Source organism: Pseudomonas sp. PS1(2021) (assembly GCF_020405165.1).
Classification (GTDB): domain Bacteria; phylum Pseudomonadota; class Gammaproteobacteria; order Pseudomonadales; family Pseudomonadaceae; genus Pseudomonas; species Pseudomonas aeruginosa.
The window spans coordinates 1176288-1233958 of the sequence record NZ_CP084484.1 but is presented as its reverse complement, the minus strand read 5'-3'; the positions used below and the strand labels follow the sequence as shown (position 1 = coordinate 1233958).

The window sequence follows — 57671 nt, the reverse complement described above, 5'->3', positions numbered from 1 at the left end:
GTCCATCAAAGTACCTGACTTCAGCGAATACACGGCCTTTGGACAAGGGCCTATTGAATTTGAGACCCACATAGTCCCGGCGGAATAAATTTTCCAGATCACTGTACTGATACGCCACATTCAGGGAGGGAATTAGCTGATAATCGAATCCGGCATAAGTGTAGTGATCACTTGTGACTGCAGAGGAGTAACCACCCGATTGAGAGCTTGCAGACAGTTCTTCAGAGTCGGTTGAGTCGCGCTGTTTGACGCTGTCGACCTGGCCAAGAATCGCAGTCAACGATTTGATATCCTTTGACGTCAGTTGCACACCATTAAAGACCTGCGGTAACAACCGTGTATTATTTGAGGCCAGCAAGGGAAGAACGGGATTCAAACCGCCAATTCGCAACTCACTCTGAGCGATTCTGGCCTTCGCCGTCAGCTCAAGCTTCGAGTAATTATCATAGGCACGCCCATCGCTGTCGCGAGATAACAGCCCTGTGCCCGAACGGTCGGGACTAGAATCAAGTTTTACCCCCAACAGGCCAAGCGCGTCCAAGCCAAAACCGACAGTTCCTTCGGTAAAGCCTGATTGTAGATTAAGGATGAAGCCCTGCGTCCATTCTTCTCGCTTGGATACAGCAGCCGTAGAATCGTTAAAATCGCGATTAAAGTAAAAGTTTTTCAGCTCAAGACTGCCTTTACTGTCTTTCAATAGATCCGCCGCCGCAAAGGGAGAGCAGAAGGACGACACGACAAGCAGAGTCTGCGCCCAGCACATATGATTTTTCTTATCCATTGCCTACCTTTCCTTATTTTTATTGTACGACAGGCATTCACCCAGCCTATTGCTCCAAACAGTCAGCTCGTCCCTTCAAATATCGCGCACACGCAAGTAAAACACTTAAAACGGACAAATTGATTACCATCCAACCCATACTGACAGAAGATGTCTGGATCAAACTGACCCGTCACCACCTCGCGGTGCCTAACACAAGGCTTATGGCCGCCAGCTATTTGCACAATAGGGACAGCCACAGATTTGATTACTATCGCCAGTTTGTCAAACACCCTCGGAGTTAATTCTTCGAGGGTGAATATTGGCTAATACCACCGTTAAATCTTGAAGCTCTCCAGCGATGCCGGATGGAACAGCTCCTCAGGCTGAAGCAAGCGTGACGACAGTCCTTCGGCGTGGTGGCGTTCCAGGAAACGCGAGAGGACATGGCGGTTAGCTGCGAAACCATAGGACCAGAAATCTTCACCGAGCAACTGGCGCGCCGCTCTCAACTGATCCTCGATAAACGGCAACGTTACCTTGGTGGCGGAAGTATCGCTTAGTTTCTGCAACGCTACAGCCTTAGACTTCTCGAATGCTTTGGCAACAGCCCCGGGCAACCAGGGATGCTGTTCGGCCAATGTGCGTCGAATCCCCAGCACGTGCATGATCGGGAACAGCTGAGTACGGCGATACCAGTCCGAGGCGGCGCCCTGAGGATCATTATAGAGATAGCTGACCTTAGGATGGCCTTGGGTAAAACACGAAGGCGCGCGCGGGCCAATTACCGCATCCAGTTCACCAGAGGCGAGCATGCCGGAAAGCGTTTCGGTTTCCGGAGCATTTTCGACGATGACGTCCGCCGGTAACTTCAGAACAATTTTTCCAGGCGCCCGGTTTCTTCATAACCACCACGAATCCAGGTTACATCCGATGCTTTCAGACCGTGGTCTTCTTCCAGGAACAGCCGAACCCAAACGTTCGCCGTCAACTGGTACTCCGGTACACCGATGCGTTTACCCTTGAGGTCCGCTGCGGACTTGATGCCCCGATCATTGCGAATGTAGATGGAAGTGTGGCGAAACGCCCGGGACGGGAAGACAGGAACAGCAATGTAGGGGCTGGTACCAGCCGCGGTTTTAACGCTGTAGCTGCTCAACGACAACTCGCAGATGTCGTAGTCAGCATGGCGAAATGCGCGAAAGAAGATCTCTTCAGGATCTTGCAGCATAAAGATCGGGTCGACCCCATCGATCTGTACATCGCCGTCCACCAATGGCCGGATGCGATCGTAATTACCCACAGCGATGGACAGGTTCAACTTGTTCATGATTGGTTCTCGCAAGATTGATTGACTTCAACATTCACACCCAGTGTGACGTCGCGTTGTTCCTCACTGGATCGCAGCATGGCGAGGCAGATCTCCAAGGTGTCACGCGCCCACTTGCCATTATGTAGCGGAGTGATTCCGTAAAAATGCGCCAGATACAGCTCGTCGATGACTTCCGATCGCGGCACCGTTGGCCGCTCAAGCATCAATCGGTCACGGCTATGCGGCCGGTAAATCATGACGGCATCAGCCATGGGCTTGAGGTCACCACCTTCGCAGGACACGATAATCGGACCGAAATGTTGGAAGGCCGTCGCCGTATCGGCGGTAGCGGGGGCGATGTAGCGCTTGCCGCCGTAGGTGCCCTCAGCTTTGAGCCGCGCCTCCTCGTCTGCCGACTGCACCTGCTGCAACAAACGACGGGCGCCGCCGTAAGCATCAGGGCTTTTGGCCTGGCCCATTTCACCAACCCAGTCCATCCACTCGTCGGAGTCGAAGTGTCCGTAGCCGTTGTAAGTGATGGAAGCGAATGCACCATTCTCGAACCATAGAGTGGCCGTGTAGGCACCTTCCGTTGGCCGCGCAGGGTCCCAGTTACCCACCGCCGCACGGACACGAGTAGCGCAACTGCCAGCCAGCAAGCGGACCACGTCTACTTGATGTGCGGCCTGGCTGAATACCGCTCCACCGCCTTCAGCGGTCGAGAGCTCTTCCGGGCGGCGAGGACGCAGCAGGTAGTCGGTATAGTTCAGCGCGTGAATCATCTTGACGGCGCCGAATTCGCCACTACCGATCAGCTCCCGGGTACGCAGGTACGGGGCATCGAAACTGTGACAATGCCCAACAATCAGTTTCACGCCAGCTTCGGCGCAATCAGCGATCATTTGATCGCACTCGTCGAGCGACAGCGCCATGGGCTTCTCGACCAGTACATGCTTGCGGTAAGCCGCAGCTATACGGGTGTGTTCGGCGTGAAACTGATGTGGGCTGGCAATGTATAAAGCGTCGACATTGCTGTCAGCAGCCAAGGCTTCGATGGTCTCGAATGCAGGCGCATCGAAATCCTGTTCAAACTGACTGCGCGCTTGTTCACGAGGATCACATGCGCCCACCAACTGTACGCGGCGATCGGCGAGGAACGTGGGTAGCATCAGGGTGAATGCCCGACCTAGACCGACTATCCCCAAGCGCAGCCTGGGCGCAAATTCCGCCTGCCTGGCCATCACTGATGGACCTCGTAATCGGGTTCGGCGCCCACCATGACATCGTCGTTGGACCATACGTAACGAGCTTTATATTCACGCCAGTCGGTTTCCTTGGGCACGATCGCTTGGAACGAGCAAATGCTGGAAGGGATCGCCTTCTCACCAGTACCGATAGCAGTATCACCGGCTTGAAATGCAGCCAAGGCATCAAGCATTACCCGGCGGAATTCCACCACCGCCAAGTCACTGGCGCCCAAGCGCTCATCGGAGCGGTCGGCGATAGGGCCCATGGTTACCCACATGGCGATATCCTGGTTTGGGAAGCCTTTGATGCCGGTAAAGTTGCCATTTTTCATGGCTTCACGATCTTGGAAGAACAGGTTCTCGTTGTTGCGCAGCGGGCGGAACCTTTCGTCCAGATCGATACCAGGCTGCTGGCGGAGATACTTTCGCCAAGTCTCGGTTTCCGGGGTGTTATCGGGATTGCCCCAGGCCATGAAATAGAAGGCTGTATGGGTATCGTCGATTGGTACGTTGATGTTTGCCACGTTGTACAGGTTATTCGGTGGAATCAGCGCCGTGGCCGGAGCTACGAATACCGTGGAGCGCACATACTCGTTGGTGGCTGCATTCTGGATAGGACGACGCAGTGCAGCATAGCGGAAGCCATAGCTGGTACGTTCGACTTGCAGACGTGGCGCTTTGTCCGTAGAAGGTCGCAGCCAGTTCTTCCCGGTCGCCTCAGCCCCCAACCCGAGCTGGAACGAAGTCGGATGAGTGCAGGCTCGAACTGTGCGCCGAGTCGATGGCTCCTTCCAGGATCTGCGCCCAGTTGCAAGGAATGATTGCTTTGGCGATACTCACTCGAACTTGTTCATTGGGAGCCCAAGCCGGTGGCACGAATTCGGGAATTGCGTCCTGTGGCCCCATGTAGGCCCAGACGAAACCGCCCCATTCGCGAGTTTTGTAGGCCTTGTGTTTGACCTTCTGACACATGTTGCTTGCTGCAGGTTCGGAAACCATTTCCACCACATTGCCGTCCACATCCATCTTCCAACCGTGATACAGGCAGCGTAAGCCGGAGTTTTCATTGCGGCCGTAGATCAGCGACGCACGACGATGCGGGCAATACTCATCCATTACCCCCACGCGACCTTCGGTGTCACGGAACACTACCAGATCCTCACCGAACAGACGGGCCCTCACTGGTGTGCCGTCAGGTTCGCTGACCTCCTCGATCAAGCAGACGGGGGTCCAGTGACGGCGCATCATCTGGCCCATCGGTGCATCGCCTTCGACGCGGCAGAGCAACAGGTTTTCTTCAGGGGTTAACATATAAATTCTCCAGCGTTCAATTAATTTTTTCCAGAAAAAGGTCTCGCCTAGAGGTCAAGGACCAGCGCGTCGTTTTTTGCTCGGGAAACGCAAATCATGATCTGGTCATGTTGTTCGTCTTCCCGTAAAACCATGTCGCGATGCTCGACATCACCTTCAATCAGGCGGGTACGGCAAGAGCCACAGGTACCACTTTCACAAGAACTAGGGGCCCGGATGCCGTTGTCGCGTAGAACTTCCAGGATCGAGCGGTCAACGGGGATTTCGAGGTCGATACCGCTCCGGCTGAGAGTCACCGAAAACGGCCGGTTTTCGGTGAAGCGGCTCTGGTCGACCCCGAAGCTTTCAAAATGTACGGAACCGGCAGGCCAGTGCCCCGTCATGTCCAATACGGCATCCATCAATGGCTTGGGACCACAGCAGTACACATGTGTACCGCTTCTTGGTTTGTCGAAAACAGGCCAGAAATCGTAGGCGTCTGCGGGGTTGCCGAAGTCGTGGTGAATAACGACCGAGTTGACAAATTCAGCCCCGATCAGCTCGTCCCTGAAAGCAGTGAGTTCTGGATTACGGGTGCAGTAATAGAGCTTGAAGGGGATGTCGGTAGTGGCCTTCAAGTGACGCATCATCGACAGGATCGGGGTAATACCGATGCCTCCTGCGACGAAGATGAACTGCTGGGCATTCTCGGTGAGCTCAAACTCATTTTGCGGTGTTGCCACCGGCAACAAGTCGCCTACCTTGATGTCATCGACCACGCTCACCGAACCGCCTCGTCCGTTGGCATCACGCTTGACCGCGATTACATAACGCTCGCTCTCTTGTGGGTCGTTGCACAGTGAATAGTTGCGGATGCTCCCGTTGGGCACCCTTACCCGAAGATGCGCACCGGCAGTGAATGCTGGCAGCGAGATGTCCTGCGGGTGGACCAATTCGAAGCGAAAAATGCCTTGAGCAATTTCGGTTTTCGCGGACACCTTGAGGTCTGTGAACCCGTCATCGAGCTGTTCGGAATTACTCATCACCGTCTCCTTATTACATCCGGTCGCGAACAAGGCAGGCTTGCGAGGCGGAATATTTCATAGATATCTATCTTTTTGGGGGCGTAATTCGGCCGTTCAAGGCTGCTCGCCCTTACTTGTCGGTAAGTGGCTTTTCGCTCAAGGTGTTAGCGGGCACCGCGATCAGCACCGCCAGACCGCCCGCCAGAACCAGTACACCAATAGTCATCAGCCCAGCCGCAAGACTCCCAGTGACGGTGTTAATCCAGCCCAGTCCGATAGGCGCACAGAACGCTCCGATCTGGCCAAGGGAACTTATCGCCGAGATACCCCCTGCGGCGGACTCATCGTTCAGATAAGCCGGAGGAATCGACCAGATGATCGCCGCAGCGCCGAAGTAAGACACTGAGATCATTGCCAAACACGTGATGGAGATAGTGGCTGAATCGAGGACATGGGGCAGTAAAAAGGCTCCCACGGCACCGAAGACGACACTAAAGAAGAAGTGCTTGCGACGCTCAAGCGAAACATCAGAGCTGCGGGCAATAAGAATCATCCCGATCGCCCCTACGATATAAGGAAGGGTAGATAGCAATCCGACCTCCAATACATCCTGGATGCCGGCCTGCCGAATGATCGTAGGCGTCCAGTAATTCAGGATCGTGCCACACAGCGGCACTGTCGCCCAACCAGCAGCCAGGACATACACGCGCGGATCTTTGAGAGCGGCCAGCACAGCATGGCGCTTATCGGTAACTGGCTTTTTGCCTGCGCGGTCAGCGGACAGTGCATCGAGGATGAGCGCTTTTTCATCGTCATCAAGCCACTTCGCCTGCTCGGGTTTGTCGACCAGATAGAAGTAGGCCATCACCCCCATTGCAGCAGCTGGAAGCCCTTCGAGGATGAACATCCATTGCCAGCTTTTCATGCCCATGACATTAATGAAATGCGTAAGAATCCAGCCAGACAAAGGACCACCAATGATTCCAGCCGCAGCAATTGCAAGCAGAAAGCGCGAGGTGATACGAGCTCGTCTGGCGCCTGGATACCAATAGGTCAGATAAAGAATAATCCCTGGCCAGAAGCCAGCTTCAGCAGCGCCCAATAGAGCGCGGGCAATGTAGAAATGAGTGGGCGTCGTCATGAACGCCATGGACGCTGAAATCAAGCCCCACAACACCATGATCCGCGTGATGGTCAAACGGGCGCCAATCTTTTGCAGATAAAGGGTGCTGGGAATTTCCAAAGCGATGTAGCCGATGAAGAACAAGCTTACACCGAGACCGTAAGCAGCATCGCTCATGGCGAGATCATGCTTCAAGTAGACCTGCGCAAAACTTATGTTCACACGATCCAGGTAATTGAGTACCCACGCCACAAAAATAAAGGTCATCAATCGTAGCGTGACTTTTCTATAGGTTTTTTCGATGAACTCACTGCTTTGCAGGATCGAAGGAGGCACGGCATCGGTGGTTAGCGTTCTTGTCATTATGGGCACCTTAGGCTTTTGGGTTGCACGACCGAAACCAGAGGCTTGGCGCGCTTTTTCTTAGACACCTAAGATAATAGGGAGAACTTTTTCCCTCCGCAATAGAAAAATTGCAACCTTATGGGAAGCTTTATGAAGCGGGATGCAGGCGATGCCAGAAGCAATCGCTCTACCTCGCTCTCTGCGTCGACATCCCAGCCTGTCCACTTTTGTGTGTGGGTCATGGCCATTTTGATTTTCCGACTGGATCACACTCGCCACCCTTCCCCGCTTTTACCGCTGGGCAAAGGCACGGCAATCAGCCGCCCACTCGGGTAGAAGACCCCAGAGCCATGATCTAGTGTCCCCGCCTGTCCCGTCTCGGAAGTACGTTCTCTTTTTGTCGAGTGGCTTGGGGTGTTCGACCGAGGCGCCGCGACGAGTCATCCTTGGTGCGAAGATCAGGAGGATTAATCAACCCTCGCCTGCGAAGATGGCGGGGATCAGGTTAATTTCGTGCAATTTGGGGAGGCGGCACGTTATGCTTGGACCGCTATGTAAGTGATGGTATCGGACTTCAATATGACTGCACGCAAGCCTTCAGGCCACGAGCAACGCGAAACCCAGGAAATTCTCAGGCATTGGCACGATGTGGTGCCCAATGACCGACTGGCTCACCTGGTCAAGGATGCAACACGTTCTCTGGTCAGAGCGCTCCAGATGCGACTGACTGAGCACGACGTGTCTTTTGGCCATTGGGCGTTCTTGCGAATCCTCTGGGAGTCGGACGGACTGACACAAAAACAACTCAGCACCCAGGCTGGGCTGATGGAGCCTACGACTTTCGCTGCCGTTAAGGCGATGGAAAAACTTGGCTACGTCGTCCGACAACAGATGCCCGAAAACAAGAAAAATGTTCACGTTTTTCTCACCGAGGAAGGGCGGCGTCTGAAGGATGTTTTGATTCCGCTTGCGCTAGAAGTCAATGAGGTGAGTGTTCGCGGCCTCAAGGAACAGGATATCGAGATCGCGCGACACGTTTTGTTGACAGTGATCGAGAACCTCGCGAACGCGGAAGCGAATTCCATCAATCCTTCCCATCGGGTACCGTCAACGCGCGAGGTTGGGCGCATGATAAACGAACGCAGCGAATCGATTGGTACGGATTAGCGTCCTATCGTCAAGTCCCCTACCCGCCAGGCATGCTTTTTCAAGCACTCTGAATCGCACCAGGTTTTATAGTCATCTCTAAGTCTCATAAGAAGGCCCAAATAGGGGGGCATGAGTCGTCAGCGTCACCTTAAAGAGTTCGCGATCGAAGCCATCAAAGAACACTAAGCACCGCCACAGCCTAAGCAGCGCGGTCAGTTGAAACGAATGTCTGGTGGCTTAAACTTGCTGTGCCGCGTCAGAATTTGTCGCACATGACCCCCGCCGCGTCAGGATAGTTGTCGTGTGAGTTGATTCGATGAGTCTTGGTCGGTGGGCGGAAGTGAGAGCCGTGTGGCGCGTTATTCGATAGAGCATCGGGAGTGGGTGGTGCGGCAGATGATGCCGCCCTTGAACCGGACGGTGCCGGAGCTGGTGGAAGCGACAGGCATTACTGATGCCACCCTGTATGCTTGGCGCAAACAGGCCAGAGCAGCGGGAGCAGTGGTGCCGGGAGATGGACAGCAGGCCGACCAGTGGTCGAGCCAGGACAAGTTTCGGGTGGTGCTGGAAAGCGCCAGCCTCAATGCGGCTGAGCTGGCGGAGTACTGCCGGCGCAAAGGCCTGTATGTCGAGCAGATCAACGCCTGGCGCGAAGCCTGCGAGCAGGCCAACAGCCTGGCTCAGCCGATCAAGACCCGGCGCGAACGCGAAGAGGAAAAGGCCGCGAAGAAGCGCATCAAGCAGCTGGAGCGTGAACTGCGGCGCAAGGATGCGGCGCTGGCAGAAACCGCGGCTCTGCTGGTGTTGCGAAAAAGCCGAGGCGCTCTGGGGAAGGACGAGGACGAATGATCAGCGCCCCGGATCGCCGTGAAACGCTGCAGTTGATCGAGGACGCCGTGGCGGCGGAGCGCGGCGGGCGCAGGCCTGCGCCGAACTGGGCCTGTCGCTGCGCAGCCTGCAGCGCTGGCAGCACTGCCCGGAGGATCGGCGTCCTTCGGCACAGCGAGCTGAGCCGGCCAACAAGCTGACCCCGCAAGAGCGCCGCCGCGTGCTGGAGGTCGCCAACCAGCCCGAGTTTGCCAGCCTGCCGCCGCAGCAGATCGTGGCGCGGCTGGCCGATCAGGGCACCTGGCTGGCCTCGGAGTCGACCTTTACCGGTTGCTGAAGGACGCCGAACAGCAGCATCCACGCGGTCGTAGCCGCCCACCGGTGAAACGAGCGCTGACGACCCATGTGGCCGACGGCCCGAACCAGCTGTGGTGCTGGGACATCACCTGGCTGCCGACCACGGTCAAGGGCCGTTACTTCTACTGGTACATGATCAAGGACGTCTACAGCCGGAAGCTGGTGGCCAACGAGGTGCATGAAAGTGAAAGCGCCGAGCAGGCCGCCCAGCTGCTACGCCAGGCCTGCCTACGTGAACAGCGGGCAGGCCAGCCGCTGGTACTGCACTCGGACAACGGCAGCGCGATGAAGGGCTCGACCATGCTGGCGGCCATGCAGAACCTGGGTGTGATGCCCTCGTTCAGCCGCCCGCGGGTGAGCAATGACAACGCCTATGCCGAGGCCTTGTTCCGCACGGCGAAGTACTGCCCGCTGTGGCCGGAGCGGCCCTTCGACACGCTGGAGCAGGCCAGGAACTGGGTGAACAGCTTCGTGGCCTGGTACAACCATGAACATCGCCACAGCGCCCTGAAGTTCGTGACCCCGGCGCAGCGACATACTGGCCAGGCGGAAGAGTTGCTGCGCAAGCGTATCGAGCTGTACGAGGCGGCGCGTGCACGGCACCCGGAGCGCTGGAGCGGCAACATCAGGAACTGGGTGCTGGCACCAATCGTGTGCCTGAACCCGGAGCGGGAAGCGGTACTGCAGCAAACATCAAAGGCAGCGTGACACGCTCACGCGACAACTACCTTGAAAATCGCCGGACCGCAGGACTCCGAACTAAGCGAAATCCGCACTGTCGTCAACATTGGATCCTAAAAAGATCCTTAGATATCAGGCTCGCCAGACAGGGGCCGAACAAAGCAGCCCCCGCCAGCGATTCCAGGACGAACGCAGCAGGAGGCTGTGTGCCATGATCTCGATCAGAAGCTCTTACCATCCCATTGATGCCGCCATTCTCTGGTGTGACCTTGCCGACCACGAGGGCGAAATCCTGAAGGTTGACCTCTCTCACCCCGGTAGCCTGCTCAAGCACTTTCCGCAGTGGCCGTTTCTTCACATTTACGCGGAGTGTATCTACGACGCCATTGTCAGCGGTGAACTTCCAGCGACCTGCCTGGGCCACCCGATCAGCTTGGACAACCAGGTACATCGAGAGTACTGGACTATTCGGCGTGCCGATTTGCTGGTCTGGTTCGCACGCAACTACCCCGATGAGAAGCCTGCGTTCCTGTTCCCCCAGAATCTCGACCATTGGAACTGCGTCAGCCTTAATGCTCATCTGGTACAGGAGGCCGAGCTGGATGCTGCGCAACGCACGATTGCCAAGCTACACGACGAGCTTGCAGCAGTGGCTGAAGAGGTGGCAACGCTTACCGTGTGCAAAAACGAGCTGACCGCGCGACTTGAGGCCCAGGGCATTCCCTCCGAAGCCTCCGAAAGCACCCACAACTTGCTCGTGGGCACCATGCTGGCAGTGACGGTAGGCAAATCGAAGGACGGCCGCCTGCAGTCAATCTACAAGTCCCAGAGCGATCTGGTCGAAGAGATTCTGCGCCGTTTCCCGGGGTTGCCGAGCTTGAGTAAAAGCACCATTGATCGGCGATTTGCCGACGCGCGCCGTCATCTAGCCCAGGTAGGACGGGGCTGAAATCACATTGTCAGGCAATGCTCGGCATTGCCTGACAATGTTTTTTCGCCTGCATCGACCTTCACTGATTGTCACATCCCACTGCGCACCACATGGTGCTACGGAGTGACATCATGCAACCGATCAGCCCTGCCCCACTGCCTGCCGACCGCCACATCATGCGCCGCGATGAGGTGGAGCAAAAAACCGGCTTCAAGCGTTCGCACATCTACAACCTGATGAAAGCGGGCTTGTTCCCACAATGCCGGCGCATCGGTACCCGTGCCGTCGGCTGGGACTCGCTGGAAATCGAGCAGTGGGTCCAGGATCGACTGTCGGTCAGGGAGTAGCGTCATGGACGTCCTCTCGCTGATCTCGACCAAGGGCGGCGCGGGCAAAACCACCGTCGCCGCCAACCTGGGCGGTGTGCTCGCCGATGCGGGCCTGCGTGTCCTGCTGCTGGATCTGGACAGCCAACCGACACTGTCCAGCTACTACGCCTTGCGCGAATCCCGTGAGGCTGGCAGCTACGAACTCATCGCGCAACGGCTCACGGCACCCAAACAGGTGATTTCCGCCACCGACATCCCGCACCTGGACCTGATCGTGTCCAACGACCGCGCCGGGCACATCAGCACCCTACTGCTGCACGCCGCCGATGGTCGTCTGCGCCTTCATAATCTTCTGCCAGCGTTCGAGGATCTCTACGATGTGCTGATCATCGATACCCAAGGCGCGCGCAGTGTCGTCGTGGAGATGGTGATCCTCGCGTCCGACTGTGCCCTGTGCCCAGTTCCCCCAGAAATGCTCGCCGCACGTGAGCTGCGGCGTGGCACGCTGGGACTGTTTGAAGAGTTGGAGCCCTACCGCTACCTGGGCGTTGCTTTGCCGTCGGTAAAGCTGTTGCTCAACCAGGTCAAAGCCAATCGCCGTGACACGCGCTTGATCATGCACAGCCTGCAGGCTTCCTTCCAGGGCGACCCGCATGTCAGCGTCTGCACCACGGTCATTCCGGACCGCGTGGCCTACCCCAATGCCGCCTCGCTCGGCCTGCCCGTGCACCGCGTCGAGCCCACGCCACCGTCCGGCAGCCGCGGCCCTTGCGGCGCGGCGGTCATGCGCGCGCTGGCCATCGAGTTGTTCCCGCACTGGGCTGAGCGACTTGTCGACTCGGGCACGCCTGTGTACCACCAACCGTCAGTGGCCGACCGTCGACTCAGTCGTCGCGGCTGATGGGAGGGGTCAGTGATGAAGCCGCCGTCTCCCGAAGACATCACGCGTCAATTGCAGCAGGCGCACTTTCCGCAGAAACATGGCCGCGACACCACGCCCGTGCCAGTCGGGGACACACCGCTGGTGGTCAGCCTGGAACAATTGCGCCCTTACGAGCTCAACCCACGGGTGGTCCGCAACCCGCTGTATGACGAAATCAAAGCCTCAATCCGCGAACGCGGTCTGGACCAGCCCCCCGCCATTACCCGCCGTCCGGATGAGCCGCACTTCATCATCCGCAACGGCGGCAACACGCGTTTGAGCATCCTTGTCGAACTGTGGCAGGAAACCCGTGAGGAGCGATTCTTTCACATCCACTGCCTGTTCCGCCCTTGGCAGTCGGAGTCGCATGCCTTGATCGGACACCTGGCCGAAAGTGACCTGCATGGCCAGCTCACGTTCATTGAGCGAGCCCTCGCAGTGGCGAAACTCAAGGACATGATGCAGGAGCCCGATGTCCTGCTCAGTCAGCGTGAACTGTCCACACGCTTGAGCAAGGGCGGCTACCCGATTTCACAGTCGCACATCAGCCGCATGTTCGACACGCTCGAGCACCTGCTTCCGGTTATTCCGCAGGTGTTGTATGCCGGGCTTGGCAAGCCCACCATCGTTCGGGTCATCAACCTGCGGCGCCGGGCGGAGTCGATCTGGAATCAGTTTTTGGGGGACGTTCAACACTTCGCACTGCTCTGGTTCGAGGTGCTGTCGGCATTCGACAGTGATAAGCCCGAGCTGAACTGGGGTGAGCTGCAGGACGAACTGATCGCCAGGATGGCGGTGCAGTTGAAGCAGACACCCCGCCTCCTTGCGCTGGAGATGCATCAGGAACCGCGTCGCTCAACGCCGCCTGCGGAAACGCCTCAGCCACTGCCGCAAGCCCCACAAGGTGAGTGCTCCACCCAGCTGCCTGTCGAATATGAAGCACAATCGGCGCCTCAATCGCCCGCACCGGAGCCGATGAGCAGCGCGGACAACACCGCGGCAGCCGAGGCTCCCCGCCTCCCCAACATCCGTGAGGCGCTGAGTGATGACGAACCGCTTGCTGCGAGGCTGCCAAACGCCCCTGAGGTCGGTGAATCCTCCCTGGGTTCGGCCTCACCTCCCGCACCGGTACAGGATGACATCAACGCCTTGCGTGAGCGCTGTGCCGCCCTGGCGACTGGCCTGGCGACGTATGCCGATGCCAGTGCCATGGTCAAGCCGCACGCAGAGGGCTTGGGTTTTACCCTGGCCATCGAACATGGCCAGCAACTGAGCGCGCGACACACCGGCATTCAGCTAGTGCTCTCGGCCCTGCTGCGCCTGCAGGACGACGTGACCTGGCAGCAACGCCAGCAGTTGCCGGCCGCGCTGTTTGGCCAACTGCTGATTGGCGCCTACGACCTGCCCTTCCCCGAACGCCCTGCCCTGACCGTGGGCCTTGAACGACTACCCGATACCCAGCTGGAGCAGCTGTTCAGCCTAATCCGCCACGCCCGTCAGTTGATCGACCTGACACTGTCGTCCACGCGTTAAGTGAGGAGCCGCCTCATGAGTACGACTTTCAATCTGTTGAACCATGCGATGCTGAACCAGGTCCTGCATGAGCTGCGCCATGGCCGCCTGCAGCGCTGCAAAGCGCTGGGCCTGGCTGACGAGGACATTGAGGTCCTGCAATCGCTGCCGCCGACCACCCTGTCCCATTTGGCGCACTCATCGATCGCCTGGGTTGAAGTCAAGGTCGATATCACCGTGCTGCGCCGCTTGATCGTCCAGGCCGAGCGCGACGAGCAGAACGAGCGCCTGATCAATCGGGCGCTCAAGCTCGGCGCGAGTTCGACCATCATGTACCGCTGCTTCGGCCTGGACCATTCGGAAACGGCATTGCGCCGCCGGGTGCTCAAGATCGAGACCCACCGCGGCCGCCCGGTCCAGCTCAGTGAAGCCCAGGAGCATGCCGTGTGGAACCGTTGGAGCCAACTGCGAAAGGAAGATCCGGATAACGATCCGCTGGACACCATGATGATGCTGGCCGAGGAACAGCAGATTAGCCTGACCCTGGTCTGGCAACAGGTCGAACTGTACGGAGGTGCACCATGCTGAGTTTCTACGAGGTGGACTGGCAGGATGTGGTGCGCCAGTGCTACGACGCCCTTCGACGCCGGAATGAGTGGCAGGCCGCGCAGGCTCAGGAAGCGGCCGCTGTCGCGGAACCAGCGCTGCGCACGATCTACTACGGCGACAACAATCCCTTGCCACAGGCCTTGTTACTCGATCGTCGGCTGACCCCGCTGGAGCGCAACACCTGGCAGGTGCTGCGCTGGCTGATCACCGAGCGCCAGGTCAAAACGCCACGCTACCAGGACCTGCAACCCTACCTGGCGACCAGCCCCTGCGGTACCCAAGCGTCGCGCGAAACCATCGCCCGCGCATTGAACGTCTTGCGTACCACCCGCTGGCTCAGCCTGGTCGACCGTCCGCGCGATGCCCAAGGCTGCCTTCGCGGCTGCGTCTACGTGCTGCACGGCGATCCGTTGACGGCAGCCGAGCAGCTGGAGCTGGACAGCGGCTACGCGGGACTACTGCAACAGAACCTCAGCCATGCCACCAAGGGCGTGCGTGATGTGACGCAGCATGTGCTTGCCGAAATTCAAGCCGACCCGCAGGTCGACCAGGGCGACAAGGACCGACTGGGCGCACTGCCGCCGGCACAGCAACACACGCTGCCACTGATGAAAGACGGCGCGCAGGCGCACCATTCCGAACCTGACCTACGCCACCCCGTTCGGAATGCTCACGTCTCGGCCACCGATTCCGAACCCTGCGGCAAGGCACCAGTCTCGGCTGTGGTTCGGAATGCCGACGCCGGCCGTACAGTACAGAAAGATCAAAGCAAAAAAAGTACGGTACTGGCGCAGGTCGAGTTTGGCCGAGCACGCTGGCCTGAAGATTTACCGCTGAACCCGACCGAGCGGCGCATGGCTTCGCAGGCAATGCGCCAGCTCGAGCCGGAACAGCAACAAGCGGTCATCAATGAAGCGGCGGTGCGCTGCGCCCGCGGCGAGATCCGAAAACCGGTCGCCTACCTGATGGGCTTGATCAAACGCGCCTGCCAAGGTGAGTTCACCCTGTGGGCCGCGCGTACCGAGGAGGCCAAGGCCTCAAGACCGGCTTCAAATCCAGCGAGGCCTATGCCAGCAGAGCCACCCAGCGAACGACCGAAGCGCGGTGGTCAGCGCACCGCCTCGCCCCTCGCCCTCTCCTGCCTGGAGGAACTGAAACAACGCTGCCGCGGTTCGCTTGCGCCTACGTAGGGGTGGATCTTGGTGGATTTGATGCCCATGCCATTGAATCCACCGAGATCCACCACTTGAAATTACGAGCGGACCACCTTCGCGTTGATTCGCGTCGGACCGCTCGGATCGGCCCATCGTCGGCGTCATTCCGACGGCGAGGTACTGGCGATGACCGATCACTATCAGCTCAACCTGGGCTCCCTGCGCAGCAGCATCACCCTCACCTTGCATACCCATCATGCGGCGCGGCTGTGGCAAGGCCGCATGGGCCGCGAAGGCGTACACGCGATCTTGGGCATGCCCGGTTACATCGGCGTCACCAACCTGCTCAAGCACGCCAGCAGCCAGGATGACCCGTTCGCCGACTGGTTCATGCTGCAACTGGAGGACAAGCTGCTGCAGGCCAAGGCCGAAGTGCGTGCGCTGACCAAACAAATCAGTCGGGTGGAGCGCGCCCTGCCCACCCAGGTCGACATCGGCGAAAACCTCAACATCCATCCCGTCACCCTGCCACTGTTCATCGGCAGCCAGCTGGGCTTTCTCGCCGTCTACCTGCTGACCGACTACGACGCCCTGGTGCGCCGCGTTCTGCTCGCCCACCACACAGCCTTAATCGGCCGCCCCGACATGGAAAACTGGATCGATCGCGGCGCCCACGAGTTGCGCAGCCTGTTCGGTCTGGCCCAGCGCTACCGGCTGGCAGGGGTCAGTCGGGATGACATGGCCGCCAACAACGCCCGCGCCCGTGAAGCGATCGACAAGTTCGGTACGCCACCACGTAAGGTTCTCGACGGCAGCCACCGCTCCCAATTTGCCCCGCCCATCACGCGAGGTCAGACCACGTCGAATCCCGATGCGCTGGATCAACCGGATCATCCAGTGCTGGAGGCCAAGGCTCAACCTTTGCCGGAAGAGCCGGCCGAAGGGGGTGAGTCATGACCTTGGCCGATGCCATTGCCCGACGCTTGTCAGCAGATGCCTATCGTGAGTTCGCACAAGGTGCCTCTCTAAAAGGCCTTTTAAAGCCTTTTAAGGGTAAGGGGGAGCTGCAGCAGTTCGCCGAGACGATCCTGCGCCTGCGAACCCAGGTCGCCGAGTTGATGGCGGTCATGCTCGCAATCATGGCGCAGCCCCCCTTCTCGTTGCTGGAGCTGCGACTGGTTATCCAGCACAGCACGACCGGCACCGACTTCCTGCGCTGGCGCAGCCCGGACTTTCAGCGCATGGGCGTGCAGGTGTGGCAGGAGGCGGTGGTTCATCCGCATCTGCACCCTGAACTGCGGCAGGCGTTGTATCAGCTGGAGACCAACCGGGTGGTGCTGAACCTGCAGATGAGCAGCCTGCAGTCGCTGTATCGCCAGGCTGTCGCCGGTGCCGGCAAGCTCGAGGCTGCCGAACTCGCCCTGACCCGTTCCCCCACCGAGGAGTAATCCGCATGAGTACGTTGTTTGTAGGTGAAGGCAACATCGGCAGTGTGCCGGAGTTTCAGGAGTTCAATTCCAATCCTGATGAACCGCGGCGCCTGCTGCGGCTGAACGTCTATTTCGACAACCCGGTACCGCGCGAGGGTGGCTACGAAGATCGCGGCGGCTACTGGGCACCCGTCGAGCTCTGGCACCGCGATGCCGAGCACTGGAGCACGCTGTACCAGAAAGGCATGCGCGTCCTGGTCGAAGGCCGCACGGTCAAGGAGGAGTGGGAAGACAGCGAGGACAACGCGCGGGTGACCTTCAAGGTCGAGGCCCGGCGCATTGGTATCCTGCCGCATCGCCTGGCCTCGGTCTCGATGCGTGAGAAAGCGCAGGACACTCCCAGCGCCACGCGTAAAGGCGGTGGCAAGAAAGCCCCGCGCAAGAGCGGGTGAGCCGTGGAATTCAGTGGAATCACTGCGCACTGCGCGATAGTGCAGGGGCTGCGCCGCTCAGCCGGCGAGCAGTACTGGCCCCTCTAGCGCGTTCAATTGGGTCGGGGTTTACCCCGCCGTTCACTCTCCAGCAACTGCTTCACCTCCGTCAGGCACTGATCCAGGGCAAGGAATGCCCGCCAGTGTGCCGGACTCTCCTGAACCCAGGCAATCAACTGCGCGCGCGCCTCCCCATTCTCCGTTTCCAGATGCGTGGCCATGAACAGCTCGTAGGCCTTGATCGCTAACTTGTCTGCCTCACTCTGGCGGGATCCGTGCAAGTTGATGCCTCCGTGTGGACGGGCGGGTCCTGCAGTTATTTTTCGTGATACGCCTCATAGGGTTGCCAGTCAACTCTTTGAGCCGTTCATATCCTTGGGTGGGTAGTCAACCATATGGGTCGAATTGGAGAGCGCCCCGTTGCCCGTCAAAGAGCCTAGCCCACATCACATTGGCCGCCAGTTGGCGAAGTACCGTCGCGACCGTGGTTTGACCCAGGAGCAGGTCGGCGAACACCTGCGCATTACCGGCGAGGCGGTCTCGCGTCTGGAGCGTGGCCTGGTTGAGCTGTCCGTAACCAAGCTGCTGCAGCTGGCTGACCTGTATGGCTGCCCCGTCGATGAGCTGCTGCTGGCCATCAGTCCTCGCCCCCAGGACCAGGGCCAGCAGATCACCGCGATCATCAAGGAGCTGGGCGATGCCGATAAACAGTTCGCCCTGGAGTTTCTACAAACGCTGGCCACTCATCTCGCGCAACGCAAGTAAGGTGCTGCCCCTGCGCGAACGCGTCGAATTGATCCCGCCGATTTCGGCTTTACCCTAGCGTTCCACCGCCACCCCCCCACCCTGTCGGTACCCACCGAGAGGGCCCACGTATGCGCCTGTTCATCTGCGAAAAACCGTCCCAAGCCCGCGACATCGCCCGGGTACTGCAGGCCAGCCGGCGCGGCGATGGCTGCCTGCTGGGCCAGAACGTCACCGTCACCTGGTGCATCGGCCATCTGCTGGAAACCGCGCCCCTGAAACCTACGGCGATTACAAACGCTGGGCGCTGGACGACCTGCCGATCATCCCCGATCACTGGCAGTTGGTGGTCAAGCCCAAGGTCGCCGGCCAACTGAAGGTGATCGACCAACTGCTGCGTACGTGCCGCGAGGTGGTCATCGCCACCGATGCTGACCGCGAGGGCGAGATGATCGCCCGGGAGATCCTCGAGCGCTGTCAGTACCAGGGGCCGATCCTGCGCCTGTGGCTGTCCGCCCTGGATGAGGCCTCGATCCGCCGGGCCCTGGCCGCCTTGCGTCCGGGCGAACAGACCCTGCCACTGTATCACTGTGCGCTGGCCCGCTCCCGCGCCGACTGGCTGGTGGGCATCAACCTGAGTCGATTGTTCACCCTGCTCGGCCGTCGTGCCGGCTTTGATGGTGTGCTGCCGGTCGGCCGCGTCCAGACCCCGACGTTGCGCCTGGTGGTCGAACGCGACCGGGCCATCGCCAGCTTTATGCCGCAACCCTTCTGGATTGTGGACGCCCAGTTGGAGGCAGAAGGCATGCGTTTCACAGCTCGCTGGCAACCTCCGGCTACGGTCTGTGATGAGGATGGGCGGTGCACCGATGAAGCGGCCACCAGGCAAGCTGCACTGCGCCTGAGCCAACACGGAACGGCCCGCATTCAGATCATTGAGGTGGAGCACGTCCGCGAGGGGCCGCCATTGCTGTTCGATCTCGGCACGCTGCAGGAAGTCTGCTCGGCCAAACTCGGGCTCGGTGCCCAAGAAACGCTGGGGATCGCCCAGGCGCTGTACGAAACCCACAAGGCCACGACCTACCCGCGCAGCGATTGCGGCTACCTGCCCGAGAGCATGCTGGATGAAGTGCCACGCATACTGCATGCCCTGGTGGCTGCCAGCCCTGCGCTCGGCCAGGTCATCAAAGAGCTGGATCCCTGTCGCCGCTCCCGCGCCTGGAACAGCAGCAAGATCACCGCGCACCACGGCATCATTCCGACCGCCATCACGCTCGACCTCGCTCAGCTGTCCGAGCGCGAGCAGGCGGTTTACGCGCTGATCCGCGCCCGCTACCTCGCGCAGTTTTTGCCTGAGCATGAATACTTGAAGACCCAGGTGCGGCTGCACAGTCAGACCGATCAGTTGCTCGCTCGCGGCAAGCAGATTCTGGTGCGCGGTTGGAAAGCAGTGGTCACCGAAACCCACGGCAATGAGCCCGGCGAGCACACTCAGCGCCTGCCCACGCTTCGAGAATCCGCTTCGGTGGCGCTGACTGACGCCGCCGCCATTGCCCAGCGCACGCAGCCCCCCAAGGCCTACACCGAGGGCACGCTGGTCAAGGCGATGAAAACCATCGCCAACCAGGTGGCCGATCCGCGGCTCAAGCAGACACTCAAGGACAGCTGCGGCCTCGGTACCGAAGCCACCCGCGCGGCCATCATCCAGGGTCTGATCGACCACGGTTACCTGACCAAGAAGAAACGCAGCCTGGCCGCCTCGGCTGCGGCGCACACCCTGATCGAAGCGGTGCCAGCGGAAGTGGCCGACCCGGTACTGACGGCACTGTGGGAGCAGGCGCTGGAGCGCATCGAGTCGGGCCAGTTGAGCGTCGAGACCTTTCTTGCCAAGCAGGCGCAGTGGCTGACCCGTTTGGTGCGCAGCAATGCCTCGCTCACCCTACAGTCGCCCCCCACCAAAGGGCCGTTCTGTCCGGTGTGCCGCAGCGGCATGCGCCAGCGCAAAGGCCGCACCGGCAGCTTCTGGTCGTGCATTCGCTACCCGGACTGCAAGGGCACCAAGCCGGTAGCCAAAGCCAAGCGCTCGAAGAGGACATGACTTGACGGCAGACTGTCGCGCTGGTGTAGTGATCCAGCCCCTCGCCGCTTGGCGACCCCAGACCGATTCGCTCCGGGCAGCTCGGTCAGACTCGTAGAGTTCGGAGCCACCCTTCACCGCCTCTGCGGATAACTTCTCAGCGTTCCAAGTCTCCCAGGTGGATGACCCATGCGGCTTGTGCCAGGCCTCAAGGGTCATCCGCTTCGGCGACGATGCTCAGCTCCGGTGCCCGCCGGCGAAACACTGGGCACCTTTTGTGCGCGGATGCGTGCCAGTTGATTCCGACCCAGGCCACGACAAGGGTCGGTTGATCCAGGTGGATCGACAGCGGAGAGTTAGCGACGAACTCCGGTGTCACATCGCCGGATCAAAGGTGGTCCACCTCCTCCTAGCCTGATGACCGTCGGGCTATTTTTTCGCCGCTGAAAATCCACCGAAAGCCACCGAATTCCGCCCGTCCAGACCGTCCCAAATCCCTGGTTGACGGAGGGTTGGCTGCGTTTTATAGATGAGCTGCACACCGCTGTCGTTGACAGCACCCAGGCAGCCAGAACCTTCAAGGCTGTGCCCGTTTCGGGTGGTTCTCCCCAAGTGCGACTCGCGCTCGGCAGCTCGCACGGTCACCGACCTCTCGGTGATGAGCGCCCTCTCTATCGATCATGTGTTTGCACCCTCACCCTTGCGGAACTCACCAGCCGCCAGGGCCGGTGGATGTCCGCGTTTCTGCTGAACAGGAGTTCCACCATGACCACTGCAAGCAATAACGCCCCCACCACCTACTTCAACCTGCACACCCAAGGCATCGGTTACCTGAACCGGATCCGTGAAGTCCCGGTTCGCCGTGGCCAAGCGTTCATGGCCTGCGACATCGCGGCCTTGCACGGCGCCTCGGACGACGTCGAGTACACCCGCTTCGACTGCAAGGTCGCTGGCGGCGAAGCCGAACGGCTGATCCGTGAACACCTCGAAGACGTCCGCGCTGAACGCAAGGTCCTTATTGCGTTTCGCATCGGCGACCTCTGGGTGGATCCCTTCCTGTACGAAAAAGGCGAACGCAAGGGGCAACCCGGCGCCAGCCTCAAAGGCCGACTGATCTTCATCGAGTGGATCAAGGTTGATGGCCAGTTCAGCTACCGTGCGCCCGCCCGCACCGACGCTGCCTCTGACGCGATGGAACCTGCTGAGGCGGATGGGGACAAGGCAAACACTGACGGTGACTCCGATCAGTGCCAGCCGACTCCAACCACCGCCCGTGAATCCACCGCAGTACGTCAGTCTGCCTGAGGCAGTTTGACCGCCAGCAGCAGGCGCTCTCAGAGCGCCTGTTGTTCATTCACGTCGGAGGTTGGCATGGAAAGCTTCTGGCTCTGCGAAGACTGCCTGCAAGCGGTTGCCTACGACGACTTCTGCGCGCTGTCGTTGTACTACAGCGAGGCCGATGTCGACCAGCGAATCGCGCAGATGCGCAACGAGCTGCAGGCGCTACTGCCGCTCAGCGCTGATTTCGATCCGGACACAGGCGCCGGCATCGACCCCTTCTCCACTCACCCCTGCGAAGGCTGCCACTCCCCGTTGCACGGCACCCGTCATCGTTTCACTCGACTGTGACCGCCTGATCCCACCCACCGGGGCCCTCTCCCTGGAGCGCACCCGCACACGAGGTTCTGCTCATGAACACATCATTGACCCTGGTCGAGCCTCTCGACCCGGCCCTGACCCAGCGCGCCCACGAAGATGCGTTGATCAACGAAGCCCTGCAGTTGCTGGACCAACGCTACTTCCAGCGCGGCGAGGTGCTGATCACACCCGCCGACGCCGCGTCTTACCTGAAGCTGCGCCTGGCGCCCTATCACCACGAGGTGTTTGCCCTGCTGTACCTCGACTCACGCCACCGCGTGCTGGACTTCGAGGTGTTGTTTTTCGGCAGCATCGATGGTGCTTCGGTGTATCCACGTGAAGTAGTGGTCAAGGCACTGGCACACAACGCCGCGGCGGTCATCCTCAGCCACAACCACCCTTCCGGCTGCCCAGAGCCCAGCGGCGCCGATCGCGTGCTGACCACCCGCCTGATCGAAGTCTTGGCGCTGGTCGAGGTCCGCGTTCTGGACCACATCATCGTCGGTGAAGGTCAGCCCCTCTCCCTGGCCGAATACGGCTGGATCTAACCTTCTCTCGTTCGCCACTGCCTGTATGGGGTGGCGTCCTCTTTTTCCTGGAGCGCTACCATGCTCACCTCAACCCCCAACCCGTTTGCCCGCGGCTTCCATGCATTCGCCTGCGAACGTGTGGTCCAGATCCACTACGACGACCAGTGCCCGCCCTGCTACCGTTCTCTGCACACCGCCCAGTTGGACCTGGACGACGATCACATCAACTGCCAGGCGTGCGTGTTCGATGACGACTGTGCCGTCATCACGGAAGGCCAGGATGTCTCGGGTTTCCTTCGCATGCAGTTGCCCGCGGACGGCGTGGTCACCACCGTGCTGTACCAGGTCACCGCCGAGCGGCTGAGTGGCTCGGTACACGTTGGCGACCTTCCCAGCTTGGAAGCGGCGGAGCAGCTGTCCTTTGCCACCGGCTACTACAGCCGCAGCTGGGAGATCAGCTCAGCCCACCTACCGGCCGACGAGTACGCCTACCTTGAGCAGCTTGCCCGCAGCGAACGACCGGTCGGTTTCTTTAAATGCTTCCGGTTGGTCAGCAACCGTTCCGTCGGCTGCAAGCTGTACTCGACACCCTGGCAGCGCAGCGCCCAAATGGAGGGCCTCGGTTGCTCAGCGGCGGAGGTCTGCACGCGCCTGCTGGACGAGCAGGTACCGCCGGTGTTGATGACCCTGTTGCTGCTGGCCAGCCAGGCCGACACGCGTTTCCTGGTGTTTGATCCCGATGCAGCGCCGCTGGTAGGACTGTCGGTGTTTACTGACGATTGACCCGAGGCGCCCTGCAGGGCGCCTTTTTTATGTGTTGGGCCCGATAAACCGGCCGGTCAACTTCGGTTTTTCAGTGGGTACACCTCGCGGGCGTTGCCAAGGTGTCGGCACCTACTGTCGAGACCTGCTCATGCCCACGCCCGCACTTCCTTACCTGGTCCTGATACTCGCGCTGGCGGGCTGCAACACGTCGCCTGCCATCACCCCACCGACGGCGCCAGCCAAAGCCGTACCAGCTCCGGCCACCCCGTCCAAGCCGTTGGCAGAGTCACCGGCGTGGGTCCGCCAAGACCGCTACACCCTGCTCAGCACGCGACCGACGCTGGAGCAACGCCAGCCATTGTTCCAGCTCATCACCGTGCAGATTTCACCGGCGCTGCACGCGACGGTGGGTGATGCCCTGCACCACGTGTTGCAGCGCTCGGGCTACTCACTCTGCGCCAACCGCGCCGAGACCACCACCTTGTTCAGCCGTCCCCTGCCGGCCGTGCAGCACCAACTCGGGCCGATGGCGCTGCTGGACGCCTTGACCATCCTGGGCGGCCCGGCCTGGCGGCTCGTGATCGACCCTGTTGAACGCAGCGTGTGCTACGCCCTTCGCGCACCGGTGCCCGCCCCACCTCGCCCGCCCCTGGAGATCGCGCCATGAAGGTCCATCACTTTCAAGCCCTGGTGCTCGGGGCCCTGTGCCTCGGCGCCGCCGTGCTAGCCGCCGTGACCTACAACCACCAACAACAACTGACCGCGCTCATGGTCGCCGCTGATAATGCACCAGCCGATCCAGTACCGGCGCTGCGACGGGACCTCGATGCACTTAGCGTCGCCCTCGCGGCACTCCCGCGGCAAGTGAAAACGTTGGACGAGCATCAGCGCCAACAGGATGCAACCTTCACGACGCTGAGCAAACAGCTGAATGAGGTGAGCGCTTCACTCAAGTCCATTGAAGCAGTGCCTGTGGGACCGACCAACGCCGACCTGGCCGCGCTGGAGCAGCGAATGGGCAATGCCGAAACCGCTGTCCACGCCCTCGTCGCTCGCCCGGCTGTGCCATCCACACAACCCCAGCCTGCAGCCTCCGCCAAACAGGCCGCCAAAATCCAAGCCCCGAAGCCACCGTTCACGCTGCTGGGTATCGAGACCCGGGGCGACGTCCGGTTTGTCTCGGCGCTACCGGCAGGCGCGCACGCCCTGCCGACCGTCCACCTGCTGCAGCCCGGCGACAGCCTGAACGACTGGCAGCTCAAGGCGATCCGGCGGAACCAGGCCGTGTTTCTTGTGCCTGGCCAAGGCGAGCACTCGCTTCCGCTGCCGTGACGAGGTGCATATGGCCCGGTTCATCACTCTCTCGCTGCTCCTATTTCCCATCTGCCTGGTATCGGGATCGGGATGGAGTGCCCCAGCCACGGTCGAAACGCAGCAGCGGTCCAGCGAGCAGGCCGCGCTGCAGCAAGCGCGGTCCGCAGCACAAGCCAAGGCCTGGGGGCTGACCGATGACGAATGGGCCAAGTTCGAGCGTCTGCAGAGCGGGCCCCGCTATTACTGGTCACCCCAACTCGACCCGCTGACCACCCTGGGCGTGGAAGCCGATTCGGACCAGGAGCGTCAGCGCTATGCCGAGCTGCAGGTACGCCTCGAAGCCAAGCGCGCCGAACGCGAACTGGCGTATCAAAAAGCCTACTCCGCTGCTTGGGGGCGGCTGTTTCCGGGGTTGCTGCCGGTACAGGGGATGAGCGATGCCGTAACCCCGTCGAGCAACCCGCGCTATGCGGTGTTTGTGGAGGCCCCGTGCACGACTTGCGAGGCCCGCATCCGCCAATGGCTGAGCAGCGGCGCCCACCTGGACCTCTACCTGGTGGGCAGCCAGGGCGATGATGCGCGCATTCGGCAATGGGCACGCAAGGTGGGCATTACCCCTGCCCAGCTTGGCAGCGGCCAGGTCACCCTCAATCACGACCGTGGCCGCTGGTTCACCCTCGGCGCAAGCCGCCCCCTGCCCGCACGCTTTCAACAGGTGGAAGGGAAATGGCAACGCGTCGACTGAGCTTCGCCCTGGCCCTGCTTGGGGGGGCGGCGGTCCAAGCGGGCGGCCTGCCCCCGCCAGCCTACCAGTTGGCCGCCGCCCAGGCCGGCATCCCGGCCTCGGTGTTGTTCGCCATTGCCCAGCAGGAGAGCGGTACGTTGCTGCGTGGGCAGCTCATGCCCTGGCCATGGACCTTGAATGTGGCCGGCACGCCGCAGCGCTTCGCCACCCGTGACCAGGCCTGCACCGCACTCACTGTGGCGCTCACCCGGCATGATCCCAAGCGCATCGATGTCGGCCTGGGGCAAACCAACCTGGGTTATCACCCGGAGCGCTACCCCACCGCCTGCGATGCCCTCGACCCGCATAGCAACCTCGCCGTCACCGCCGACCTGTTACACGAGCACTACGCCGACGTCGGTGACTGGGTCATCGCCGCCGGCCGCTACCACCGGCCTGCGGGTGGGGCCCCAGCGGCGCGCTACCGCACGCAGTTCAGCCAGCACTGGCAGCGCCTTGAAGCCGCCATGCCCAACCGTGGAGGGCCACGCTCATGATTGAAGTTCGCGGAGGCCTGTTGATCAGTTGGTTCGTGTGGTCGTTAGCTGCCAGCGCATTGCTTTTGCCGACGCCCTCTGCCATGGCCACTGAATCGGCCGCGCCGGTAGAACGACCCGATCCACGCATACTGAATTGGGTGCTGCCGGTGCACAGCAAGCGCCTCACGCCGGGCGATGTCCCGCGCAGAAAACTGGATCTGCCAGGCATGGTCCCGCTGTTCCTGGTTGGTGGGGACAACGCCTCATTGGCGTGGCTGGCGCAGCACGCGCCAGCACTGAAGCGGTTGGGCGCCAACGGCTTGGCCGTTGAAGTCGCTGATGCAGCGGCGCTGCAGCGCATCCAGGCGATAGCGCCTGGTTTGGCCATCTGGCCGGTCAGTGGAGACGACATTGCCGAACGACTTGAGCTGGAGCACTACCCGGTACTGATCACACCAACCGGCCTGGAACAGTGAGGCACCGCCATGGGTGATCATGCAATGGAATCCCTGCTGCGCCCAGCGGTGGAACTGTACACCGTGGGGATCTGTGCCGGTGCCGGCGCGCTGTGCCTGCATTCGCCTTGGGCGGTGGCGTTGTCACCGGAGATTGGCGCCGGTATGGCCCTGGCCTATACCGCCTTCGGCCTCAAGCGCCTCAATGAGGCCCGCATTGTCCTGCGTTATCGGCGTAATATCCGCCGCCTACCCCGCTATTCGCTGACCAGCCGACAGATCCCGGTCAGCAGTAAGCGCCTGTTCATGGGGCGTGGCTTTCACTGGAGCCGCCTGCACACCCAGCGTTTGCTCGAAGCGCAAGACCCCGCGCTCGCCCGCTACGTCAACCAGTCAGCGGCCTACCAGTGGGCCCGGCGCCTGGAGCACTTGCTGGAAAAAGCCCCACCTGGGCTCTCTCTCCTGCCCCGAGTGACCGCCTGGGACAGCCCGCTCAACCCGGTACGACCGCTGCCGCCCGTGGGCGGCTCACCGCTGCTGCATGGCGTCGAGCCCAACGAGCAGGAAGCCTCCTTGCCACTGGGCGAACGCGTGGGCCACACCCTGGTGCTGGGCACCACGCGGGTCGGCAAGACGCGCCTGGCCGAGGTCTACATCACCCAGGACATTCACCGACCAAGCCAGGAAGTGGTGATTGTCTTTGACCCCAAAGGCGATGCCGACCTGCTCAAGCGCATGTACGTGGAAGCGCGACGGGCCGGCCGTGAACACGAGTTCTACGTCTTTCACCTGGGCTGGCCGGAGATTTCCGCACGCTACAACGCCATCGGCCGCTTCGGTCGCATCTCGGAAGTCGCCACCCGTATCGCTGGCCAGCTGAGCGGTGAAGGCAACTCGGCGGCGTTTCGCGAGTTCGCCTGGCGCTTCGTCAACATCATCGCCCGAGCTCTGATCGAGCTGGGCCGGCGCCCCGACTACCTGCAGATCCAGCGCCACGTAGTAAACATCGATGCACTGTTCATCGAGTACGCCCAGCACTTCTTCGCCCGGCATGACCCGCAGGCCTGGGAGACCATTGTTGATCTCGAGGCTCGGCTCAACGAGAAAAACATACCGCGGCACATGATCGGCCGCGAGAAACGTGTGGTCGCCATCGAGCAGTACCTGACCGCCAAGCGCCTATTCGACCCAGTAATGGATGGCCTGCGCTCGGCGGTGCGCTACGACCGCACCTACTTCGACAAGATCGTCGCCTCGCTGCTGCCGCTGCTCGAGAAGCTCACCAGTGGCAAAACGGCCCAGTTGCTGGCACCCAATTATTCAGATCTGGACGACCCAAGGCCTATCTTCGACTGGCTACAAGTCATCCGTAAACGCGGCATCGTCTACGTCGGCCTGGATGCGCTGTCCGATGCCGAGGTCGCCGCAGCAGTCGGCAACTCGATGTTTGCCGACCTGGTCTCCGTGGCCGGGCACATCTACAAACATGGCATCGACCACGGTTTGCCCGACTCCTCCACTACGACCGAGAAGGTGCCCATCAACCTGCACGCCGACGAGTTCAACGAGCTGATGGGCGATGAATTCATTCCGCTGATCAACAAAGGCGGCGGTGCCGGTATCCAGGTCACTGCCTACACCCAGACCTTAAGCGACATCGAGGCGCGCATCGGCAGCCGGGCCAAGGCCGGTCAGGTCATCGGCAATTTCAACACGCTGCAGATGCTGCGCGTACGGGAAACCGCGACTGCCGAACTGCTGACCAATCAGCTGCCCAAGGTAAATGTGCAGACGCGCACCTTGGTCTCCGGCGCGACGGACACGGCGGATCCCGATGCCCGTACCGACTTCACATCGTCCTCACAGGACCGCGTGACCAGCACCGCCGTGCCGTTGATCGAGCCCGCGCACATCATCGCCCTGCCCAAGGGGCAGATGTTCTCGTTCCAGGAAGGCGGGCAACTGTGGAAGGTACGGATGCCGCTGCCTAAACCTGCCAGCGACGATGCGATGCCGGCGGATCTGCAGACCCTGGCCGCACGTATGCGCGAGTCCTACAACGCCAATGCGGGAAGTTGGTGGAGCAGTGCCGGCGGTGCCCCGACGGTCGACTTCGATCCAGAGATGCCACCACCCGGGCGTAAACCCGCCACGTGATCCCCTGACAGCCCAAGAATACCTGGAAGCATCATGCCTACCGCCCCAACCAACCCGCCTCAGACACAACGACGATCAGGGCTGATCTTCGGCGCGCTTGAGTTGTGCCTGCGATTGTTTGGCCTGCTGTTTGCTTCCCTGCTGTTTTCCATCGTGCTGGAGTTCATGGGCATGCTCTGGTTCTGGCCAGAACAGGGTTGGCATCATAGCCATGCAATGTGGCTGAGTGAGCTGGCTTGGCTCAGTAGTCACTTCAAGAGTTCCCTACTGGTGCAAGAGCCGGCGCAAGCAACCGCCACCGTACTTGAGCACCTGAACGACTGGATCGTAGTGCGCTCCGGATGGGCGCAATCCGATACCCAACTGAAATTGCTCAGTCGAGAAGCGTCATTGCAGGGCCAGTTCGCGCACGCTTACGTTGTTATGCAGGACTACCTGCTCGCGACCCTGTTCACGATCTTCACGTTCATGGTGCGTCTGGTCGTTCTTACCTTGGCGATCCCGCTATTTTTTCTTGCTGCGGTCACTGGCACGATCGATGGGTTGATGCGTCGCGACCTGCGCAAGTTCGGAGCGGATCGCGAGAGTAGCTTTGTCTACCACCGAGCGAAGCGGACGTTGCTGCCACTGATGGTGAGCCCTTGGGTGATCTACCTCGCACTCCCTTGGTCCATAAATCCCATTTTGGTATTACTGCCGTGCGCTGCACTACTTGGGTGGATGGTGGCGATCACGGCTACAACGTTCAAAAAATATCTTTGAATGACTGCAAACTACCCATTGCTGCCAGTGGCGACAGACAACAACCGGCCAGAAGTAGCATCCCGATGCGGCACTCTCAGACGTTGGTGGCATTCAAGATTCTCTGCTTGACGTCGATAGCTCGTAAGATGCGATACTGCCAGAAGTAGCAATATGCCACCAACTGACACAAGGACGTTTCTTTGCGCCTGCTCACAATCTTTTTCACATCCAGCCTGATCGGAAGCATCAGCCGCTGGATGCCCCCCAAGCTCGCCTTGTAGTTAGCGTACCGGGTACGCCGCCCCGATGATCTGATCAGTCGCATGGAGCTTGCGACTCAACTTGTCGCAACTTCATGCAAGCCTGTTTCCAGCGGACAGGGCGAACGCCCTCGCCCCCCTTACTTTCCAACAGTACTCTCCATATCGCCATGAATGCCATCAGCTCAACAGGACCGTGAGAAACATGAAGCATGCAACAAGGTTAGTGGCCCACTCGGGAAAAACGAGGCCTCGTCAGACAAGTAGCGCCCCCTTCGATGTGTTGGTACTGGCGACCATGAGTGCAGGCAAGACATCGTTCATCAATGCCCTGATCGGGCAAGAACTGCTGCACACCGCCAACGAAGCCACTACCGCTTGCATAACGCGTGTCGAACATCGCCAAGGCGCGCGGACCTTCGACGGTGCTTGCTACTCGCATGATAATCAAGAGCTTGCGCGACTTAAGGACACTTCAGCCGCGATGCTTCGTGACTGGAATGCCAACAGCGAAGTGAAGCGAATCTGCTTGAAAGGCAACTTCAAAATTGTACCCAGCCCTGCATCTGGCCTGGTATTGCATGACACCCCCGGCCCGAACAACAGCCAGGACCACAGGCATGCAGAGCTGATGCTCGAAGCGGTACGGACTGTTTCTTTCAAAGCCCTGTGCTATGTACTTAATGCCAGCCAACTGGGCACGCAGGATGATCGCGCGCTGCTAGAGCAAATTCGTGATGAACTCGCGACCCGACCTGACCACACGATCTACTTCATCCTAAACAAAGTCGACCTGCTGGACCCTGAGACGGGTGAAACCATTGATGCCTATGTCGGGAAGGCTCACCGCTACCTCACAGCCATTGGCTTTGAACAACCGATCATCATCCCGACCATGGCCAACGTCGCACTCTATGCCCGCAAGGCCCTCAAGGCCCAGGCCTTGACTCGCTCGCAGCGGCTGAGGCTTCACCAGGCCCTTGCCGACCTGCAGGAAAACAAGCGCTCGCTACTTCATGCGATGGTGGTGCCAGACACCATCAAGAAAGGCGTATTCAAGGCACTCAACAGCCTGGAACGGCAACGTCAGCTCAAAGCGCTCGACGCGCAAGCCTGCGAAAAAAACGATTTGCAGCAATTGGTGGCCATCAGCGGTTTGAAGACCGTAGAAGCCCTGATCAAACATCAACGTCAATCGATCAAGAATCCATGAACCGCATCCATATCACGCACAACCCTTTCACCGTCGAAACGATTTTCTCGATCAACGACCAGGCCCCGGCAGACGGCTGCAAATTGTCGAGCTACAAGGAGTCGCGCCTGCAATTGTGGGTCGAAAAGCTGTTCGATGAATTGAGCGAACTGTTCAATGGAGACAATCGCTTCTATGTCGCTTTTACAGGTGTTGAGTCTGACTTCCTGGATATCCAGGAAGCCGCTAACGTGGCCATTGCCAATGGCATGCAGGTGGAACTGGAGTGGCACCAGACCGTACCTACCGAACAACGCTTGGAGCAGATCCGCGCCTTGATGGCCGAGGCGCGCGAGCACCCTCAGTTCGATCAGTTCATCGCTGACAACGAGCAGGTTCGCAAGTCCATCGATGAAGCGTTCAACCGTGACTTCGATGTTTATGTCGTCGCGACCATGTCATCGGGTAAGTCGACATTGATCAACGCGATGCTGGGGCGCGACCTGCTCCCTGCGGCGAACGAAGCGACGACTGCGACAATTGCCCGGATCACTGACAATGATCGGATGGCCGATCGATTCTCGGCCAAACGCTTCAACCGCAAAGGTGAAGAAGTGGGTGCGGCTGACAATGTCGACCTGGAATGCCTCAAAGAGTGGAACCAACTCGAGGACACCCAGCTGATCGATATCGAAGGCAATATCGTTGCGATTCGCGAGCGCGAGGACGTGCGCCTGGTCCTGACCGATACCCCTGGCCCCAACAATAGCCAGGATGAAGAGCATCAGCTCAAGACCATGAGTTTCATTCAGGATTCCCGGCGCAACCCGCTTATCCTGTATGTGCTGAATGCCAGCCAGCTGGGCACCAACGATGACAGCAATCTGCTCGGTCTGGTCGCCGAGACCATGCGCAAGGGTGGTAAGCAAAGCAAGGATCGCTTCATCTTCGTGATCAACAAAATGGACGTGTTTGATCCTGAGCAAGGAGAAGATATCCCTTCTGTACTCAAGCGCGTGAACCAGTACCTCACCAGTAATGGTATTCAGAACCCCCTGATTTATCCGATCTCTGCCAACCTCACTCGCTTGATCCGAAAACCGAGCGACTTGCACACGCGCAAGGAGCGCAACGAGCATAAGTCGATGGCAGACATGTTCAGCGAAGAGCCAAGCATGAACATGCTGCAGTACATGCCGATCACCTCTCGCGTGCATCGCTCGCTGCAGGAAAAACGCCATTCCCCGTTGCTGCTCAGCAGCGGCTTGCCGGCAGTCGAAGCGATGATCGACGAGTACATCGACAAGTACAACCTGCCGCACCGGCTCAAACGCGCCTATGAAGCCCTGGGTCACGCCATTCGAGTGGGATTGAATGAAACTGACCTGATCGAACAACTGCAACAAGATGAAAGGGCCCTGGCTCATCTGAACGAGGAGATCCAGGGCCTGCAGCAGCGGCAGGAAAAGGGCTTCGATACCGCCGCTTACAAAGACAAGCTGGAGCGTGAGGGCAAGACCCTCCCCCGAGACACAGAGCTTGAGCTGGCCAAGCTGGAAGCCGTTATTGGGCCCATCATCAAGCAGCTGGGCGCAAACTTCATGCAAAACGACGTTCGGGTAAGCATTGCCGAAGCGCGCGTGCAAGAAGCAGAAGAACTGCTGCAGTTCAACCATCGGAAGCTGGTGAACCAGTACGAGTCGGTGTTCATTTCCAGTCAAGAGCTTATCCGCCAAGACCTGCATACCGAGTATCAGCGTTACGTCACAGAAATCTTCCAAGGCACCGAGAGCTTGAACCTGCCAATTTTCGAGGGGCTTAAACAGGCGGCCTCGAACATCTCGTTCAATCTGTCCGTATGCCAGGATGATATTCAAGTTAAACGCGTTGTCATTGGCACACGTGAGGTAAGCGACAGCTCTTGGTGGAACCCCTTCTCCTGGGGCTCGACCAGAACGGTACGGGATTACGGCAACGAAAATTACGTCGATCTCGAGAAGTTCTGGCAGGAGCGTTCAACTCGAATCCAGGCCGAATTCACACGCCTGGTCGAAAACGCTCGCAGGGAAATTGAGGTTGGCAAGGACCGTTTGATCGAACAATACGTTGCATTCATGACCCGCGAATTTGACCTCAAATTTGCCGAACTGCTGACGTCCTTGAGTTCCAAAACCACAGACCGAAACGCCCGCGAAATTGCAGTTTCCGAAGCCAAGGCACTGCGTGCTTGGATCGATAACTTCAAAACCAAGCTCGACAGCACACTGGCTATTTAAGGAGCCCCAACATGACCACCGATATGCTTGCCGAAGCCAGGAAGAGTTATCTGCTGTCAATCAAGGACCCTAATGCCAGCACCGTCCTGCTCAATGACCTTCTGGATCGCGCCGTGAAACAGTCCCCGGAGCTGCTGGTCGCCTTCGAGCCAGGGGTTGGGAAAAATGCCCTTGACCCCGACCCCGTGAGCTGGAGTGCAGACTACCTGACTCGTCAAATGTGGCTCACTCAGCAGAACTTCGCCCGGGAGCGCATTGAGCACTTGCTCGCCGTTCGCGAGCATCTGCGCAAAACCGGGGTGAAAGGTTTTGTGCCTACGCAAACGCCTCCAGAAACTCAAGCCGAGAGTGACGTCAACGTGCAGTCAAACTATGAGCCCTCCTCCAACCTCAGGAAGTTCGTACAGGAAGGCGAGCTGCTCACCATCCGGACCGCCCTTCGCATGGAGCTGGATGACAATCGCCTGACCTCTACCGACCTCCGTGCTGCATTGGCCTGGGCAGCCAAGCAGGTTCCAGCGCTTCTGGAAGCTTATTCTGAGAAGTCATTCGCTCGCGCGATGGAATCGGACCAGAAGCTGTGGACGAGCGAGTACTATGAGCTGCAGGTTGTCTACCTCAAGACTAACTACGCTCAGGAGCGCTTCCTGCACCTCATCGAAGTACGTGACCTGTTGCGCCATCAAGGCGTAGAAGGCTTCGCGCCCGTGCAACCTAAACCACGTGCCAGTGCCAGTGCCAACGCTGGTCAAGCCGCACCCGCTTCGCACCGCCCTCAACAGCAGAACTCCCGGTCACAACAGTCGCACCAGGCTCACCAAGGCCACCAATCGCAACCCCGCGCCGCAGACAACGACCGCAACCCAGTCTTCAAAGCCGCTTTGCTTGTCGGCGGCGCCCTGGCTGCGCTGGTGGTCTTTCTGGTTGCGCTGGTGAAATAACGCCATGGCAACCTCGACCCTGACCCCGCTGGCAATCCGCGAGATCCAGCAAAACGCCACGCTCACCCTGGCCGCTGGGCGTGCGCTGATCAACCGTAGCTACCTGAGCGAACTGGAGCAGTACCCGGTCATCGCGTCAAACCAGCGCATCAGCCTGAACCGCGCCAGCGACCTGCGGATATTCCGCGTCGAGCGCATCGTCCAGGACAACAAGCAGTCGGTGCTGGAAAGCACCACTGCCGCCTATACAGCACTGGGCGCCGCTGGCTATACGGTGTTCCTGTTCTTGCGCTCCAATGGCATCGAGACTGAACTGTTCATTGGTACCCGTGGCGAACCCGGTAAGATGCTCGGCCACAACTCCGGCGAGTTGCTGCGCGAGACCTTCAAAGGCCACTTCCCGGGTAGTGCACTGCAAGCGCTGAGCGTCCAGGACGCCAATGCGCTGCTCGACAAGCTCGAAAACGAGAAAAGCAACCCATCTGCCAGCATTACCGCTGTCACGGGCGTACCTGCATTGTCGACTGAAAACCGCGACCACTTCATGCAGGGGCTGGAGCGCTTCATCGACGCAGCAGAGCGGCGCGAATACCAGGCACTGATCCTGGCCGAACCTGTTTCTTCGCAGAAACTGGATACCATTCGGATCGGCTACGAACAGGTGGCGACCCAACTTTCACCGTTGGCAAAACAGCAGCTTTCCTATGGCGAGCAAGATAGCGACAGCATTGGCCTGAGTATCAGCCAAGGCCTGAGCACCTCACTTGGCCACAGCCTTGGCCTTACCGAAACTCGCGGCACCAGCAGTACGACTGGAACCTCCACCAGCGAGAGCAATGGCACCACTGAAAGCTTCAGTTCGCAAACCGAAGCCTCGAAGGCAGCCGCCATTGCCGGTAGCGCCATCGGCGCGCTTGCCGGATCGTTCCTGGGCCCGGTGGGCGCGGTGGTCGGTGCTCAGGTTGGGTCAGGCATCGCCGCTGCATTCAATGAAACACGCAGCACAGGTACTAGCCATTCGGCTACCAGAGGCACCAGCGAAAGCAATGGCACGTCCTGGAGTGAGTCCTCTGCCCGTACACAGTCGACAACCCACACCAGCAGCACGACCGACAGCCAATCGGTCAACCGCACCAGCGGTAGCAACCGGCAGCTGTCGATCGAATCGGTGGACAAGACGATCGAGCAGTTGCTGGGCAGGATTGATCACCATCTGCAACGTATCGACGAAGCCAAGACCTACGGCGGCTGGAATTCTGCTGCCTACTTCATCGGTGACAGCAGCGCCTCGTCCGAATCGCTGGCAAGTATCTTCCTGGGCCTGGTACGCGGCAGCAAATCCAGCCACGAAGACTTTGCGCTCACCACCTGGACGTCGAGCAACAAGTCTGCCGTGCTTGAATGGCTCACGCGCCTCAGCCACCCCGAACTCAAACCTGCGTTCGCCAGCCGCGTGCCGGTACCGTTCGTGACCCCTGCTACGCTGATTTCCGGTAAGGAAATGGCAATCCAGCTGAGCCTGCCACGGCGCTCCACTTCAACCGTGTCGGTCGTCGAAACCCAGGCATTCGGACGCAAGGTACAGCGCCTGGACGACCAGACCACACGGCGCCCGGGTGCCAGACAGCTATCCTTGGGCAACATCCGTCACCTGTGGGAAAACCTGCCGCAGACCATTGAGCTGGACATGGACCAGCTGTCCAGCCACGTGTTCATCAGCGGTTCCACAGGTGCAGGCAAGAGCAACACGCTCTACGAAATGCTCGACCAGGTCAGCGCCGCTGGCGTGCCATTCCTTGTCATCGAACCCGCCAAGGGCGAATACAAACATGTGTTCGGCCATCGCAGCGATGTGACTGTGCTCGGCACCCACCCGGCGCACAGCGCCTTGTTGCGAATCAACCCGTTCCGCTTTCCGGCAGCAATCCACGTACTCGAGCATGTCGACCGCCTGGTGGAGATCTTCAACGTCTGCTGGCCGATGTACGCAGCTATGCCCGCAGTGCTCAAGGACGCAATCCTGCAAGCCTACCTGCGCTGCGGCTGGGACCTGGAAAGCTCGAGCAACCGCTACAACGAGGAAATATTCCCCACCTTCGTCGACCTGCTGGAAACGCTACAGGAAGTGATCGAGGCGTCGGCCTATTCCCAGGAGCTCAAAGGCAACTACATCGGCTCACTGTCGACCCGCATTCGATCACTGACCAACGGCCTCAATGGCCAACTGTTCGTGGCCGACGAAATCGACAACGACGTCCTGTTCGACAGCAATGTGATCGTCGACCTCAGCCGCATCGGTTCTTCAGAAACCAAGGCGCTGATCATGGGTATCCTGGTGATGCGCCTGAGCGAGCACCGCATGGCCCACGGCGGCATGAACCAGCCCCTGCGCCACGTCACGGTGCTCGAAGAAGCCCACAACATCCTCAAACGCAGCCCGGAAGGCAGCGCCGAGGGTGCGGGGCTGATGGCCAAGTCTGTAGAAATGCTGACCAACGCCATTGCCGAGATGCGCACCTACGGTGAAGGCTTCATCATCGCAGACCAATCGCCCCATGCCGTGGACATTGCCGCGATTCGCAACACCAACACCAAGATCATCATGCGCCTGCCCGATGAAACCGATCGCCGCCTGATCGGTAAGTCCGTGGCGCTGGATGACGAGCAGCTGGACGAGATTGCCAGGCTCCCCAAAGGTGTAGCCATCGTCTATCAGAATGACTGGCTCGAACCTGTAATGTGCCAGGTGCGCAAGTTCAAAGGCGAGGAAGCGCCCTACCAATACCAGCCGCAAGCGACGGCGGGCATCGCCCGCAGTGACTTCAACGGCCAATTGCTGAAGCTGCTACTCAGCCAGCGCGTGGTTACGCCTGCCCAGATTGACTGCGACTTGCTGCAGCAGGGCCTGTGCGCACTGCCATTGCCTGCCCGCACCCGCATCAACCTGTTGCAGATCGTCACACAGTACCGTAACCAGCAGGCACCAGGCATCTGGCGAACGGAAGCCTTCGAGCGCCTGGCGCGCTTGGTGGTGGATACGCTGAATTGCCGCCGCCAGGTCAACCAGATCATACAGGAGGCCAATGACTACACGCACCTGGACCAATTGCTCGACGGGCTGCTCGAACAGAGTGCCAACGGCCTTTCAGTCGAGCTGGCCCTCGCCGCTCAGCAATGCCTGATGAAAGACTACAGCCTGCAGCACGAAAGCCACCTCGACATTTATGCGATGTGGCACGCGCACCATGAAAAAGGAAGCGTCCGGTGAACTTCGAGAACTTTGCCATCGAGAAGGCTGAAGCCCCCTCCCGCCTCGCCCTGCTCGCCAGGGAAACACCCGACAAATGCCTGATCATCGCACAGCTGGATCGGCCGATCGTGCTGACCCAGGAAAGCCGCCTCGAGCTGCCCGGCATGGGTGACGAAACTCGTGAACGGCTGGAGAAGCTCGGTTTCCCCAAGGAGTTGCTGGACGTCATCAACAGCGAGGCCGAAGCGCGTATCTACGAAGAGGCCAACCTGGAGCCGGCCCAGGTCAACGGCAAGGATGCACTGATCCGCACCGACATCGATTACGATCAGAAAGATGCCTTCGACCGCACCAACCTGGAGCGAATGAAGCTGGGCCTCGCCCCGCTCGATGCGCAGGGCAGACCGATTGAGTTGCACCATATTGGGCAAAAGCAGGACTCTCCCCTGGCCGAGCTCACACGCGATGAGCACAGGGGCAATGGTAATGACAATGTGCTGCACAACAAACTGAAAGAGTCGGAAATCGCACGGGACGATTTCGACAAGGAACGCAAGGGATACTGGAAGGCGCGAGCCGAACAGATCGAGAGCCAACGGTAAGCGAGTGCCTACATGAAAACACTGGAAAAACTGGTCGCAGAACAACAGGCTGCTACCCGGCCTGTTACCAAGGCAAACATCGATACGCTCGAATCGAACCTGGGGTTCGAACTTGCCAACGAGTACCGGGAGTACCTGGAGCGCTTCGGCGTGATTGCCCATGACGCCTACGAAACCTACGGCCTTGGCGTGCCGGAAGACTACTTCCTGCACGCACTCAATGCTTACAAGGACCTGGCGTCGGACCCCAGCTACCCAGCAACTGCGATACCGCTGCTGGAGCTGGGAGACGGCCAATACTACCTGTACGACAACCGCAGTCAGCGGGTCGTGCTGTGGGCTACCCCCAACGGTGGTGTCGTCCGTACCCTGGATGACAACCTGGAAGCATTCCTGATCAAGCATGTTTTCCAAGGCTGACGCCACGATAGCCCCCCCCTGCGGCGAGGTATCTTGCGCCTGGCATTGCAGGCGCATTACTTGTTTGCCTACCTGAAAGATCTGCTGCCCGGAGGCGGCCAAGGGCTACCCATCCAGGTAGCATGCCGCCGCCCAGGCTTCGACAAGGAAGCTTCGCAATTGCCACAAATCAGCTCCCGCGACACCATCAGCCGACAATGGGAACTGCTACACAAGCTACCCACCAAGGGCCCCGGCATCACCAGCGGTGAATTGCTCGAGAAAATGCGGGATACGGGCTATCGCATTACCAAACGTACCGTCGAACGCGACCTGATCGAACTGTCGCGCGTGTTCCCGCTGACGTGCAATGACCGAGGTAAACCGTTCGGCTGGCACTGGGCCCCGGGGGCAAGCATCGACCTGCCCGGCATGAGCGTCAGTGAAGCGTTGAGCCTGACACTCATCGAAGACACCATTCGCCCGCTGCTGCCCAACGGAATGCTCAAGGCACTGCAGGGCCGTTTCCAGCATGCGCGCAAGAAGCTCGAGAACATGGCCGATGAAAACCTGGCGGCGCGCTGGATGAGCAAGGTTGCCAGTGTTCGCCCAGAGCTCAACCTGCAGGCGCCAAGCATCTCGGCGGAGATTCTCGAGACGATTCAACTGGCCCTTCTCGAAGAGCGTCAGATCGCTTGCCGCTACTACTCCGCCCATGGCAACAAGACCAGTGAACTGACACTGAACCCTCTGGCTCTGGTGCAACGTGGTGTAGCCACCTACCTGATCGGTACCGCCGATCATTATTCGGACCTGCGACAGTACGCAGTGCATCGGTTTCTCAACGTCGAGATCTTGCCGGCTGCCTGCGAAGGCGCGGCTCAGTTCGACCTTCCCCACTACCTTGCCAGCGATGCCTTGCAATTCGGTGGCCCGCAGAAGATCAGTTTGCAGGCATGGGTCAGCGAAAGCCTCGCCCGCCTGCTGCGGGAAACACCCTTGGCAGAAGACATGGCGCTGCAGGCCTGCGAAGGTGGGTACCGCCTGACTGCGACAGTCAGTGACAGCTGGCAGCTGAACTGGTGGATGCTGTCGCAGGGCGATGGACTGGTGGTCGAGCAACCTGTGGAACTGCGCCATAAGCTGCTCGAGACGCTGCGAGGAACATTACAGCGTTATGAGCGGGCGACTGCATAGCGGGTCGCCCTGCCCAACTTATCTATCAACCCACCTCGCAATACAGGTGTTTCTGCGCGGTCGGGGTTGTTTCACACCCTATAGTGAGCCTCGATCAGCGCCAGCATCGTTTCGCAATGGGCATCGATCTGCGATTTGCCCCACTGCTTGCCATTACCCAGCACATGGAACATGTGCGCGAGCTTCAAGGAATCGTACTTGGGCTTGGCGAGGAATGCCGCCTGCTTCTTGAGCACGGCCTGATTGCTGTACGAGGAGTTCTCGCCTGGACTGAGCAGCACCAGGTTGCCAAACCCATGCAACAAGTCATCGGCGAGTGATCGATCAAACTCTTCGTTCTGTGGATGCACATGCTCTACCGAGTTTTTCGAGGTGATGCGGTAGAGATTCAACTTGTCACTGTCCATCCAGGTGCAGGCGCGCCGCTCGCGCCAGAGGATGTACTCAAGCTTCTGGAACCAGTAATGCTCGAACCCGGTTCCGTGCGCCTGTTTCAGGTATTTCAGCTTGCTTGCCAGCGGGGCCGATGCGACGGTGTCGCGGGACAACAACTGATAACTCGCGTATTTCTGGGTCAGCTCTGTCAGTGACAGTTCGTTGTCAATCTGCTCAAGCAGGGCAAGCACCTGATGTTCGGACAACGCTGGATTCTCAACCAGCCGCCCTAGGAATGGCGTCAGCCAATATTGCGCACTGCGCTCCCCGGTGAAGTAGCGCACGCTTTGCAACTGGCCCAGGTCGGAGGTTTCCTGATTGACCGAGCGCCAGGTCGGCCCGTGGCCTTTGCTGCGGTTGTTGAACGAGCACAAGCGCAAGGTGCGATCGTCTTCTTCACCCAGGCGCACCCACTTGACCACCCAGCGATCAAACTGGAAACGCACTTGCCACAAGCACTCCATGAATGCCTTGGCTTCAGCGGCACTGGCTCGATTGACGAACTCGACAAAGCTTGCATTTAGGTTGCTGTCATTGAGCCGTGTCTCGATATCGGCAGCCTTGATACCGTGCTGGTAGATGCGATACGCATGCATCAGCAATAAGCCGAAACTGATGATGGACTGATAGCGGGCATCATCATCCTCTTCAGTTTCAGATGACACCTCTGCGGCATGCTTCATCAATGAGATGTCACTGATGGTGCGGCCTTCTTGAGTAGCTGCAGCGGCACGCTCGATGTGAAAATGCTCCCGCGAATATTGAGCAAGGTCGTTGAACTTCAGTACCCCCCAATCCGTATGCTTGAAGACATCGCGCAGGTTCTTCTCGAAGTAGTCCCCCATGTTCTCGCAGGCCTGCCAGATACCTTCGTAGCTGGCGCGATGATGCTTGATACGCTCCATCAAACGCGCCTTGAGGATATCGGTCTGTTCCAGTTGCACACCGCTGGTGTTGAGGGTGGCAAAAAGCTTGTTGAGGTCCATGCCGGCGGGCATGACGTTGTTGACCCACGTCACCCGATTGAAAAGGTAATGGCCAACCCGCTCGAGGGCTTCGCGCCCCTCATCCGCCAAGAGCTTGTCCAGCCTGTCGGATGCCGTTTTGCGCGCAGCGCAAAGGTGTTTCAGATAAGGGTTGGACGCTACCTCCTCATCCACTGCAACTTCGTCTGTCAGCCCCGCCCAGGCACTCAAACGCGCCTGGACTTCCTCACGAATGTTGAACGTGAGGCGTGGTGCGCTACCCAGCACCACCAGCGAACGCAAGGATGAATCAGGCATCTGCTCGCAAAACGCCAATGCCAGCACCATCAACGTCGTCATGCGCTGTTGGCCGTCGATCAGTTCGTAGGTTATGTCTGCTGCCGAATCCACACCCGACGGCACCTGGCTGGTCAGCACAGTACCGATGAAGTAGTGCGACTGCTCAGGGGTGCCGCTTTCATCAACAGCGCTTGCCTGAATGATCTGCTCCAGCAGGTCCTTCACGTCTTCACTGGGCCAGACATAAGGCCGCTGGTAGCACGGAATCGTCAGCGCAATGTTCTGTTCACACAGCACTGCTGCACTTTGTACTTGGGATTGCACCTGAGCATTCATCATTTGCCTCCTTGGCGGGCAGCGTCAGCGAGACAGATTCGGTCGATGGCAGCGCAAAGCTCTGCGTCGTATCGCGCCGCGACGTCGCCGTAATTCGGCCATGGGAGCTCGAGGCCGAGCGTGGCAGAGACTGACCGAACAAAGCGCTGCTTGATGCTGTTCACATCCAGGTTCTCAGCACTGACAGAGTACTTGTAGGCGCGCAGGTAGCCCAGAAGCTCTTCGTGGGTATGGCTTGTGGAAATCCAATCCAGCAGCGGCGTGTTGCGCAGGTGGGTTTGCACCCCGTCCTCACGCACGCTCACATCGTTGATCAGCCGTGGCGCGAACACCATGCGGAAAATCCATAGGCTGGCTTCGAGCAATCGGGCACTGCCGAACTGGCTGGCGTACATGAGCAACGCACAGTCATAGGCCCGGGTCAGGAATACGCTGCCGCGTGCATCCAAGGCCAGAAGCTTGTAATAAAAGGCCGATGAACCGATGGGCGCGCGGGCAGTGTCCAGCAACGTTTGCCGCAAACCGTGAAAGTATTCAACAAAGCGCATCGTGTTTAGGCCCGCCCCAAGCGGCTGACGCATGGCGTAGCCAAACTGGGCGACATGCGCCTCCTTCCCCCAGGCATCGCGGTGCACCTGCAGCGGCCGGTAGGCAATATCGCCACCACCTGCCAATGTACGCTCAGCCAACTCAGCAACAATTTGCTTACGTTCAAGGACCGGGTCACGATCACTCGCTACATTTCGCCAGCGTAGCGTTTGCCAATGCCGGGCCTTCATGAATGTAGCGACCAGAGGCTTGAGGTCCCCCATGCGCTCCCACGCACGGGCGTAATCATCCTGTGCCGTGTTGGGTACACTACGCAGGTGGTAGGCCTTGATAATGTCCGCACCGCCCAGACGTACACCGGATGTGTTCTGTGTTTCAAAAAAGCGGTAGGCATCATCTTCACGCCGCGTGACCACCAGCGTTACATTGATACGCGAGAAGTCCACCTCGGGTAGCGGCTGGCGTGCAAGCCAGCGGAGGTTACGGTGGATGCGCGAATGGCTCTCTGGTGAGCTGTAGGTCAACGCAGGCGCGCCCTTGTCGCCATGTTGCAGGTAATGAATCAGCGCAAGGCTGGTGATGCGCTGTTGCCCATCGATGATATTCAACAGGCCGCGCTGACGCGCATTGCCGCCGTCCTGATGAAGGATGATGCTACCCAGGTAAAAGTCGTGCGCCGGGACGTCAGCACTGAAAAAAGCCCTCAGGTCGTCGAGCAGCCGCGAAAGTTGCTCTTCGCCCCAGCGGTAAGGCCGCTGATACTCGGGCAGCCGCAGGTGGCCAAAGATGAAGTTGCCATCACTGGAAGGAATTTTCGCGGCCTTGAAGACATTGGCCAACGTCGTAGAAGCAACAGCAATACCATCCACCTCTACCGGCGATGATGGTGCAAGTTGACGTTCGCTCACAGCTTGATTCATGGGACTGTCCTTATGCGTGTCGACGCACCGCCACACGCTAGGTAAAAGAGGGCGAGGGCAATGAGCCCGTCAGCTTGCGGCCGAATCGCGTTCGTGCAGAAGTTTGCGGGCTTCGCGGGCCAGTTTGTCCAGGCGGTCGACCAACTCGACCATCACTTCCAGCGTGTCCGCTTCGTCATCCTGCTGGCGATTTTTCAAGACTGCGCCAATGCACTCACGCATGGCCGGCGACCAGCGCTCCTTCGCTTCTTCACCCAAAGCGATAAGCGTATTGACACCACGCCGTGCGCCCGTGGTAATGACCTGCGCCTCGGCGGCGAAATCCGACGGTGGCGCCAATCGCACTTGCGGCTCGTAAGCCTGGTCTTCGATGGCAGGCTCAGCCTCGGCTTCATCCGCAGGGCAGACGGCTTTGACTAACGCGTCGGTCAGCTCGCGAACGTCATCACTGAGGAACTGCACGGTGGCCAAGTGCGTATTACGCCGCGGTGCCTGAGGCAGGAAGAACTGTACCTGCTCACCCTCCCCCAACACTGCGTCGCTCCACTCGCGCAGGGTTTGCCCGTAGCTGAAGCGTGGGTAGTTGACTCGCGGGTGAAGGCGCTCTACCACTGCATCGCTGAGCGAGCCGGGGTCGACCATTACCCCGTATTTTTGCAGCAGGTCGAGGGCGACTTTGTAGCGTGGAGCCAAGAGCTTGCGGTTGATGCCTTGATGGAAAGGCCCGGACATGACGCGCATAGCATCGTTGAGGGTGCGATTATCCAGTACCCCGACGAGCTCGCTCAAAGTGTCAGCGTCGCTGGCGCCTTCAGACGCGATCCAGTCGGCCATCAACGCACGCGCCTCATCGAGCGCATGGGTAATCGTTTTCACAGCGTGCGGCATGGGAATTCCCTTTTCTCAAAAGCGTCCATGCATAGGGCTTGGAGCACCGCATGATATCTCTTTGACATTGCAGCGGAGATTGCCAAGTTCTGGTGGGTTCGGCAAGCATGCACGAGGCTGCGATAGGTGGAATGCCACCGCGCAACTGCATTACTGCATCGGTCACACGGGGGCTGTATCAGCTTTGAACAGCGGCGGGGTGGGATGGATATCGGGGGGGTGGCCATCCCGGCTCTTGCTGGCGGATCAGCCCAGCACGGTAGGGCTGCTTGAGTTCGAAGGCGTGGGTGGAGAGAGTGCGATTGAACTCAAGATCTCTCCCGCCAGCTCCACAGTTCAGCGGCACTGCCCCGCGGCACTACAGAGCATTGCAGTTGCTGTGTCAGCGTTCTCTGATATCCCGATCGTCGCCATACGTCACCTCAACCAGCACAGATTTTTTGTGGTTCCCGCGAACGATCGCAACGGGTAGAAAATAGACGTACGCTGGATAGTCCCCTGCTACCACACGGCTGGATTCGAGGGTGTATGGTAGAGTGGATTCAGGAGGTCTGAGCGGGTTGCCTCCCCCAAATAAAGTCGTCGCCAAATGCACTCACTCGTCCGACTCCTCAGGTAGTTTCATGACATTGAAGTCATCTTTCGCCAGTGTTCTTAGAGTACTACGCAGTCAGCGCAACATCACCCAGCGCGGATTTTCCGACACAACTAGCCGCACCTACTTGTCCAAGCTCGAGGCTGGTAGATCGAGCATCACACTGGACAAACTTGATCAGCTTAGCGAGAGATTGGAACTGAGCCCTTTGACGCTGCTGGCATTGACGCTGAGCGAGGATACGGGGCAGACGGCAAATGAGTTGCTTGGCAGGACCAGGAACGAGATTCGAGCACTTGAGTCGGAGGGTCGAATTCCAGGATTGCAGGCCACGCTGGGGGGCAATTTAGCTGACCCCACTTTGCCGGCCAGTTCACCCAATCCTCGACCGAAGATGCCCCCGCGCGCTCCGTGCGCAATTCAGGCGGAGCTGTCATTCTCCGACTGATGACTGACTAGCCTTTCAGGTGCTCGTTACAGCGTTAGGAATAAGCCACCAGCGCCGGCAGGTCCGCATCGTCCCTCAATACCTCACTCCAGACTCACCCCACTTCTGCCCAACGTCACCAGAAAGCGAAAGGCCAAGAATCCTTTTAACTCGTGCCTCAACTCGCCCGCTCGGTAATGGTGGCGACCAGAGATAGCTCTGGAGCCTGCCATGAGGACGTATGCCTTCCCGTTGCTTGTGATTTGTCTAGCAACCCTTCCGGCTGTTGCGCAAGAAAGTCGCGAGCGCTCGGATCTGAGGCTCGTGCAACGCCAGTTCATTGCCATCGACCAGTTGGCCGAGCGTGCGGAAAGCAGCTCAGACGATGCAGTTGGAACGCGCTATCGCTTCGACTATCCGAGGTTTGCGGCAGACCTAAAACGTGTGCGTGAAGGCGTCCAACAATACTTATCGCCCTCCCGCGCGCAGCCGGCTGACCTGGTCGAGCTGGCCGGTCAGTACCGTGCTGAAGTACCCCACTCGAGCCCCTCCGATGAGCATGACTGACGCTCAACTCAGCGCGTTCTCGGCCGTGGCTGGGTTTGCGCCGCAGCTCAGTTCGGTGCTGTGGCGCTCCTCGGTGCTGGTGTTGGCGTTGCTCTGGTGCACCTGGGCCCTGTGGACCGGCTACCGCGGTTGGGCGGCCGGCAATCTCAATTTCGGTGCGCTCGGCGGCAGCACGCTGCGTCTGGCCCTAGCCCTGATCGTGCTGATGTTTTTCATGCTGTCGTAATCTGGAGACCCTGCCATGAAACTCTCCCGTAGCTGCCTCCTTCCGCTGCCCCTGCTCCGAGCTACCTTTGGAAAAGCCCTGCTCGGCGGCCTGATACTGCTGAGTTCGACGTTCGCCTGGGCTGATCTGCCGACCATGGAAGCGCCGTCCCGCGGCGAGGGCTCAGGACTGATCGACACCATCAAGAACTACGCGTACGACGGCGGCATCCTACTCGGTCTCTTGATCGCAACCCTCGCCTTTTTGGGTGTGGCCTGGCATTCGCTCACGGTCTACGCCGACGTGCAAAACCAGCGCAAGACCTGGAAGGACCTCGGCGCCGTGGTCGGCGTCGGCGCGCTATTGGTGGTGGTGATCCTGTGGTTCCTGACCAAAGCCGCCACGATCCTGTGAGGTTGCCATGTCCGACGTCCCTGCCACCCTGCTTGACGGCACGCTGAGTTTCCTACCTGAACGCCTCAACCGCGACCCAGCCGTCCTGCGCGGGCTCACCAACGACGAGATGTGGGTCGCGCTGATCGCCGGTGCCGTACTGGGCCTGATTCTTGGCGCACCGCTGGCGGTGGGCACAGCCTCCATCGCCACCCTGCCCACCTGCATGTTCCTGTGCATGGCGTTGGTGCTGCTCGGCGGCGGCAAGCTGCTGCGTCGGGCTAAGCGTGCTCGTCCCGAAACCTGGTTGTACCGACGTCTGCAATGGCAGCTGGCAGCGCACTGGGGCATCGGCAGTCAGTACCTGATCCTGCACTCAGGCCCGTGGGCGGTCCGGCGCACACGCCGGCCTATGAGGATCGCCCCATGAGCCGCTTCCGGAACAAAGTCGATGCGCAGCAGGCGCATATCCTCAGCCTACGCCTGGCTGTGGCGACCTTGGCACTGCTGTGTAGTGGGCTGTGGTTCGGCTGGCAGTCCGCCCCTTCCGAACTGACCATTCATGTGCCACCGGATCTGCGCTCCGGCAGCACTCGCAAATGGTGGGACGTGCCGCCCGAAAATATCTATGCCTTTGCCCTGTACATCTTCGGCCAGCTCAACCGCTGGCCCACCGACGGCGAGGTCGACTACCACCGCGCCATCTTCGCCCTGCAGCCCTACCTGACACCGGCGTGCAAGACCTTCTTTGACGGCGATTTCGAGTACCGCAAGGCGGCCGGCGAACTGCGCGGTCGTGTGCGTGGGGTGTACGAGGTACTGGGCCGCGGTTACAGCGATGATCCCGACCTGCGGGTCAAGCAGCTGGATAAGCACAGCTGGCTGGTCAAGCTCGACCTCAATGCCGACGAGTACTACGCCGCCGAGCCGGTGAAGCGCGTGGTCGTGCGTTACCCCCTGCGCGTGGTGCGCTTCGACGTCGATCCCGAGCACAACAAGTGGGGCTTGGCCCTGGACTGCTACGAAGGCACACCGCAGAAGCTGACGCTGCCTGGAGGTGCGTGATGATGATGCGTGTCTTGATCCTGATTCTGGTGACGGTGGCCGGCTGGTGTTCAGCCGCAGCCGCCGTCGAGGTCAAGTACTGGGACCGTCTGCCGCTGGCCGTGCCGCTGACGGTGGGTAAGGAACGTATCCTGATGCTCGATGAGGATGTCCGCGTCGGACTACCCAGTGCGATCAGCAGCAAGCTGCGCGTGCAGTCGGTCGGCGGAACGGTGTACCTGCGTGCGTCGGAAGCCATCCCCCCGACCCGACTGCAGCTACAGTCGGTGAAGTCAGGCGACATCATTCTGGTCGACATCGAAGCACTCGAGGGCAGCGAGACACTGGAGCCGGTCAAGATCGTTGCTCAGGCCCAGGCACCAGACGTGGACACAGCGAAGGACGCAGCACCGGCAGTGACGCCAGTACCGGTTGTGCTGACCCGCTTCGCGGCGCAGAACCTGTATGCGCCGCTGCGCACCGTGGCGCCTTTGCCAGGTGTGCGTCGGGTCCCACTGGGCGACTTCTCTGGGTTCAGCACCCTACTGCCGACCGAGCACGTGGCCATCAAGGGGCTCGCCGCCTGGCGGCTAGGTGATTACTGGGTGACTGCGGTGAAGATCGTCAACCGTGGGCAGACCATGGTCACGCTGGACCCGCGTCACTTGCAGGCCACGCTGTATGCCGCCACCTTTCAGCACGAGTTCCTGGGGCACGCCGGCACACCTGAAGATACCACCGTGGCGTACCTCATCACACGAGGCGGCGACCTGAAGCACGCACTGCTGCTGCCACCGCCAGCGCCGGAGGCTGCCGATCATGAAAGCTAACGGTTTGCTGAAATGGCTGGTACCGGTAGTCCTGCTGGGGATTGTGCTGATCATCGGCAAATCCTGGGTGTCTGCGCCAGACGTTCAACCTGCCCATGATCCCGAAAACACTGCCCTCAGTCCGGAACAAGCCAAGGCCCTCGGCATCGCCGGCGACACGCCGCGTGACACCGTGGCCACGCTGATCGGCCAGGTCAAGGCGATGCGCAGCGAGATGCTGTCGCTGAAGAAAGGCAATGAGACGCTGCAAACCGAGAACAACCGACTGCGCACGCGCGAAGGCAATATCGATAGTCGTATTCAAAGCACACTGAGCAGTGTCACCCAGCAGGTCACCGAGCAGCGTCAGCAGGCCAACGATGCCCGACAAAAGGCCGAACAACAGCACCGCGAGACCCAGGGTCTGCTGTCCCGGCTCAAGGACCAACTCACCAGCAAGTCGGCCGCGAAGTCCGACGTACCCGTGGGCTTCGGTCTCGAGCCGGGCGACGAGCAGCAATTTTCTGGAGCGCAACCGCCGGCGGATGCGCTGCAGTGGGTCGAGCCGTCCAATGCACGTGCCGGCCAGGAGGGGGCCAGCAAAGCGGAGGGGCCGTTGTCGTCGCTGACGTCGAAGTTCAAGGATCTGCATGGCCTGGACAACAACGCCATCGACCGGAGCCAAGACCATCTGCGCGCCGTGGCCAAGGGCGAGCGCGACCTGGAAAACACCCAGGATCGGGCCGAAGGCGCCAAGCCGGTCTACACCATCCCCGAGAACTCGACCCTGATGGGCTCGATCGCCATGACGGCCCTGATTGGCCGCGTGCCGGTGGACGGCACGGTGAATGACCCCTACCCGTTCAAGGTACTGGTGGGGCCGGACAACCTCACCGCCAACGGCATCGACCTGCCCGACGTGGTCGGCGCGGTCATGAGCGGGACCGCGGCCGGCGACTGGACCTTGTCTTGCGTGCGCGGCCAGGTCGAGTCGATCACCTTTGTCTTCAGCGACGGCACCGTTCGCACGGTGCCACAGCCGCAGAAGGTGGTCAGTCGCAACCGCAGCAGCGCCCAGACCTCGGACACCGAAAAAATCCGCGGCGGCCTCGGCTACATCTCCGACCCTTACGGCATTCCCTGTATCGCCGGTGAGCGTCGCTCCAACGCCCAGCAGTACCTCGGCAGCCAGAGCCTGATCACCGCAGCCGGTGCCGGCTTCGCGGCCGCGCTGGGTAACGAGCAGACCAACACCTCATTCATCAACTCGGCCAGCGGCAGCCTGGGGTTGTCGCAGAACAGCGGCAACAGCGCGCTGAACTCGGTCATCAGCGGTGGCATCGGCGACATTCGTGACTGGATCAACAAGCTCTACGGCGAAGCCTTCGCCGCCATTTACGTCCCGCCGGGCGCCAAGGTGGCCTTGCACCTGGATCACGAAATCAGCATCGACTACGAACCCAAAGGCCGGAGAGTGAACCATGAACGCCCATCCGTTTCGGTACTGGACCTGGATTAGCCTGCTGCTGTGCCTGCTCCTGGCAGGCTGCACCACCAGCAAGGACGAGATGCTGCCCCACGGCGATCAAACCATGCTGGATATCTGGAACAGCGGCGGCGCGGTCGGCACGCAGCAGCAGTTGCAGGAGGCTCGCGGCGAACTGCGCCGGCCAGTGCTCGATCCCGAGCGCCTGATCAAGGACCAGAGCGCCTACACCCGCACAGCCGCCAACGAGATCCGCGCCCAGTTCCCACGCCTGCCTAATCCCGACCTAATGATGTACGTCTACCCGCACCTGGCCGGTACGCAGCAGACGCCGGTGCCCGGCTACTCGACCGTTTTCCCGCTGTACGAGAAGGTCCAGTACGCGCTGCCCGGCGAACGCCTGGACGATCTGTGATGGCTGATGATGCCGATCGCACCCCGCCTCGCTGGCAGCCCTGGCGCGTGGCACAGCGTCGGCGTGCAACGCGTGCGGACGAAGCTGCGCAGTATGCGCACAACCCCAGCTTCACCGACCACCTGCCCTGGGTCGAATACCTCGAGGAGGAGCAATGCTTTCTGCTCGACGACAACCGTTCGGTGGGCGCCGTGTTCGAGCTGCAGCCGATCGGCACCGAGGGCCGTGAGCCCGAATGGCTGATGGCGGCACGCGATGCGCTGGAAGATGCGCTGCAGGACAGCTTTGACGAGCTCGACCAGGCACCCTGGGTGGTGCAGTTCTTCTGTCAGGACGACAGTGATTTTTCCCCGTACCTGGAGCGCCTGGCACAGTACGTTGCACCACGGGCGACAGGCACCCCCTTCACTGCAGCTTTCCTCGCCTCGATGCAACGCCACCTCGATGCCATTGCCAAGCCAGGCGGCTTGTTCGACGACCCTGTTGTGTCGCACCTGCCCTGGCGCGGCAGCAATCGACGGATTCGGCTGGTGGTCTATCGCTGGCTCGGTGACCAGGCCGACGACGAAGGGCAAAACCCCGCTCAGTTGTTGGGAAGAACCTGTGATCGCCTGATGGCCCCGTTACAGGCCTGCGGGGTCAATCCTCGCCGGCTGAACGGGCGTGACTTCTATGCCTGGTTGCTGCCTTGGTTTAACCCGGCCCCGGCCCTCACTGACGAACCACCGGCAGCGTTCTATCGACGTGTGCCCTACCCGGAGGCCGATGACGGCGAGGGCCTGTCGCTGCCATTCGACCATGACTTTGCCGAGCGACTGTTCTTCCACGAGCCGCGCTCGAACAGCGAGCAGGGGCTGTGGTATTTCGATCAGCAGCCGCACACGGTGATGGTGGTCGACAAACTACGCCGGCCACCCCACATCGGCCAGCTGACCGGCGAAACCCGCAAAGGTGAGGCGCTCAATGCCCTGTTTGATCAACTCCCCGAGCAGGCCATCCTGAGCCTGACCTTGGTGATTACGCCCCAGGATGTGCTCGAGGAGCAGCTCAACCGCCTGGCGCGCAAAGCCATTGGCGAAAATCTGGCTTCGACCCAAACTCGCCAGGACGTGGAAGAAGCTCGCGCGCTGATCGGTCGCCAGCACAAGCTGTACCGCGGTACCTTGGCGCTGTACCTGCGCGGCGCCGATGAACAACAATTGCGCCAGCGCTCGATCCGGGCCGCGAACGTACTGCTCGGCGCCGGCCTTCAACCGGTGCGCGAGGGCGATGAAGTGGCCGCCTGCAACAGCTACCTGCGTTGGCTGCCGATGGTCTACAACCCCGCGCGGGATAAACGCAACTGGTACACCCGGCTGCTGTTCGCTCAGCATATCGCCAACCTGCTGCCACTGTGGGGGCGTAGCATCGGTACCGGCAACCCAGGGATCACCTTCTTCAACCGAGGTGGTGCGCCGCTGTCGTTCGATCCCCTATCCCGCTTCGACCGCTCCATGAATGGCCACCTGCTGTTGTTCGGCCCGACTGGCGCTGGCAAGTCGGCCACCCTGCTCTCGATCCTGATGCAGGTCATGGCGGTGTACCGGCCGCGGCTGTTCATCGTCGAAGCCGGCAATTCCTTCGGCCTGCAGGGCGACTACTTCGCCACCCTCGGCCTGACCGTCAACAAGGTCCAGCTCAAACCCGGCAGCGGCTTGAGCCTGGCTCCCTTCGCCGATGCCCGCCGGCTGATCGAGCGCCCCGATCAGGTCGCCAGTCTGTCGACCGAGGACCTGGATGAAGACACTTCGGGCAGTGACGAGCAGCGCGATGTGCTGGGCGAGCTGGAGATCACCGCCCGCCTGATGATCACCGGGGGCGAAGCCAAGGAAGAGGCCCGCCTCACCCGGGCTGACCGCAGCCTGATCCGCGAATGCATCCTCGACGCGGCCAGGCATTGTGCGGCCAGCGATCAGCAGGTCATGACGCGCCATGTGCGGGATGCCCTCCGAGCGGTAGCCAGCGACGCCCACCTGCCCGACAAGCGTCGTGAGCGGGCCCAGGAAATGGCCGAGTCCATAGACCTGTTCTGCCAGGGCTTCGAGGGTGCGCTGTTCGACCGACCAGGCACCCCGTGGCCGGAAAGCGATGTCACGATCGTCGACCTCGCCACCTATGCCCGCGAGGGCTATGAAGCGCAGATGTCGATCAGCTACATCAGCCTGATGAACACGGTGAACAACCTTGCCGAACGCGACCAGTACCTCGGTCGTCCGATCATCATGGTCACGGACGAAGGCCACATCATCACCAAAAACCCGCTGCTGGCACCCTTCGTGGTCAAGGGCACCAAGATGTGGCGCAAGCTCGGTGCCTGGTTCTGGTTGGCAACGCAGAACCTGGCCGACTTCCCCGATGCGGCGCAGACCATGCTCAACATGATCGAGTGGTGGATCTGCCTGAACATGCCGCCGGCAGAGATCGAAGAGATCGCGCGTTTCAAGAAGCTCACACCGGCACAGAAGACCCTGCTGCTGTCGGCGAGCAAGGCCTCGGGCAAGTACACCGAGGGCGTGGTCCTGTCGAAGCAACTGGAAACGCTGTTTCGCGCAGTCCCGCCGAGCCTCTACCTCGCCCTGGCCATGACCGAGCCCGAGGAAAAGGCTCAACGCTGGCGGTTGATGGAAGCGCATCAGCTGTCCGAGCTGGAGGCCGCGCTTCGGATTGCGGCGGAAATCGATCGCCTACGCGGCATGTCCTGAACCTCGGAACACACAATGTTCTGGGCCTGCTGATCAATAAAAATCGACAGGAGTACATTTGTGCTCCTGCGGTGATTTTGGACAAACCGCAGCCTCACCTTGGCGACCGAAGAAACCGAACGTCCGAGTCTCGATTTGTCCATCCCTCTCCTCTGCCTGATCCGCGATGCTGCAACTCGGCGCATGGATGCACACCGTTGCCCTTTGCCGAGCGCTGCCGATGAACCTGAATGTCCCATGCCGAACACCACAGCCGAGCAAACCTGGCCGAGGTCGCGCCTTCCTCGCGATCGCGTTGCTCACGGCTGCCGAGCAGTGCCTTGCGCTGACCACCCCCGCCATCATTGCCTCCGTCACCTCACTCCAGTGCCTGGAGTACCGCGTCGTCGGGATCTGCTACTGGCTGCTGTGTACGCCTTTCGGCTGCACAGTGCGAACCTCGCCCAAGGTCGGTCACTTCATTCCCGAGCTGGTGGTGTCGAGCTATTCCGACACCGGCAACAACCCCTGGGGCGAGATGTCTGCCTTGTCGGCGCCCACACTCCTGTCGCAAGGCGGGGGCAACCTGATCACGCCCTCACCGCAGCGCGACAACCTGCTCCGATTCAAGAATGTCGACGGCATCGGGCATCCCGGCGGCGCTGCCTTGACGACCCTGGCCCACAGTTTCGGCTATGCGTGTCCGAGCGGGGCGGTGCCGCTTGCGCCCTACTACCTCAGCACGCTCGATCCGCTGGCCTGGCGCCAAGCCATCCCCGAGTCCATGTACCAGCAGGCGCTCATTCCGGGCATGCGCGAGATCGGTAGCCAAGCCCTCGGCAACATGTGGGGCAGCGTCTACCCGCGGCAGGGTTTCCTGGTACAGCCCGACGACTTCAAGGCCTCTGCGGTGATGGCGCAGCGAGCCAGCGACTTCATCACCCGCGTTGGTCAGCCACACGTGTATCTGCCACTGCAGCCGATGCCAGCGCCCGGCTATTGGCCGCCGCAGCCGGTGATGGAGAACAACATAAACAATCACCGCTGGCAGTTGCTCGTACCGATGATGCAGACCACCTGCGCCATCTTCCCGACCCCGACGATCCAGAGTACCGATGGCGCCTACGCCTGGTCACTTTGGCGCCCGTACAAGTGCTGCCAACGCATGGGCCAGACCTTTCTGCTCAGCATCGACTTTGATGGAGGCCAGTGATGAACACCCTCTCGTTCGGGTTGGTCTGTCTTTTCGTGTGCGCCGCTGGCCACGCCGCCGAGAGTGGCTACCACCTGGGCGATCAGGCCCAGGTGTTGGACGACCGGGTGATGTACACCATCGGTGGCGGATCGGCGGCGGGCGCGCCCTCCTCGCTCTACCGCCCCAGCGGACTAGGCGTCGGCCTGTCCTGGCGCGCGAACATGATGTGCGGAAACATGAACCTCTCCAACACCCTGCAGAACCAGCTCAATGGGGCCACCCAGGGCTTCCAGCAGATCATGGGCAACGTCATCCAGAACGCCACTCAGGCGGTGATGTCGCTGCCGGCAATGATCATCCAGCGCGCCAACCCCGGGCTGTATGAGCTGCTGAGCAACGGCGTTCTCCAGGGGCGCATCGACTTCGACCGCTCCAAGCTCACCTGCCAGGCGATGGCGGCGAAGATGGCTGACAAGGTGGATCAGGCCGGTTGGGGAGCTCTGGCGCAGAACCAGGAAATGCAGCACAACCTGGAGCAGTCCGACGGTGATGCCGTAACCGCAGTGAAAGACACCGAATCCAATAACGGCAACAACGGCGTTAGCTGGGTGGGTGGGCAGAAAGCCGGTGGCCACGGGCAGGCACCCATCCGAGTGACCTCGGATGTGGTCAAAGCAGGCTACAACCTGCTGCACAACCGTTCGGTCGAGGACACTTCCGCGGTTGGCTCGGGCTGTCAAAACGGCGCGATTTGCCAGGCCTGGTCGAACCCCGAAGAGGCGGCTGAGTGGGCAACCCGGGTGCTCGGCGAAACCGAGGTGGAGACCTGCGACGATTGCGAGACGCTGCGCGTGAGCGCGGGTGTAGGCCTCACGCCACTGATCCAGGAAACCTACACCCAACACCTCGAAGGCTTGCAGCGCATGTTGTCGGGCGCTGAGGAGCCCACGCCAGAAAACCTCGGCAAAGTCTCCAGCCCGTTGCTGCAGGTCTCCCGCGGTGTCATCGAAGGCCTGCGCGATGACCCCGACCAGAACCTGCTGGCCCGGCGCCTGGCCAGCGAGACCGCGCTGTCGAGCGTGATTTACAAAGCGATGCTGCTGCAGCGCACATTGCTCGCCGGTAGCCGTGAACCCAATGTCGCGTCGACGCAGCCTGCCACCACCGCCCTCAACAGTAACGTCGAAACGCTGGAGCGTGAGATCCGCCTGCTGCAAACGGAGTTGCAAGTGCGCCAAGCGCTGGCCACCAACACTGCCAGCCTGGTCCTCGATCGCCACGCCGGTGGCGCTGATGCCTCACGCAATATCGACCAGCGCGATCCACGCCCAGACCGCCTGCAGCGAGCGGATCAGGGAAGGAGCACGCCATGATGCGGTTTTCTGTGAAAAGCTCGGTCGTTCGGGGCCTGCTGATCCTCGGCGTCATGATGGTCATGTTGCTGGTTGCCGGAATGGCGCTGCAGCTGAGCGGCGCCCAGCTGGATTGGTTCGAGAACGCCCGGGGGAGCACGCCCTATTTCGCCTACTGGCGAGCCCTGCTGTACGTCCTGATCTTCGCCGGCTGGACCGCAGCACTCCGCTTGCGGCCGCACCCGGAAGAGCAGCAACGGCTATTGCGCTTGGGCCTGATCGGCTTCGGCTCGATCATCCTGGTCGAACTGTCGCGCGTGTGAGGTGCAGCCATGAACATGAGCACCAACAGCTACCTCGAATACTACCTGTCGCTGCTGGCCTGGATCATCAACAACGGCATCTGGAACACGCTGGCGGACACCGGGCTGTTCGCCGCGCCGTTTGGCGCGATCATCCTGCAGGAGTGGTTATCCGCCCGCCAACAGGGGGCCGACGAGGGCAACAAGGGCTTGCTGTCGATCCCCCGCGTCGAGAACCGGCTGTGGATGAGCTACGTCGTCATCCTGTTTGGTTGCATACCGTTTTTCCCGTTGAACCTTTCCTCCGTGACCTTCGACGATGCGGCGAGCCAGCGCTGTGGCGTGTCTATGGCCAAACCCGCCGACACGGCCTGGGGAACAACCTTCAACACCATCGGCGAGAAATCGGCGAATGTGCCGGTGTGGTGGTACCTAGTACATGCCATGAGCAAGGGCGTCACCGCCGCTGCCACGGCGTCCATCCCTTGCGCACCCGACATCCGCGCGATGCGCATGGAGATCGACAGCTCGCGGATCAACGACCAAATGCTGCTACAGGAGGTCGCCGACTTCACCCGCGACTGCTACGGTTTCTCGCGCTCGCGGCTGTTTACCAACCGCCCTGAGCTGGACGAGTCGCAGAGCTACGATGCGTCCTGGATTGGTTCAACGTATCTGCTCGACACACCGGGCTACTACGACACGGATCGCTCGCGCACGCCCCGGGTTGATTGGCCATATGACGAGACGCGGGACACCTCCCTGCCCCGGCTGGACAACGGTGCGGGCTACCCAACCTGCAAGCAGTGGTGGAGCGATGCCACAGTCGGGTTACGCGATCGCCTGGTCGCTGAGGTCGATCCGAATCTGCTCACGCAATTGCGCGGCTGGCTGACCGGGCGGAGCTCCGCCGAAATCGAAGATGCCACCCTGCGTGAGCTAGTGAGCCCGCGCCAGCAGTCATTGAGCATGGCGCCTGGTCAGGTGTTTCAGGACTACGGCAGCAGTGCCCGAGGCGGCTCATTGACCCAGGGGCTCAACAATCTCGCCACCAACACCGGCCTGGCCCTGGGCTCTTTCAGCAGTTTCCCGGCGATGAATGCGCTGCGCGCTGCATTGCCCATGGTGCAGGCCTTCCTGATCATGGGCACGATCATCTGCCTACCGCTGGTGCTGCTGATCAGCACCTACCAACTCAAGGCGCTGATGACGATCACCTTTGCGTTGTTCACCCTGCACATGTTGACGTTCTGGTGGGAGCTCGCCCGCTGGATAGACTCGAGCATGCTGGACACGCTGTACCACCAGGTCTCTGCCACGGACCAGGCGCTTTTAACATTGCCAACGGCTGGGTTCATGGATGGGACGGTAACCGCGCAGGTGATCGAGTACGTGATGGGCGCAATGTTCATTGTCTTGCCAGCTTTGTTCGTGGGCACCATGAGCTGGGGAGGCTATGCCGTTGGTAACGGGATCCAGAGCATGTTGGCAAGCGGGGGCAAGAATGCAACCGACGCCGCAAGCAAAGGCACAGCGCAACTGACGAGTGCAGGCAAGAAATCAATCAGGTGACTTAAAGTCGCCTATGTAATGGCCATTGCTATCGTAATCGCCGATATAGAGGTCAGCACCCAACGCATCTGGGACTGATTCTTCTCGATTTGCTATACGTTCGGCGGTGTCCCACCAACTGCGAATCAAAGTAACTACCAAGTTTGTGATGATCAGCAAAGAAAAAGTGAGGGCGACGGCAGCAAGACCAAGCAGGCAAAGCAACTTTCCACCTGCCATCACCAAAAAATGACTACGTGGACGTTGAGGCGAGCTTTGAGAGCTAACTATCTTGGAGATCAAAATTCGCCAGACTTTACCAAGGCCAAACCCCAAACGGCCTGAAAATGAATGACTAGGGACCTGCTTCATCTCACACCTCCACAGGCTGATAGCCCGTTGGATCCAAGATTTTAGTCTACTCCTTTCCTACCCACGAACAGCACCGCTCATCGTTCAGCAGCGGACTAAAACATCGCCTTGGACCAATATGGACACGAACCCTAAATCTGCATCTGGCCCACCGTTGACCACACCCAGCTTGCCTGATATTGAGTAAGTGCAATCGCTGGTTTTCCAGCACCCCAGGTAGCCATAACCTTTGAGGCTACGTCACGCTTGTGATGGTTGTCCCCAAATGCGATTCGCGTTCGGCAGCTCGCAAGATCACCTTAACCCGGTGATGGACGCCTTCTAACCCTTCGGGCTCAGCGAGCCCGCATCCTCAACGCACCCTACTCAATCCATTCCAGTGCTGGGAATTCTCCCAGTCGGGTGGCATTCCTCCGCACCTTCTGGAGGATCTCATCATGCTGCGTTTTACAGGCACTGAGCTTCACGCCGTGTTGGCCGAGGCCGGTATCAATGGTTGCAGAGTGATACTGGTCAAGGACCACGGTGTTTACCTAATGTCCGAGA

At 60.2% G+C, this 57671-nt stretch carries 55 protein-coding genes and 3 pseudogenes (2 of these 58 cut by a window edge); 46 read left to right on the top strand and 12 right to left on the bottom strand.

The features are described from left to right. The 7 genes and pseudogenes from LE197_RS06130 to LE197_RS06100 all read right to left on the bottom strand — a co-directional run. Positions 1–781, bottom strand: partial view of an OprD family porin gene (locus tag LE197_RS06130; protein ID WP_226033907.1) — the 5' portion only. It extends 506 nt beyond the left edge of the window; the window shows 781 of its 1287 coding nt (coding positions 1–781); its start codon is at positions 779–781; its stop codon lies off the left edge, out of view. Positions 782–1098: 317 nt separating this feature from the next. Continuing rightward, the gene (locus tag LE197_RS06125; RefSeq protein ID WP_226033906.1) at positions 1099–1575 is read right to left on the bottom strand and encodes a hypothetical protein; all 477 of its coding nucleotides are present in this window, start codon (positions 1573–1575) and stop codon (positions 1099–1101) included. A gap of 56 nt (positions 1576–1631) precedes the next feature. Continuing rightward, the gene (locus LE197_RS06120) at positions 1632–2090 is read right to left on the bottom strand and encodes an ABC transporter substrate-binding protein (RefSeq protein ID WP_226033905.1); all 459 of its coding nucleotides are present in this window, start codon (positions 2088–2090) and stop codon (positions 1632–1634) included. After that, positions 2087–3241 carry a Gfo/Idh/MocA family protein gene (locus LE197_RS06115; RefSeq protein ID WP_264086464.1) on the bottom strand — a complete coding sequence of 385 codons (1155 nt, stop codon included), beginning with the start codon at positions 3239–3241 and terminating at the stop codon, positions 2087–2089. The genes LE197_RS06120 and LE197_RS06115 overlap by 4 nt, the downstream gene beginning before the upstream one ends. A gap of 71 nt (positions 3242–3312) precedes the next feature. Beyond that, a pseudogene (locus LE197_RS06110) lies at positions 3313–4564 on the bottom strand (Rieske 2Fe-2S domain-containing protein). A gap of 113 nt (positions 4565–4677) precedes the next feature. Continuing rightward, positions 4678–5652 (bottom strand): PDR/VanB family oxidoreductase, encoded by a 975-nt coding sequence (locus tag LE197_RS06105; RefSeq protein WP_096426350.1) that lies wholly within the window; start codon positions 5650–5652, stop codon positions 4678–4680. 112 nt (positions 5653–5764) lie between these two features. Continuing rightward, the gene (locus LE197_RS06100; protein ID WP_096426351.1) at positions 5765–7120 is read right to left on the bottom strand and encodes an MFS transporter; all 1356 of its coding nucleotides are present in this window, start codon (positions 7118–7120) and stop codon (positions 5765–5767) included. A 561-nt stretch (positions 7121–7681) separates the two neighbouring features. Here LE197_RS06100 and LE197_RS06095 point away from each other — a divergent pair. The 11 genes and pseudogenes from LE197_RS06095 to LE197_RS06045 all read left to right on the top strand — a co-directional run bounded on the left by LE197_RS06095 (position 7682) and on the right by LE197_RS06045 (position 17456). Beyond that, on the top strand, positions 7682–8269 hold the full coding sequence (locus tag LE197_RS06095; RefSeq protein WP_096426971.1) for a MarR family winged helix-turn-helix transcriptional regulator: 588 nt from the start codon (positions 7682–7684) through the stop codon (positions 8267–8269). 333 nt (positions 8270–8602) lie between these two features. Beyond that, positions 8603–10144, top strand: a pseudogene (locus LE197_RS06090) (IS3 family transposase). Positions 10145–10328: 184 nt separating this feature from the next. Next, positions 10329–11066: a hypothetical protein gene (locus LE197_RS06085; protein WP_226033903.1), complete on the top strand. Its 738-nt coding sequence runs from the start codon at positions 10329–10331 to the stop codon at positions 11064–11066. Between the two features lie 113 nt (positions 11067–11179). Then, on the top strand, positions 11180–11395 hold the full coding sequence (locus LE197_RS06080; protein ID WP_226033902.1) for an AlpA family transcriptional regulator: 216 nt from the start codon (positions 11180–11182) through the stop codon (positions 11393–11395). A 4-nt stretch (positions 11396–11399) separates the two neighbouring features. Further along, on the top strand, positions 11400–12278 hold the full coding sequence (locus LE197_RS06075; RefSeq protein ID WP_226033901.1) for a ParA family protein: 879 nt from the start codon (positions 11400–11402) through the stop codon (positions 12276–12278). Between the two features lie 15 nt (positions 12279–12293). Beyond that, positions 12294–13832, top strand: a complete 1539-nt coding sequence (locus LE197_RS06070; RefSeq protein WP_226033900.1) for a ParB family protein — start codon at positions 12294–12296, stop codon at positions 13830–13832. 15 nt (positions 13833–13847) lie between these two features. Next, a complete protein-coding gene (locus LE197_RS06065; RefSeq protein WP_226033899.1) occupies positions 13848–14399 on the top strand; it encodes a DUF2857 domain-containing protein in 552 nt (183 codons plus the stop codon). Then, positions 14393–15610 carry an STY4528 family pathogenicity island replication protein gene (locus LE197_RS06060; RefSeq protein ID WP_226033898.1) on the top strand — a complete coding sequence of 406 codons (1218 nt, stop codon included), beginning with the start codon at positions 14393–14395 and terminating at the stop codon, positions 15608–15610. The genes LE197_RS06065 and LE197_RS06060 overlap by 7 nt, the downstream gene beginning before the upstream one ends. 150 nt (positions 15611–15760) lie before the next feature. Further along, entirely contained in the window at positions 15761–16531 is a 771-nt protein-coding gene (locus tag LE197_RS06055; RefSeq protein WP_226033897.1) for a PFL_4669 family integrating conjugative element protein, read from the top strand. After that, positions 16528–17022, top strand: coding sequence for a DUF3158 family protein (locus LE197_RS06050; RefSeq protein WP_226033896.1), 495 nt, complete (start codon positions 16528–16530; stop codon positions 17020–17022). The genes LE197_RS06055 and LE197_RS06050 overlap by 4 nt, the downstream gene beginning before the upstream one ends. A gap of 5 nt (positions 17023–17027) precedes the next feature. Beyond that, positions 17028–17456 carry a single-stranded DNA-binding protein gene (locus tag LE197_RS06045; protein ID WP_226033895.1) on the top strand — a complete coding sequence of 143 codons (429 nt, stop codon included), beginning with the start codon at positions 17028–17030 and terminating at the stop codon, positions 17454–17456. 92 nt (positions 17457–17548) lie between these two features. Here the strand turns inward: LE197_RS06045 and LE197_RS06040 are convergent, their stop codons facing one another. Further along, positions 17549–17776 (bottom strand): hypothetical protein, encoded by a 228-nt coding sequence (locus LE197_RS06040; RefSeq protein ID WP_226033894.1) that lies wholly within the window; start codon positions 17774–17776, stop codon positions 17549–17551. Positions 17777–17915: 139 nt separating this feature from the next. On the opposite strand from LE197_RS06040, the gene LE197_RS06035 reads away from it, so the two are divergent. From LE197_RS06035 to LE197_RS05940, 20 genes and pseudogenes are all read left to right on the top strand, one after another. Then, positions 17916–18260: a helix-turn-helix domain-containing protein gene (locus LE197_RS06035; protein ID WP_024717424.1), complete on the top strand. Its 345-nt coding sequence runs from the start codon at positions 17916–17918 to the stop codon at positions 18258–18260. 110 nt (positions 18261–18370) lie between these two features. Next, positions 18371–20337, top strand: a pseudogene (locus LE197_RS06030) (DNA topoisomerase III). Positions 20338–21081: 744 nt separating this feature from the next. Next, a complete protein-coding gene (locus LE197_RS06025; RefSeq protein WP_226033893.1) occupies positions 21082–21621 on the top strand; it encodes an STY4534 family ICE replication protein in 540 nt (179 codons plus the stop codon). 66 nt (positions 21622–21687) lie between these two features. After that, complete coding sequence (locus tag LE197_RS06020) at positions 21688–21945, top strand: hypothetical protein (protein ID WP_096426360.1); 258 nt, start codon at positions 21688–21690, stop codon at positions 21943–21945. Positions 21946–22007: 62 nt separating this feature from the next. Further along, entirely contained in the window at positions 22008–22502 is a 495-nt protein-coding gene (locus LE197_RS06015) for a JAB domain-containing protein (RefSeq protein WP_096426361.1), read from the top strand. A gap of 60 nt (positions 22503–22562) precedes the next feature. Continuing rightward, a complete protein-coding gene (locus tag LE197_RS06010) occupies positions 22563–23267 on the top strand; it encodes a hypothetical protein (RefSeq protein ID WP_226033892.1) in 705 nt (234 codons plus the stop codon). Positions 23268–23397: 130 nt separating this feature from the next. Continuing rightward, complete coding sequence (locus LE197_RS06005) at positions 23398–23916, top strand: PilL N-terminal domain-containing protein (RefSeq protein ID WP_172901745.1); 519 nt, start codon at positions 23398–23400, stop codon at positions 23914–23916. Further along, on the top strand, positions 23913–24581 hold the full coding sequence (locus LE197_RS06000) for a hypothetical protein (RefSeq protein WP_226033891.1): 669 nt from the start codon (positions 23913–23915) through the stop codon (positions 24579–24581). Before LE197_RS06005 ends, LE197_RS06000 begins: the two co-directional genes overlap by 4 nt. A gap of 10 nt (positions 24582–24591) precedes the next feature. Next, complete coding sequence (locus tag LE197_RS05995) at positions 24592–25308, top strand: TIGR03759 family integrating conjugative element protein (RefSeq protein ID WP_096426364.1); 717 nt, start codon at positions 24592–24594, stop codon at positions 25306–25308. Then, the gene (locus LE197_RS05990; RefSeq protein WP_096426365.1) at positions 25290–25844 is read left to right on the top strand and encodes a transglycosylase SLT domain-containing protein; all 555 of its coding nucleotides are present in this window, start codon (positions 25290–25292) and stop codon (positions 25842–25844) included. The genes LE197_RS05995 and LE197_RS05990 overlap by 19 nt, the downstream gene beginning before the upstream one ends. Further along, a complete protein-coding gene (locus LE197_RS05985; RefSeq protein ID WP_226033890.1) occupies positions 25841–26302 on the top strand; it encodes an integrating conjugative element protein in 462 nt (153 codons plus the stop codon). Before LE197_RS05990 ends, LE197_RS05985 begins: the two co-directional genes overlap by 4 nt. Positions 26303–26311: 9 nt before the next feature. Continuing rightward, positions 26312–28438 carry a type IV conjugative transfer system coupling protein TraD gene (traD, locus tag LE197_RS05980; RefSeq protein ID WP_226033889.1) on the top strand — a complete coding sequence of 709 codons (2127 nt, stop codon included), beginning with the start codon at positions 26312–26314 and terminating at the stop codon, positions 28436–28438. Between the two features lie 33 nt (positions 28439–28471). After that, positions 28472–29200, top strand: coding sequence for a TIGR03747 family integrating conjugative element membrane protein (locus LE197_RS05975; protein ID WP_096426367.1), 729 nt, complete (start codon positions 28472–28474; stop codon positions 29198–29200). A gap of 447 nt (positions 29201–29647) precedes the next feature. Then, positions 29648–30655 carry a dynamin family protein gene (locus tag LE197_RS05970; protein ID WP_096426369.1) on the top strand — a complete coding sequence of 336 codons (1008 nt, stop codon included), beginning with the start codon at positions 29648–29650 and terminating at the stop codon, positions 30653–30655. Next, a complete protein-coding gene (locus LE197_RS05965; RefSeq protein ID WP_096426370.1) occupies positions 30652–32910 on the top strand; it encodes a dynamin family protein in 2259 nt (752 codons plus the stop codon). Before LE197_RS05970 ends, LE197_RS05965 begins: the two co-directional genes overlap by 4 nt. Positions 32911–32921: 11 nt before the next feature. After that, entirely contained in the window at positions 32922–33851 is a 930-nt protein-coding gene (locus LE197_RS05960) for a hypothetical protein (protein ID WP_226033888.1), read from the top strand. Between the two features lie 4 nt (positions 33852–33855). Further along, on the top strand, positions 33856–37119 hold the full coding sequence (locus LE197_RS05955; protein WP_226033887.1) for an ATP-binding protein: 3264 nt from the start codon (positions 33856–33858) through the stop codon (positions 37117–37119). Then, positions 37116–37703, top strand: a complete 588-nt coding sequence (locus LE197_RS05950; RefSeq protein ID WP_096426372.1) for an HNH/ENDO VII family nuclease — start codon at positions 37116–37118, stop codon at positions 37701–37703. The genes LE197_RS05955 and LE197_RS05950 overlap by 4 nt, the downstream gene beginning before the upstream one ends. A gap of 12 nt (positions 37704–37715) precedes the next feature. Then, positions 37716–38123 carry an SMI1/KNR4 family protein gene (locus LE197_RS05945; protein ID WP_096426373.1) on the top strand — a complete coding sequence of 136 codons (408 nt, stop codon included), beginning with the start codon at positions 37716–37718 and terminating at the stop codon, positions 38121–38123. Between the two features lie 33 nt (positions 38124–38156). Continuing rightward, positions 38157–39299, top strand: a complete 1143-nt coding sequence (locus LE197_RS05940; protein WP_318840996.1) for a helix-turn-helix transcriptional regulator — start codon at positions 38157–38159, stop codon at positions 39297–39299. A gap of 71 nt (positions 39300–39370) precedes the next feature. Here LE197_RS05940 and LE197_RS05935 read toward each other — a convergent pair whose 3' ends face one another. From LE197_RS05935 to LE197_RS05925, 3 genes are all read right to left on the bottom strand, one after another. Next, a complete protein-coding gene (locus LE197_RS05935) occupies positions 39371–41335 on the bottom strand; it encodes a DUF262 domain-containing protein (RefSeq protein ID WP_172901746.1) in 1965 nt (654 codons plus the stop codon). Continuing rightward, a complete protein-coding gene (locus LE197_RS05930) occupies positions 41335–42804 on the bottom strand; it encodes a DUF262 domain-containing protein (protein WP_096426375.1) in 1470 nt (489 codons plus the stop codon). The genes LE197_RS05935 and LE197_RS05930 overlap by 1 nt, the downstream gene beginning before the upstream one ends. A gap of 69 nt (positions 42805–42873) precedes the next feature. Continuing rightward, a complete protein-coding gene (locus LE197_RS05925; RefSeq protein ID WP_226033886.1) occupies positions 42874–43692 on the bottom strand; it encodes a hypothetical protein in 819 nt (272 codons plus the stop codon). 623 nt (positions 43693–44315) lie between these two features. Here LE197_RS05925 and LE197_RS05920 point away from each other — a divergent pair. The 14 genes from LE197_RS05920 to LE197_RS05855 all read left to right on the top strand — a co-directional run bounded on the left by LE197_RS05920 (position 44316) and on the right by LE197_RS05855 (position 56774). Further along, positions 44316–44735, top strand: a complete 420-nt coding sequence (locus tag LE197_RS05920; protein ID WP_096426377.1) for a helix-turn-helix domain-containing protein — start codon at positions 44316–44318, stop codon at positions 44733–44735. 210 nt (positions 44736–44945) lie between these two features. Next, the gene (locus tag LE197_RS05915; RefSeq protein ID WP_096426378.1) at positions 44946–45281 is read left to right on the top strand and encodes an RAQPRD family integrative conjugative element protein; all 336 of its coding nucleotides are present in this window, start codon (positions 44946–44948) and stop codon (positions 45279–45281) included. Next, a complete protein-coding gene (locus tag LE197_RS05910) occupies positions 45268–45507 on the top strand; it encodes a TIGR03758 family integrating conjugative element protein (RefSeq protein ID WP_016488085.1) in 240 nt (79 codons plus the stop codon). Before LE197_RS05915 ends, LE197_RS05910 begins: the two co-directional genes overlap by 14 nt. Before the next feature lie 15 nt (positions 45508–45522). Then, positions 45523–45900, top strand: a complete 378-nt coding sequence (locus LE197_RS05905) for a TIGR03745 family integrating conjugative element membrane protein (RefSeq protein WP_226033885.1) — start codon at positions 45523–45525, stop codon at positions 45898–45900. 7 nt (positions 45901–45907) lie between these two features. Next, entirely contained in the window at positions 45908–46309 is a 402-nt protein-coding gene (locus LE197_RS05900; RefSeq protein ID WP_226033884.1) for a TIGR03750 family conjugal transfer protein, read from the top strand. After that, a complete protein-coding gene (locus LE197_RS05895; protein WP_096426381.1) occupies positions 46306–46944 on the top strand; it encodes a PFL_4703 family integrating conjugative element protein in 639 nt (212 codons plus the stop codon). The genes LE197_RS05900 and LE197_RS05895 overlap by 4 nt, the downstream gene beginning before the upstream one ends. Before the next feature lie 2 nt (positions 46945–46946). Beyond that, complete coding sequence (locus LE197_RS05890; RefSeq protein ID WP_196171664.1) at positions 46947–47753, top strand: TIGR03749 family integrating conjugative element protein; 807 nt, start codon at positions 46947–46949, stop codon at positions 47751–47753. Next, complete coding sequence (locus LE197_RS05885) at positions 47743–49251, top strand: TIGR03752 family integrating conjugative element protein (protein WP_226033883.1); 1509 nt, start codon at positions 47743–47745, stop codon at positions 49249–49251. The genes LE197_RS05890 and LE197_RS05885 overlap by 11 nt, the downstream gene beginning before the upstream one ends. Further along, positions 49214–49633 carry a TIGR03751 family conjugal transfer lipoprotein gene (locus LE197_RS05880; protein ID WP_226033882.1) on the top strand — a complete coding sequence of 140 codons (420 nt, stop codon included), beginning with the start codon at positions 49214–49216 and terminating at the stop codon, positions 49631–49633. The genes LE197_RS05885 and LE197_RS05880 overlap by 38 nt, the downstream gene beginning before the upstream one ends. Further along, complete coding sequence (locus LE197_RS05875) at positions 49633–52374, top strand: conjugative transfer ATPase (protein WP_226033881.1); 2742 nt, start codon at positions 49633–49635, stop codon at positions 52372–52374. Before LE197_RS05880 ends, LE197_RS05875 begins: the two co-directional genes overlap by 1 nt. A gap of 220 nt (positions 52375–52594) precedes the next feature. Beyond that, complete coding sequence (locus LE197_RS05870) at positions 52595–53566, top strand: TIGR03756 family integrating conjugative element protein (protein WP_226034099.1); 972 nt, start codon at positions 52595–52597, stop codon at positions 53564–53566. Further along, positions 53566–54921, top strand: a complete 1356-nt coding sequence (locus LE197_RS05865; RefSeq protein ID WP_226033880.1) for an integrating conjugative element protein — start codon at positions 53566–53568, stop codon at positions 54919–54921. Before LE197_RS05870 ends, LE197_RS05865 begins: the two co-directional genes overlap by 1 nt. Further along, a complete protein-coding gene (locus LE197_RS05860; RefSeq protein ID WP_226033879.1) occupies positions 54918–55223 on the top strand; it encodes a hypothetical protein in 306 nt (101 codons plus the stop codon). Before LE197_RS05865 ends, LE197_RS05860 begins: the two co-directional genes overlap by 4 nt. A 9-nt stretch (positions 55224–55232) precedes the next feature. After that, entirely contained in the window at positions 55233–56774 is a 1542-nt protein-coding gene (locus LE197_RS05855; RefSeq protein WP_226033878.1) for a conjugal transfer protein TraG N-terminal domain-containing protein, read from the top strand. Here LE197_RS05855 and LE197_RS05850 read toward each other — a convergent pair. Beyond that, positions 56763–57125, bottom strand: coding sequence for a hypothetical protein (locus LE197_RS05850; RefSeq protein ID WP_226033877.1), 363 nt, complete (start codon positions 57123–57125; stop codon positions 56763–56765). The genes LE197_RS05855 and LE197_RS05850 overlap by 12 nt on opposite strands. Positions 57126–57562: 437 nt before the next feature. Here LE197_RS05850 and LE197_RS05845 point away from each other — a divergent pair, with 437 nt between their 5' ends. Further along, positions 57563–57671, top strand: the 5' portion of a protein-coding gene (locus LE197_RS05845) for a DUF3085 domain-containing protein (protein WP_096426390.1). The gene runs 257 nt beyond the window's last position; only the first 109 of its 366 coding nucleotides appear in the window; it begins with the start codon at positions 57563–57565; its stop codon lies off the right edge, out of view.

Coding starts and splice junctions, on each gene's coding strand:
- LE197_RS06125 (WP_226033906.1), bottom strand. CDS start 1,575: ATGCTCGCCTCTGGTGAACTGGATGCGGTAATTGGCCCGCGCGCGCCT.
- LE197_RS06120 (WP_226033905.1), bottom strand. CDS start 2,090: ATGAACAAGTTGAACCTGTCCATCGCTGTGGGTAATTACGATCGCATC.
- LE197_RS06115 (WP_264086464.1), bottom strand. CDS start 3,241: ATGCTACCCACGTTCCTCGCCGATCGCCGCGTACAGTTGGTGGGCGCA.
- LE197_RS06105 (WP_096426350.1), bottom strand. CDS start 5,652: ATGAGTAATTCCGAACAGCTCGATGACGGGTTCACAGACCTCAAGGTG.
- LE197_RS06100 (WP_096426351.1), bottom strand. CDS start 7,120: ATGACAAGAACGCTAACCACCGATGCCGTGCCTCCTTCGATCCTGCAA.
- LE197_RS06095 (WP_096426971.1), top strand. CDS start 7,682: ATGACTGCACGCAAGCCTTCAGGCCACGAGCAACGCGAAACCCAGGAA.
- LE197_RS06085 (WP_226033903.1), top strand. CDS start 10,329: ATGATCTCGATCAGAAGCTCTTACCATCCCATTGATGCCGCCATTCTC.
- LE197_RS06080 (WP_226033902.1), top strand. CDS start 11,180: ATGCAACCGATCAGCCCTGCCCCACTGCCTGCCGACCGCCACATCATG.
- LE197_RS06075 (WP_226033901.1), top strand. CDS start 11,400: ATGGACGTCCTCTCGCTGATCTCGACCAAGGGCGGCGCGGGCAAAACC.
- LE197_RS06070 (WP_226033900.1), top strand. CDS start 12,294: ATGAAGCCGCCGTCTCCCGAAGACATCACGCGTCAATTGCAGCAGGCG.
- LE197_RS06065 (WP_226033899.1), top strand. CDS start 13,848: ATGAGTACGACTTTCAATCTGTTGAACCATGCGATGCTGAACCAGGTC.
- LE197_RS06060 (WP_226033898.1), top strand. CDS start 14,393: ATGCTGAGTTTCTACGAGGTGGACTGGCAGGATGTGGTGCGCCAGTGC.
- LE197_RS06055 (WP_226033897.1), top strand. CDS start 15,761: ATGACCGATCACTATCAGCTCAACCTGGGCTCCCTGCGCAGCAGCATC.
- LE197_RS06050 (WP_226033896.1), top strand. CDS start 16,528: ATGACCTTGGCCGATGCCATTGCCCGACGCTTGTCAGCAGATGCCTAT.
- LE197_RS06045 (WP_226033895.1), top strand. CDS start 17,028: ATGAGTACGTTGTTTGTAGGTGAAGGCAACATCGGCAGTGTGCCGGAG.
- LE197_RS06025 (WP_226033893.1), top strand. CDS start 21,082: ATGACCACTGCAAGCAATAACGCCCCCACCACCTACTTCAACCTGCAC.
- LE197_RS06020 (WP_096426360.1), top strand. CDS start 21,688: ATGGAAAGCTTCTGGCTCTGCGAAGACTGCCTGCAAGCGGTTGCCTAC.
- LE197_RS06015 (WP_096426361.1), top strand. CDS start 22,008: ATGAACACATCATTGACCCTGGTCGAGCCTCTCGACCCGGCCCTGACC.
- LE197_RS06010 (WP_226033892.1), top strand. CDS start 22,563: ATGCTCACCTCAACCCCCAACCCGTTTGCCCGCGGCTTCCATGCATTC.
- LE197_RS06005 (WP_172901745.1), top strand. CDS start 23,398: ATGCCCACGCCCGCACTTCCTTACCTGGTCCTGATACTCGCGCTGGCG.
- LE197_RS06000 (WP_226033891.1), top strand. CDS start 23,913: ATGAAGGTCCATCACTTTCAAGCCCTGGTGCTCGGGGCCCTGTGCCTC.
- LE197_RS05995 (WP_096426364.1), top strand. CDS start 24,592: ATGGCCCGGTTCATCACTCTCTCGCTGCTCCTATTTCCCATCTGCCTG.
- LE197_RS05990 (WP_096426365.1), top strand. CDS start 25,290: ATGGCAACGCGTCGACTGAGCTTCGCCCTGGCCCTGCTTGGGGGGGCG.
- LE197_RS05985 (WP_226033890.1), top strand. CDS start 25,841: ATGATTGAAGTTCGCGGAGGCCTGTTGATCAGTTGGTTCGTGTGGTCG.
- traD (WP_226033889.1), top strand. CDS start 26,312: ATGGGTGATCATGCAATGGAATCCCTGCTGCGCCCAGCGGTGGAACTG.
- LE197_RS05975 (WP_096426367.1), top strand. CDS start 28,472: ATGCCTACCGCCCCAACCAACCCGCCTCAGACACAACGACGATCAGGG.
- LE197_RS05970 (WP_096426369.1), top strand. CDS start 29,648: ATGAAGCATGCAACAAGGTTAGTGGCCCACTCGGGAAAAACGAGGCCT.
- LE197_RS05965 (WP_096426370.1), top strand. CDS start 30,652: ATGAACCGCATCCATATCACGCACAACCCTTTCACCGTCGAAACGATT.
- LE197_RS05960 (WP_226033888.1), top strand. CDS start 32,922: ATGACCACCGATATGCTTGCCGAAGCCAGGAAGAGTTATCTGCTGTCA.
- LE197_RS05955 (WP_226033887.1), top strand. CDS start 33,856: ATGGCAACCTCGACCCTGACCCCGCTGGCAATCCGCGAGATCCAGCAA.
- LE197_RS05945 (WP_096426373.1), top strand. CDS start 37,716: ATGAAAACACTGGAAAAACTGGTCGCAGAACAACAGGCTGCTACCCGG.
- LE197_RS05935 (WP_172901746.1), bottom strand. CDS start 41,335: ATGAATGCTCAGGTGCAATCCCAAGTACAAAGTGCAGCAGTGCTGTGT.
- LE197_RS05930 (WP_096426375.1), bottom strand. CDS start 42,804: ATGAATCAAGCTGTGAGCGAACGTCAACTTGCACCATCATCGCCGGTA.
- LE197_RS05925 (WP_226033886.1), bottom strand. CDS start 43,692: ATGCCGCACGCTGTGAAAACGATTACCCATGCGCTCGATGAGGCGCGT.
- LE197_RS05920 (WP_096426377.1), top strand. CDS start 44,316: ATGACATTGAAGTCATCTTTCGCCAGTGTTCTTAGAGTACTACGCAGT.
- LE197_RS05915 (WP_096426378.1), top strand. CDS start 44,946: ATGAGGACGTATGCCTTCCCGTTGCTTGTGATTTGTCTAGCAACCCTT.
- LE197_RS05910 (WP_016488085.1), top strand. CDS start 45,268: ATGAGCATGACTGACGCTCAACTCAGCGCGTTCTCGGCCGTGGCTGGG.
- LE197_RS05905 (WP_226033885.1), top strand. CDS start 45,523: ATGAAACTCTCCCGTAGCTGCCTCCTTCCGCTGCCCCTGCTCCGAGCT.
- LE197_RS05900 (WP_226033884.1), top strand. CDS start 45,908: ATGTCCGACGTCCCTGCCACCCTGCTTGACGGCACGCTGAGTTTCCTA.
- LE197_RS05895 (WP_096426381.1), top strand. CDS start 46,306: ATGAGCCGCTTCCGGAACAAAGTCGATGCGCAGCAGGCGCATATCCTC.
- LE197_RS05890 (WP_196171664.1), top strand. CDS start 46,947: ATGATGCGTGTCTTGATCCTGATTCTGGTGACGGTGGCCGGCTGGTGT.
- LE197_RS05885 (WP_226033883.1), top strand. CDS start 47,743: ATGAAAGCTAACGGTTTGCTGAAATGGCTGGTACCGGTAGTCCTGCTG.
- LE197_RS05880 (WP_226033882.1), top strand. CDS start 49,214: ATGAACGCCCATCCGTTTCGGTACTGGACCTGGATTAGCCTGCTGCTG.
- LE197_RS05875 (WP_226033881.1), top strand. CDS start 49,633: ATGGCTGATGATGCCGATCGCACCCCGCCTCGCTGGCAGCCCTGGCGC.
- LE197_RS05870 (WP_226034099.1), top strand. CDS start 52,595: ATGAACCTGAATGTCCCATGCCGAACACCACAGCCGAGCAAACCTGGC.
- LE197_RS05865 (WP_226033880.1), top strand. CDS start 53,566: ATGAACACCCTCTCGTTCGGGTTGGTCTGTCTTTTCGTGTGCGCCGCT.
- LE197_RS05860 (WP_226033879.1), top strand. CDS start 54,918: ATGATGCGGTTTTCTGTGAAAAGCTCGGTCGTTCGGGGCCTGCTGATC.
- LE197_RS05855 (WP_226033878.1), top strand. CDS start 55,233: ATGAACATGAGCACCAACAGCTACCTCGAATACTACCTGTCGCTGCTG.
- LE197_RS05850 (WP_226033877.1), bottom strand. CDS start 57,125: ATGAAGCAGGTCCCTAGTCATTCATTTTCAGGCCGTTTGGGGTTTGGC.